Genomic DNA, 57,671 nt, shown 5'->3' with positions numbered 1-57,671 from the left:
CCGGACCGCCGCGGCCCCCGACGCTGCTCGGCCGGCTCCAGTCCGACATCGCGGCCGACCGCGTGCCGTCCGCGTGGACGCACGACGACACCGTCGAGATCCACGCCTGCCACGGGCCCGCCCGCCAGGTCGAGGCGCTGCGTGAGCGCCTGCTGCACCTGTTCCAGAACGACCCGACGCTCGAGCCCCGCGACGTGCTCGTCATGTGCCCCGACGTCGAGACCTACGCGCCGCTGGTGCGGGCCGCGTTCGGGCAGGGCGTGCAGGGGCAGCTCAGCCATCCCGGGCACCGGCTGCGGGTGCGGCTCGCGGACCGGGCGCTGCACCAGACCAACCTGGTCCTCGGTGTCGTCGCGACGCTGCTGGACCTCGCCGACTCCCGGGTCACCGTCAGCCAGGTCCTCGACCTCGCCGCGACCGCGCCGGTGCGCCGCCGGTTCATGTTCGACGACGACAACCTCGAGCGGATGCGCGAGTGGACCACCTCGGCGGGTGCCCGCTGGGGCATCGGCCGTCGTGAACGCGGAACCTTCGGGCTGGCCGACTTCGAGCAGAACACCCTCAGGGCGGCGCTCGACCGCATCCTGCTCGGTGCCGCGGCCGACGACATCGACGACGAATGGCTTTCGCTCGCACTGCCTCTCGACGACGTCGAGAGCAACGACATCGGCCTCACCGGACGGCTCGCCGAGTACGTCGACCGACTCGACGTCGCGCTGCGCGGGCTCACCGGCCCGCAGTCCGGGGAGCAGTGGTCGGCGGCGCTGGGCCGGGCGCTGGACCTGCTGGTCGACGTGCCGGAGGCGGACGCCTGGCAGCTGGGGCAGGCCCGGCGGGAGCTGGCCGCCGCCGTCGAGCACGGCGGTGACGCGCAGCTGCGGCTCGCCGACGTCCGCGCGATGCTGCGCTCCCGCCTCGCCGGCCGGCCCACCCGCGCCAACTTCCGCACCGGCGAGCTCACCGTCTGCACGATGGTGCCGATGCGGTCCGTGCCGCACCGCGTCGTGGTGCTGCTCGGGCTCGACGACGACGTGTTCCCGCGCGGCACCAACATCGACGGCGACGACGTGCTCGCCCGCGATCCGCTGCTCGGGGAGCGGGATCCGCGCAGCGAGGACCGGCAGCTGCTGCTCGACGCGATCATGTCCGCGACCGGGCGTCTGCTGCTGTTCTACACCGGTGCCGACCCGGTCAACGGCACCCCGCGCCCGCCGGCGGTGCCGCTGAGCGAGCTGCGGGACGTGCTCGAGGCGATGACGGGATCGGACGCCGTCACGCGACATCCCCTGCAGCCGTTCGATCCCCGCAACTTCGATCCGGATCGACCGCGGAGTTTCGACCGCGCCGCGCTCGCCGGTGCCCGGGCCGCGCAGCGGCCGCCGCTGCCGCTGCCGGACTTCCTGCCGGAGCCGTTGACGCCGCTCGAACCGGGCGATGTGAACCTCGCCGAGCTGATCTCGTTCCTGGAGAACCCGATCCAGGGCTTCCTGCGCCAGCGACTCGGATTCCGGGTGCCGGATCTCGACGAGGACGTCGCCGACGCCCTCGACCTCGAACTGGATCCGTTGGCGCGGTGGGGGATCGGTGAGCGCATGCTCGCCGCACGCCTGGCGGGCATCGACCCCGCGGCGTTCCGGGCCGCGGAGTGGCGGCGCGGCACCCTGCCGCCCGCGAAGCTCGGCGACACCGCGCTGTCGGAGATCGAGTGGACGGTCGATTCCCTGGCCCGGTCCGCCGGGCCGGTCCACACCGGGCGATCGGAGGCCGTCGACATCGACGTCGACCTCGGCGGACGTCGGCTCGTCGGCACCGTCGACGGGCTGCACGGCGACGTGCTCGCGCGCACCACGTTCTCCCGGTTGGCGCCCAAGCACCGGATCGGCGCGTGGGTGCGGCTGTTGGCGGTCGCGTCGACGGGACGGGCCGAGAGCCTCACCGCCGTGACCACCGGCCGCGGCAGCGGCCGCACCCCCGTCATGCGTTCGTCGCTCGCGGCGCCCGAGGACCCGGCGCAGATCCTGGCGCGGCTGGTGGCGATGCGCGACCGGGGCCTGGTCTCACCGCTGCCCGTGACGCTGGGCGCGTCGGCGGCCTACGCCGACCAGCGGTTCCGGGGTCGGTCGATCGAACTGGCGCTGGTCGCGGCCGAACGCGCGTGGGGTGGCGACTTCGGCGACGGCAAGGACCGTCACGTCCAGTTCGTGCACGGGTCCGGGGCGAGCCTGTCGGTGCTCACCGAACAGCCCGCGCCGCCCGGGGCGTACGAACCGACCTGCTTCGGCACCGAGGCCGCCGTGCTGTGGGGCCCGCTGCTCGCGGCCGAGACCCTGGGAGAGCCGTGACCGCTGGAATCGTCCCGACGGTGACGGACACCGCGTTCGACCTCTTCGCGCCGCTGCCCGCCGGCACCACCGTGCTCGAGGCCAGCGCCGGCACGGGCAAGACCTACGCCATCGTGGGGCTCGCCGCCCGGTTCGTCGCCGAGGAGGGCATCGACCTGTCGCAGCTGCTGCTGGTCACGTTCAGCCGCGCGGCCACGAAGGAACTGCGGGAGCGGACCCGGGAGCGGTTCGCCTCGGCCGCAGCCGGATTGGCGGATCCCAGTGTTGCTCGGGCCAGCAGCGATCCGCTGGTCGCGCACCTCGCGAGCGCCGACGACGCCGAGGTCGCGGCGCGTCGGCGACGGCTGCTGCAGGCGCTGTCGGACTTCGACGCCGGCACCATCGTCACCACCCACAGCTTCTGCCAGCGGATGCTCGACGGCCTCGGCATCGCCGGGGAGCGGGATCCGGACGCGGTGCTGGTGGAGGAGGCCGAGGACCTCGTCTCCGAGGTGATCGCCGACCTGTTCCTGCAGCGCTTCGCACGGTCCGACTCGCCGACGCTCCGGCCGTCGGAGGCCCGCGCCGCCGCCCGGGCCGCGATCTTCGACCCGCAGTCGACGCTGGCCCCCGAGGGCGCCGACGGTGGCCGCGCCGGGGACGCCGTCGCGTTCGCGTCCGCGGTCCGGAGCGAGGCGCAGCGCCGCAAGCGGCTGGCGGGCATCCGCGACTTCGACGACCTGCCCGCGCTGCTGCACGGGGTGCTCACCGATCCCGAACACGGGGCGGCGGCGTGCCGGCGGGTGCGCGACCGCTACCGCGTCGTGCTCGTCGACGAGTTCCAGGACACCGATCCGCAGCAGTGGGGGATTCTGAGGTCCGCGTTCCACGGGCACTCCACGCTGGTTCTCGTCGGTGATCCGAAGCAGGCCATCTACGCGTTCCGCGGCGCCGAGGTGCTCAGCTACCTCGACGCCGTCGGGGCCGCCGCCAGCCGCCAGGAACTGACCACCAACTGGCGCAGCGACGCGGAACTCGTTGCCGCGCTGGGGCATCTGCACGGTGGCGCGGCGCTCGGGCATCGTGACATCGTCGTGCACCCGGTCTCGGCGGCGAAGACGGGTTCCCGGCTGCACGGTGCTCCGCCGCTGCGTCTGCGGTATCTGTCGCGGGCCGGGGCCGGACGGCTCAACAACTCGGGCTACCCGGCGGTCGGCGCGCTGCGCACGCGCGTGGCCGCCGACGTGGCCGCCGACATCGTCCGGCTGCTCGACAGCGACGCCACCCTCGACCTGAACGGCGCGGCGCGTCCCGTCGAACCGGGGGACATCGCGATCCTCGCCGGCACCAACGCGCAGATCGCGCTGGTCCGCGAGGCCCTCGACCGGGCCGGGGTGCCGTCGGTGCTGGCCGGTGGCACCAGCGTGTTCGAGACGCCCGCCGCGCAGCATTGGCTGCAGGTTTTGCAGGCGCTCGAGCAGCCGCACCGACCCGATCGGGTGCGGCTCGCCGCGCTCACGCCGCTGCTCGGCTGGAGCGCCGAGGAGATCGACACGCGCAGTGACGAACTGGTCGCGCGCGTCGGCGGGCAGCTGCGGGAGCTGTCGGCGGTGTTCGCGCAGTCCGGGTTCGCGGCGCTGTTCGAGCGGCTGGCCGCCGACTCCGGTCTCGAGGCCCGGTTGCTGACGATCACGTCGGGGGAGCGCACCCTGACGGACCTGCGGCACATCGGGCAGCTGCTCGGCGCCGTCGCGGTCGACGAATCGCTCGGCCTGACCGCGCTCACCGGCTGGCTGGTCGACCGGATCAAGGACCCCAAGTCCGGTGGCGGCGACCGCAGCCGACGCCTGGACAGCGACGCCGCGGCCGTGCAGATCGCGACCGTCCACGCCAGCAAGGGGCTCGAGTATCCCATCGTGTACGTGCCGTTCGGGTGGAGCACCGGGCGGTTCGCCGACCCCAACCGGCTGCTGCTGCACGACGACGAGGGCCGGCGGATCCTCGACATCGGCGGCGAGGGCAGTCCCGGCTACGGGGAGCGCCGACGCCGCCGCGACGCCGAGGCGGCGGGCGAGGACCTGCGGCTGCTGTACGTCGCGCTCACCCGGGCCCAGTGCCAGCTGGTGCTGTGGTGGGCGCCGGCCTACTCGACCAACGAGGCACCGCTGCACCGGATGCTGTTCGGGCGCGAACCGGGCGTGGGCGACGTCCCACAGAAGGTGGGTGTGCCGGAGGATCCCGTTGTGGCGCAGCAGCTCACGAGCTGGGCGGAGGCCGCGCCGGTGACGATCGAGGTGGAGGCCGTCGGCGCCGACCCGGTCCCGGAGGTGTCGTGGACGCCGCCGCAGGAGGAGACCGGCGAGCTGGCGGCCGCGGTGTTCGATCGGGTGCTCGACGCCGGATGGCGGCGAACGTCGTACTCGGCGCTCACCGCGTCCGCGCACGAGCACCCGGGCGTAACCAGCGAGGCCGAGGAACCCGAGACCGACGACGAGCCGGCCGAGCCCGCGCTGATCGCCCCGGCGCCCGCGCCCGGGCTCGCGTCGACCATGAACGAGATGCCGTACGGCGCGGTGTTCGGCACCCTGGTCCACGAGATCCTCGAACACGTCGACACCGCCGCCGACGACCTCGAGGCCGAGCTGCTGCGGCACTGCCACGAGGCCGTCGCGGCCCGGATGTCGCAGGTGGATCCGGCGGCGCTGGCGGCCGCGCTGCTGCCGGTGCTGCGCACCCCGCTCGCCGGGGGCGGCACCCTCGCCGACGTCGCGCCCACCGACCGGCTGCCGGAGCTGGACTTCGAGCTGCCACTCGCCGGCGGCGACGATCCCGCGTCGATCGCCGTGACACTGCACCGAATCGCCCGGCTGCTGCGCACGCACCTGCCCGCCGACGACGTGCTGGCCCCGTACGCGGACCGGCTCGCGACACTCGAGCCCACCCCGCTGCGCGGCTACCTCACCGGCAGCATCGACGCGGTGCTGCGTCTCGCCGGCGTTTCCGGCCCCAGATTCGTGGTGGTGGACTACAAGACCAACCGCATCGCGCCCGGCGAGCTGACCACCGCCGACTTCACCCGCGACGCCATGGCGGGGGAGATGATGCGCTCGCACTATCCGCTGCAGGCGCTGCTGTATGCGGTTGCGCTGCACCGGTATCTGCGGTGGCGGCTGCCCGGCTACGACCCGGCGACGCATCTCGGGGGCGTGCAATACCTGTTCGTGCGCGGCATGGTCGGCCCCGACACCCCGGACGGTGCCGGGGTGTTCGACTGGGATCCACCGGCCGCGCTGGTGGTGGAGCTGTCGGATCTGTTGGCCGGCATCACCGATCGTGAGGGAGGCGCATGATCGAGGCGCGCGTCGCGCAGCGCGGCAAGGGTGTGCTGCGCGAGTTCAACGAGGCCGGGGTGCTCGAGGCCGCCGACGTGCATGTCGCGCTGCGGCTCGCGACGCTCGGCGGGGAGACCAGCGAGCCGGTGCACCTGGCGACCGCGCTCGCGGTGCGGGCCGTGCGATCGGGCTCGGTGTGCCTGGACCTCAGCCGGATTCGGGAGGTGACGGTCGACGAGGGTTTCGAGGTGGACCCGGCGGCGCTGCCGTGGCCCGACGACACCGTCGTGATGGACGGGCTGCGGTCGAGCCCGCTGGTGATCGGCGGGGACGCGGGTCCGCTGCGCCCGCTGCGGCTCGTGGAGTCCGACGAGGGCAGCCTGCTGTACCTGGACCGGTACTTCCGGCAGGAACAGACCGTGAGGCGCATCCTCGACGAGCGCGCCCACGGGCACCCCGCGGTGGACGAGAACCTGCTGCGCGCCGGGCTGGACGAGTTGTTCCGGGACCACCAGGATCCGTCCCGGCCGTCGGACGCCCCGGACCGGCAGCGGATCGCGGCCGCCGTCGCCGCCACGCACCGGACGTCGGTGATCGCCGGCGGGCCCGGCACCGGCAAGACACACACCGTCGCGCGGGTGCTGGCGCTGCTCGAACGCCAGCAGCCCGGCCTGCGGATCGGACTGGCCGCCCCCACCGGGAAGGCCGCGGCGCGGCTGCAGGAGTCGGTGCGCGAGCAGGCCGAGGTGGTGGGGCTGCGGGCCGACCTGTCGGCGATGACGCTGCACCGGATGCTCGGTTGGCGGCGGGGGACCAGCCGGTTCCGGCACAACGAGACCAACCACCTGCCCTACGACGTGATCGTGGTGGACGAGACGTCGATGGTGTCGCTGACGATGATGTGCCGACTGCTCGAGGCCGTGCGGCCCGAGGCGCGGCTGGTGTTGGTCGGCGACCCGGACCAGCTCACCTCCGTCGACGCCGGTGCCGTGCTCGCCGACCTGGTGGCCCGCCCGGTGACCGGGGTCGAGAACCCGGTGCTGGCGCGCGTGGTCGGCGCGGACCTGTCGGCGTCGGACGATCCCGCCGAGGCGGCGCTGAGTGTGTCCGAGCGGGACCGACTGCGCGGCGGCGTGATTCGGCTCAGCCGGGGACGGCGGTTCGGTGGCGCGATCGCGCAGCTGGCGGTCGCGGTGCGCGACGGCGACGAGGACCGGGTGCTCGAGATCCTGCGCAGCGGTGAGCCGGACGTGTCGTTCGTGGCGCCCGACGAGCTGTCCGCGCTGCGCTCCGACGTGGTGACGACGTCGGCGGCGGTGACGGACGCGGCCCAGGTCGGTGACGCGGTGGCGGCGCTGCGGGCGTCGGAGCAGCATCGGCTGCTGTGCGCGCACCGGGAGGGCCCGTTCGGCGCGTCGTGGTGGGCGCGCAACGCGATGGATTGGGTCGGGGAGTCGATCGGCGGCCGGCTCGACGCCGAACGCTGGTACGCCGGGCAGCCGCTGATGGTGACCGCGAACGACCACGAGACCCGGATCTACAACGGCGACACCGGAGTTGTCGTCACCGGCGAGGACGGCGAACTGGTGGCGGCGTTCGCGCGCGGCGAGGAACCGTACCTGCTGCACCTGAGCCATCTGGCGTCGGTGCAGACGGTCTACGCGATGACGATCCACCGCAGTCAGGGCAGCCAGTACGACACCGTCTCGGTGATCCTGCCGGGGGAGGAGTCGTCGCTGCTGACCCGAGAGTTGTTGTACACCGCCATCACCCGAGCCCGGACGCACGTGCGGATCGTGGGCACCGAGGACGCCGTCCGCGCCGGCGTGCAGCGTCGGGTCCTGCGGGCGAGCGGGCTGCGGCGCGGGTGAGGGGGCGCCCCTCGGGGTGCTGACCCGGCCCGGAACAGCACGGGCCCAGATCGCTACGAGGCCGGACGGGCTCGGATCATGTCCAACGTCTCGTGCAGATACGCCGCGAACACCGCCGCCATGTCGACCGCCTCGGCGTCCAGCAGCCACTGCTGCTGAAGGCCGTCCATGATCGCGACCAGTCGGAACGCGTGCGCCTCGGGGTCGACGTCGGAGCGGAACTCGCCGGACGTGATCCCGCCGCGGATGGCGTCCGCGATGAACCCCCGGATGCGGCGGTAGCGAGTGCGGGCCCAGGTGTGGGCGGGATGATCGGCGGTGGCGGACTCGGCGCTGAGGACCGTGAAGAGTTGGACGAGCCCGGGCACTCGCTGGTTTCGCTCGACCAGCTCGACGAGGGCCTCCATGGCGGCGATCCCGGTCAACGGCGCGCCGTCGGCGTCGACGAAGCGCTGGGCGTCCATCTCGTCGCGGAGGTCCAGCGTGGCGGCCAGCAGTTCTTCCTTGTTGCGGAAGTGGTGGAGCAGGCCGGGTTGGGAGAGTTCGGCACGCTCGGCGATCCGGGCAAGCGAGGCGCCGCGGTAGCCGTTCTCGGCGAACTCCTCCATCGCGACGTGCAGAATCCGGGCGCGCCGGGCCCGGCCGACGGCGTAGCTGCCGCCCCGTCGGGGACGGGTGGCTGCATCTCTGCCCTTCTCGCGGGTGGTCACGGTCTCACTGTAGGCGGGCAAATATAACGGCGAGATAACAAACCTAGTACGTACTCGGTATTTGCGGTTAGCCTCGATTCCAGCGGTCGAACAGGCCCGGTCCGCGTGACGTTCGAAGGAGTGCTGGTTGTGAACAGCCGAGACGGTGTGACTGCGGTGGACGAGGGCAAGCTGGGAAAGCTCCTCGCGGAACTGACGCTCGAGGAGAAGGTCGGTCTGCTGACCGGCGCGGACTTCTGGTCCCTCGACGCGATCGAGAAGATCGGCCTGCGCAAGGTGCTCCTCTCGGACGGCCCCAACGGCGTCCGCGGCACGACCTGGGACGAGCGTGACACCAGCCTGCTGTTCCCGAACCCGTCGGCGCTGTCCGCCACCTGGGACCCGGAGCAGGTCCGGCGTGCCGGCGCCCTCATGGGCGCCCAGGCCCGGGACAAGGGCGTCGCGTGGCTCCTCGCCCCGAACATCAACATTCACCGCTCGCCGCTCGGGGGCCGGCACTTCGAGTGCTACTCCGAGGACCCGCAGTTGACCGCCGCGATCGTGGAGGGCTTCGTCTCCGGTGTCCAGGCCAACGGCGTCGCGGTGACGATCAAGCACTACATCGGCAACGAGTCCGAGACCGGGCGCATGACGTACGACGCGCGGATCTCGGAGAAGGCGCTGCGTGAGGTCTACCTGGTGCCCTTCGAGGCCGGGGTCCGCGCGGGCGCGTGGTCCGTCATGGCCTCGTACAACTCGGTCAACGGTGCGAGCCTGACCGACAACCGGCGGCTGCTCACCGAGGTCCTCAAGGAGGAGCTGGGCTTCGACGGCGCGGTCGTGTCGGACTGGTTCGCGACGCGCTCGACGGCCGCGTCCGCGAACGCGGGCCTCGACGTCGCGATGCCGGGTCCGCAGAGCCCGTGGAGCGAGGCGCTCGTCGCCGCGGTCCGCGCCGGCGAGGTCGCCGAGAGCGTCGTCGACGACAAGGTGCTGCGCGTGCTTCGGCTCGCCGCTCGCACCGGCTACCTGGACGGCTTCGCGGGGCCCGCCCCGTCGACGACCCCGGCCGATGCGGGCGAGCAGTTGCGGGAGATCGCGGCGCGCGCCATGGTCGTGCTGCGCAACGAGGGCGGCGTCCTGCCGCTGGCTCCGGCGTCGCGCAGTCGCGTCGCCGTCCTCGGACCGAACGCCGCGGTGCTGACCGCGCAGGGTGGCGGCTCCGCGCACGTCAACCCCACGCACATCACCAGTCCGTTGGCCGGGCTGCGCGAGGCGTTCGGCGACTCGGTCGAGATCGACTACCGGGAAGGCGTTTCGACGCAGCGCATCCTTCCCGCCATCCCGGCGGACGTCGCCCGCGACCCGGTGACCGGCGAGCCGGGCTTTCGCGTCGACTTCGTTTCGGCCGACGGCGCCGTTCTCGCGACCGAGCGCCGGCTCGCGTCGCGTCTGGTGTTCATGGGCACCGTCCCTCCGGGCACCGCCGAGGTCCGCGTCCGGACCGATCTGACCGTCGCCGAGGGCGGCACCCACCAGTTCTCGGTGTCGGGTTCCGGGGAGTACTCCCTGAGGATCGGCGCGGCCGAGCCGCATGCGATCTCGCTCACCAGTGCCGACGACGACCCGATCGAGAATCTCGTCAAGCCGCCGGAGCGTCGCGTTTCGGCCGAGCTCGTCGCCGGCACGATCAACGTCGAGATGCGGATGGTCGCACCGGACCACCCGATGGTGATGTTCGGCCTCAACCACGAGGCGCCACGCGAGGCTGCGGATGTGGCGTTCGCCGCCGCCGTCGAGGCCGCGCGGAACGCGGACGTGGCGCTGGTCTTCGTCGGCACCACGGACGAGGTGGAGAGCGAGGGCTTCGACCGTGTCGATCTGCTGCTTCCGGGTCGGCAGGACGAGCTGGTGTCGGCGGTGGCCGCGGTGAATCCGAAGACGGTCGTGGTCGTCAACGCCGGTGCGCCGGTCGAAATGCCTTGGCGGGACGAGGTTGCGGCGGTGCTGTGGGCGTGGCTGCCGGGCCAGGAAGGCGGCGGTGCGATCGCCGACGCGCTCACCGGCGTCGTCGAGCCCGGCGGCCGGCTGCCCACCACCTTTCCCGCGGTCGGTGCCGACTCGCCGGTGCTGTCGACGCAACCCGTCGACGGCGTCATCGACTACGCGGAGGGCTCGACGTTCGGGTATCGCGGGTACGAGACGGCCGCGATCACCCCGGCCTACCCGTTCGGGCATGGTCTCGGCTACAGCACCTGGGACTACGAGGGAATCACCGCCGCGGAGACCGAGTCGGGTGCGGTGACGGTCGAGGTGGCCGTCCGCAACACCGGCGTGCGCACCGGACGCGAGGTCGTCCAGCTCTACCTCGGCGGCGAGGGCGCCGACGGGAACGACCCGCTGCGGCTCGTCGGTTTCGCGTCGGTGAACGCCGACGCGGGGGAGGCGGCGACCGCGCGAATCACCGTGGACCGCAGGACCCTGGCGCGGTGGGACGAATCGGCGGCGGCGTGGCGGGTCGCGGGCGGTTCGCGGACGCTGGTCGCGGCGCGATCGGCCTCCGACCGTCGGCTGACGACCGAGATCGAACTGAAGGACTCGGCGGTGTGAGCCGGGGATCTCTGATGACTCCCATCTTTCGCCCGAAGAACCCCTGAACCTCAACGAGGAGAACGCAATATGACCGTCAATCTGTCCCGCATCACGATCTCGCGCGGCGAGCTGTCCTTCTTCGAGGCGACGCCCGAGGCCGGCACGGAGGTCAAGGGCACCGTCGTCATGGTCCCCGGATTCACCGGCTCCCGGGAGGACTTCCTCCCGATGGCGCCGTTCGTCACCGCCGCCGGTTACCGCCTGATCTCCTACTCGCAGCTCGGCCAGTACGACTCGGACGGCCCGGACGGCCCGGATGCGGTGGGCGAGTACACGATTGCCAAGTTCGCCCTGGACCTCGCCGAGGTGCTCGACAAGGTCGCGCCCGGCGAGAAGGTCCACCTCCTCGGCCACAGCTTCGGTGGTCTCGTCACCCGGGCCGCCGTGCTGAACGACCCGGCGCGCTTCCTCGACTATGTGATCCTCGACTCGCCGCCGAGCGGGCAGAACCTGGACATGGACCTGGACATGGGCCAGATCCCGGCACTGCTGCAGGAAGGCGGCAACGAGGCCCTGTGGCAGGCCATGTTCGGAGCCCTGCAGGAGGCCTTCCCGGCACCGGTCAAGGAGTTCCTGCGGGGCCGCATCCTGGCCACCAAGACCGCGAACATCGCCGGCATCGCCCTCTCCATGAGCGCCGAGCCGGACCGCGTCGAGGAGTTGGCGGCGACCCGTCTGCCGATCCTGGTCGTCGCCGGCGAGGAGGACGTCATCTCGGTGGAGGTCCAGGCCGACGTCGCGTCTCGGCTCGGCGTGAAGTTCGAGATCATCGCGGGGGCCGGCCACACACCGAACGAGGAGAAGCCCGAGGAGCTGACGAAGGTGCTCGTCGACTTCTGGGGTCAGACCGCCTGACGCCGAGACTCATGCCCGACACATTCGAGTGGTCCGTCAGGACGCCTCGAACCGGGCCTCGACATCCGCGCTGATGCCGATGCGTTCGGGGGTCAGCTCGATCGCCGGCCGGCCGGTGTCGGCGCCGTCCGGGGCCGCGGCCGAGGCGGCCATCATCCGCACCGCGGGAGGGCCGTAGATCTGCAACGGCGACACCGGAGTCGTCGCTGCTGACCCGGGAACTGCTCTACACCGCCATCGCCCGCGCCCGGACCGACGTGCGCATTGTCGGGACCGAGGAGGCCGTTTCGGGCTGCCGTGGGGCGGCGGGTGTTGCGGGCGAGTGGGTTGCGGCGGTGGTGACCCCTACTGCTCGTTCGTGCTTTCACCTGTGCGGAGCGGGCTTCGTTCGGCACCCATCGTCACCGCGGCGCGCGCGTAGTCGGGATGGGGGTTGTCGATGATCAGACGGGTGCCGTCCTCGCTGATGGTCGCCCGGGCGAACTCGTGAATCCAACGCGCGGCCGCGGCGGTGACGACCAGCAGGACGAGCCCCGTGAAGAGCGAGAACGCTGCGAGCTCGGCATGCGAGGATTTGACCAGCACTCTCGGCACGGCGACGAGCAGGCCCAGGGTGACCACGAGTAGCGCGGCGGATCGGGCCCGCCGTCGGCGGAGCCAATGCCGACATGCGACGCAGCCATGCATCGTGACGGTAGTCGAATAGGCGGTTGCCAGCCGGTCCACTCCTCGGTGGATTCGGGCCCAGCCGAACATGAGATCGTGCAGCAACTGCGATCGACGAGGCTTGAGATCGAAGTCCGTCGCGGGCCGTGAATAGCAGCGAAAGCGCCTCGACCACGTCCCCGGTTCACCGTGCGCCACACAGAGTTCGGGCATCGGTACCGCGGCGAATCGCATCACCTTTCGAATTTGAGCATGATCCTTCCATCGGCCGAGTTCGTCGTCAGACCCTTCACGCAGAGGGAAGGCGACCTGGTCCGTCGTTGAGGGAGCCACGATCGGTATGCATAGCCTCCGATCGTGGCCCAGTGCAAGTCTTCCCGGCCCCACTGGTACGTTGCGAACGTGACCGGGGCCGGGGAGGGCCGAGGCCCGAGATTGGGGGATGCGGTGCTGGTCGATCCGAATGCGCTGGATGTTTTCGCTGCCAGGCTGGGGGACCTTGCCGAACAGGTTTCGGAGGCTACGGCCTATCTGGAAGACCACCTCTCGATCGGAACGGCCGATGGCCGCATCTTCCTGTCGGTTGCACCCACGGTCTCCGCCGTTCGGACGCTTTTGGTGGACAACGCCGCCGCGATCGGGCGCCTCGTCGCCGTGTCGGGTGAGGAGATCGCCCGCACCGCCGAACAGTACCGGGCAACCGATTCGACGAACGCGACGGCATTGGACCGCGTGTACTGAGCGCCACTGAAGAACTTTCGGAAGGGGGGACCCGATGACTGATGACCCACGGAGCGCGTTACAGAAACCGGTTGCTGAGGATCCGGTACCGGATCCGCTCGAGAACGCGCTCAGCGGTTCCTATCTCAGCCCGACCTATTGGCTGACCGCGCCCGTCATGGGGGCACTCGGAATCATTGGGGTGGAACAGAACCCGATCGACACGATCGCGGATTCAGTCGCCGGTAACTGGGCGGCAGTGCAGGAAGCTGGTCGTGCGGTGAAGTCCCTCGGTGACTTCACTGCACTGATGTCCGAGGCGCTGTCGTCGGCGACGAGCACCGCTGTGCAGTCATGGGAGGGCGACGCCGCCGATTCGGCCGCCGGCTACTTCGACGAGCTGGTTCGCGCCGTCGAGTCTCAGCAGCACGCAATCAATTCGATGGGGGACGAACTGGAGACTGTGGCACTCGGCATGTATGAGTTCTCACAGTCCATCAAGGGACTGCTGGCGATCGCCACGGATCTGATGATCCAGTTCCTGATCGAGTTGGCCGCGGCCGGTGCCTCGACCATCGCAGCTGCCACCGGAGTCGGTGCGATCATCACCGCGAGTGCCTGGGCCGTGGCACTCGCCACCGGGTGGAAGGTCTTCCAAACGATCCAAAAGATCCTCGACGTCCTCAACAAGGCTTTTCAGGGTGCGCAGGCCGTTACCGGCCTGATCACCGGCTACATGGGCGCTATCGGAGATGCAAAGCTCCCGGCCCTGCCCGGCGCTGCCTCCGGTCGAGGCGGGGTGTGACAGTGGTCGAAGAGCATCCGTTGCTTCCCTCGCTCGAGAACGATCCGGCGATGGCGCTGCAGCTGAGGAAATCCCTACAGATTCTGTCGGATGCCACTCCCGATCAGGCCTTCAAGTCGATGGTTACCGAGATCCTCGCGGGGCGGATGAGTCTGCGCGACGGCGTCGACTCGACCACCTTCTCGGGTGTCGTCAATCCGCTGGTTGTCGGATCTCTCACCGAGTTGTCACAGTTGAGCGCCGAAGAGAAGGAAGCGCTTGCAGCGCAGGGGCAGCGGAGGATCGAAGAGGAGTACGCAGCCTCGATCGCCGCTGCTCCCGCGGACGGTGACGACGAGTATTTCGATGACCGGCCGCCGATCCTGGGCACCGACTGGTGAGCACAGGCCCGGCGTCCGTGTCGCTGCTTGTCTCCCGCGCAGTGTCGAGCCCTCTCAGGAAGTCTCGAACCGGGCCTCGACGTCCGCGCTGATGCCGATGGGTTCGGGGGTCAGCTCGATCGCCGGGCGGCCGGTGTCGGCGCTGTCCGGGGCCACGGCCGAGGCGGCCATCATCCGCACCGCGGGAGGGCCGTAGTCGGGGCGTTGCCCCGGGTTCAGCATGCCCGGGTCGGCGAGCGCTACCGCCTCGATGCGCTTGCAGCCCAGGCTCCGTGTGTAGCCCTTGGCCTTGGCGAGCGCGTCGCGGACTGCGAGATCGCGCACCCGGGTGAGAGCCTTGGTATGAGCCTTCCGGGTGAGCGTCCATTGCAGATGCCCGACGTCGACGCCCTCGATCGCCGACACCCGGTCGACGAAGGCTGCAACCGCGCCGAGGTCGCGGAAGGTGACCGAACCGGTGGCCGTCGAGCGATAGTTCCACGGCAGCTTCTTGCCCTGCGGGTGATACGGCCGATACCGGGTGTGCTGGACCTGATCGATCGACGTCCGCCGGAGCGGGCGCTGCGAGTCGTTTTCGAGTTCCTGGATCAGCTCGGCCAGGGCCGCCGCAGACTTCGCGGCGGGATCGGCGGCCTCGGCGCGGGTGGCGCCGTCGAACGCGATGTTCAGTCGCACCACGCACCGGTTGGGCATGAACGAGCGCTCGGCGTGGCCGGTGACCGTGATCGTTACGGGATTCGTGGGCATGAGGCCAGTCTCCCCGACAGCACCGACAGGTCAGTACGGAATGGACCGCTCAGAACAGGGTCGGCTCGGCGCGGGCGCCGCTGCGGGCCTCCTGGACCCGGGCGTTCCACCGTTGGACCAGCCACATCTCGATCAGCTCCGGGTGGGTCCGGGCCTGGATCGACCACGTGCGCAGCAGCTCCTGGTACCGGTCGTAGCGGCGGAGCGTGAAACCACTGACCGACGGCTCCTCGAGCCAGCCTTCGTGGATCAGCGTCGAGACGCCGTGCTGGTCGATCATCTGCGCCCGGATGCCTTCCCGGGTCACACCGACCGCCCACAGGTAGACCGCCAGGAGGGACACGCCGACACCGGGAGTGTCGGGCCAGCCGGACCAGTTGCTGCTCGACGCGGGCGGCAGCGTCCGCGAGGTGGCGCAGTGGTCGAGGATTAGTTTGATCTTCCGGAGGGGGTCCTTCGGGGTGTAGGCGTCGAACACGTCCGGCAGACGTCGGGTGGCGCGCCGGTTCGGGTGGGCACTGCGCCACGCCGCGCACAGGAACAGCAGGCCCAGTCCGTTGTGATCGGCGTCGAACAGTTCGCTGTCGAGCCGGAGATCGTTGCGCTGCACGATCGCGGTGCCGCGGTTGACGACCCGACCGTCCAGATCACGTCCGTGGAGAACGATCTCGTGCTTGCTCGCGCGGAGATGGTGGTTCCACCAGTTGAGGTCCACCTGGACGCCGTCGTCCAGCACATGGAGCGGATAGGCGCGGGCATCACACCACTGCACGCACGCCTCCGGCGGCTCGAACCCCTCGTCAAGCAGATGCATGCCGCGATGATCGCACCAACCACCGACGCGGCGGCGCGCGACACGGCCGCGGTGTCGACGATGCTCCCGCCGGATTGCGGGGAGGTCAGTTCGGCACAGTCCAGGCCTGCCGCAGTTGTTCGAGCGCGTAGGGCCACGGAATGCGTTCCTGCTCCAGTCGCAGTTCCCCCGCGCGGAGTGCCTCGAGTGCCGCGGTTTCGCCGGCGGTGAGCAGTCCGAACGTGCCGGGGGCGGGGGACGGGTCCGTGACCGCGAGCTCGCGCCACCGGTGGAGCGTCTCGCAGTCCATCAGCAGGCTCCGCACCGCGGGCAGGTGGTGGCGCAGGCGATCGAGGATCGCGAATCCGTGGCTGTCCAGGTCGCCCCAGTACCAGACATCCGGCCCCGTCAACCAGGGCAGGGCGGCGAGTTCGTGGACGGTGTAGCCGCCACCGTGCAGCGCGACGGTCCCGGGCATGTCCGGCAGTGCATGCAGACCCTCCTTGTTCTCGAGGATCAGGACCCGGGCCGGTTGCAACGGCAGCGCGCCCAGCTCGTCGACGGCGGCCGCGAACACCCGCGGCCCGCCGGGCAGCAGGCACCGATCGAGCACCGCCAGCTCGTGCATGCGCGGCGCCGTCCGTACCCCGAGGCCGCCGTCGCCGCGTACACCGGCGACCAGTGTCTCGATCACGCGCCGATGGCGCGAGATCCATTTCGTGTCGACACCCGGCACCGGGAGTTGCCGGATGAACATGCCGGACGGCGGATTCGTGAGGAGCCATCGCAGCACGTCGATCAATCGATCGAAGTCGTTGTCGTCGAAGGACTCCCACGTGGTGGCCGTCGACGACACCGCGGCTGGAAGATCCGGTGCGGCCGGGGCGATGCCGGACACGAGCCGGTCGCGGCGGTCGCTGAGCCGCCGCCACTGAGCCCCCCGGCCGGCCGCGGCCGCGATCTGTCCGGCGCCGTGGAACGACACCCGGACCGGGATCTCCTGGGACCCGAAGCTCGGCCAGCGGCGGGTCTCCCACTCCACGAGGCCCGCACCGGCATGCGCGCGCCAGTCGCGTGTCCAGGCCACGACGGCGTCGGGATCCGCGGCCACCGTCGCCTCCGACGGCGGAGCCAGGCCCACCACCAGAGAGTCGGTGTCCGCGTTGGCGGAGTCGGCGAGCCAGCGGCGCCGGCGTGCGTTGTAGGCCGTGAGTGCTTTGGCCGTGACGGCGGACGGGGTGACACACGCGGCGCGCGTCATGCGGCGTCGTCTCCCTCGTGCATGTCGGGGCCGCGGTCTTGCCAGTCGATGAGCGCGATCTGTGAGTACCGGTTGTCGCGGATGCTCACCGCGGCGGCGCCTCCGATGTACTCCTCGAGCGTCTGCAGCAGCTTGAGCGGCGTCGCGAGCACCATGTGGAAACCGAACTGGGTGAACACGTCCAGTGCCCGGCGGGTGTAGGCCGAGTCGGCCCGGTCGAAGGCCTCGTCGAGGATCACGGTGCCGTATCGCGGAAGATCCTCACCGGCGGAGGCCAACTGGTATCGCAGTGCCGCGGCGAGGCAGAAGAACACGAGCTTCTGCGCCTGCCCGCCGGACAGCCCGGAACTCGAGTCGTGGTAGTTGCGGATCTCGTCGGTGCCGTCGACCTCGACGCCGATGAAGCCCACGTGCAGTCGGGTATCGAGGACCTGGCGCTGCCACCGCTGGTCGGCGGGTTCACCGGAGGAGAGTCGTTCGAGCAGGACGGCCATTCGTTCGAAACGCTGCTCGGCGTCCGGCCGTTCCTCGGCACTCCAACTGCCGCTGTTGATCCGGTTCAGCTCGTCGAGGAACTCCGCGGCGGCGGGGGAGCGCCGCTCGCGCACATCGATACGCAGCCACCGGTCGACATCGAACGGGGAACGGCTCAGGGATTCGTTGACGGGGTCGATGCGGGCCCGGATCTCGCCGGGCGCCTTACGGATCGCACGGGCCAGCTCGCCGATGTTGCGCACCGACTGGTCGTGCAGCAGTTGGAAGAAGCGGTCCTCGAACTGCGGCAGGCCGTCCGCGCGCAGCCGCGCGAGCACGGCCAGCGCGTCGTCGACGTAGTCCGCGTCCGCGCGCAGTTCCCCGCCGCGGGCCTCCCAGCGGGCGAGGTACTTGGAGAGCAGTCGCACGATCGCCGCGCTGGTGGTGGAGATGGTGTGCTGTGCCCGCCGATTCTCCTCGTTGATGCCCTGACTGACCTCGTACGCCTTCTTGTCGATGTTGTCGGAGGTGAGCCGGCGCGAGACCGCGGCGAATCGGGCATCGAGACGGGCGGCGACGTCGGCCGGAACCGGCTCGGTGGCGGCGTGCCGCGCTTCACGGATCTTCGTGTCGAGCTCGACGAGCTGCTTGCGGTGCATGGTCAGTGCCGCGTCGGCCGCCGAGCGGGCCGCGTCGGCGTCGGTCTCGGCGGCGCGCGCCCGGTCGAGGGCCGCGGTCAGCGCCGCGTGCTCCGGGTTGTCCTGCTGCCACCGCGCGAGCCGCTCGTCGAGGGTGGCGAGAATCGCCTCCGCGCCGCGCAGATCGACGTCCTGCCATCGGGCGTCGAGGATGGTCTGCGCCGCCTGGTTCTGGCGTGCGATGACGCGGTCGTGCCGATCCAGATCGTCGAGGCGGGCGGTGAGGGTGGCGACGGTGGCGTCGAGTTCCTGGATGCGCCGCCGGATGTCGGCGAGCTTGGCCTCGTTGTCGAAGCCGAGCACCCACCGGCCGCGGTCGTCGATGTGGCTGCGGTCGTCCTTCTCGTGCCGCTGCTGCGAGTGCCGGATCTGGCCCGCTCGCGTGACCGCGCGGTCGTGCTCGGACAGCTCGGCGGCGGTGTCGACGCACGCGTAGTCGAAGCGTTCGGCGAGGTGCTGGTGGATCCAGCCCGCCAGCGGACCCTCGGTGACGTCGAGTCGTCGGACCAGTGAGTGCGGTCCGGTCCGCGCCGCGGTCGAGGCACCGGCGACGAGCCGCACCCGCCGGTACACGAGGCGGGCACCGAGGTGGGTGGCGTCCACCGCGGCCGCAACGGCGCGGTAGGCGTCGTCGGGCACGAGGAGGGTGCGGGCGAACCCGCCGAGGACGCGTTCGATGGGGCCGGTCCAGTCGGTGAACTCGTCGCGCACCGCGATCAGCTCGCCGGCGAAATGGAGTGTCTCCTCGGGTAATCCTGCTGCAGCGCAAATCGTTTCGCGGGCGCGGAGCAGCAGGGGGTCGATGTTGGACCGACGTCGCGCCAGCACCTCGCGGTCGTCGGTGAGGCGCTCGCGCTCGCGGGCCGCGATGCCCCGTCGATCCGAGATCTCGTAGCGGTCGTGTAGTCGCACCTCGTGGCCGGTCGCGGCCTGCGCGAGTTGGTCCTCGAGGTGCGCCCGCAGCGTGACGAACTCCTCCGCGGAGTCGGGGACCGTGCCGTCCCACGCGGCGACCGCCTCGGCGACCTGCCGGCGCCGCGCCCGCACCCGTTCGCTCGTCTGTGTCTGGGCGTCGCGCTGCGCGCGCAGGACCGACAGCCGGCCGCCCTCGATACCCTCGAGTCGGACGGTGAGGTCGATGGTCTCCTGGCGTACGCGGTGCGCGGCGTCGGTGGCCTCGCGGGCGCCGGCCTCGAGCAGTGGTGTGTTGGCCTGCAACTCGAGCTGCTCGTCCTGCAGCAGTGCCAGGGCGCGCTGGGCGCGCACGGCGTCGAGGTGGGTGATCTCCTCGTCGGTATCGCGTTGGATCCGCACGGCGCGGCCGCGGGTGGCCGCCAACTCCACCAGCGGCTCGAGGGCCTCGATCTGTTGTCGGGCGTCGACCACCACGCGGTGCGCCTCGCGCAGGTCGTCGAACTGGTCGACGGCGCGCTGGGCCATCGCGAAGGTGGCCGGTTCGTCGAGCATGTAGTCGCGCAGCAGTTGGTCCAGGCTGGTGAGGCTCTTCGCGGACAGTGTGCGGTGCAGCAGACGCTGCGCGGCTTCGCTCGAAATGCCCAGGCGGGAGCGGAAATTGCGCGCGAACGGGCTGTAGGACGGATTCACCGCGGCATCGGGCCAGCGGCGCCGGATGGCACGGGTATCGATGCCACGGGAGACGAACGGCGCCATTTCCGTGAGGTCGAGTTCCTGGTCGAGGATCACGTGCAGGTGGGTGACGTCGGAGGCGGCGTTCTGGCCGCGGCCGAGGTGCATGAGCTTGATCAAGGTCACCGGGTCGGCGTCCGTATCGGTGCGGTAGGTGAGCGCGACCGCACTCCAGGTGGCGCCGTCGCGCAGATACGCGGTTCTCAGTCCCTCGGTGTCGGTGCCGGCCTCACGCCGCCACGCGCCGCGGATGTAGCTGACGAAGTTGCGTCCCGACTTGGTGGACTCCTGGGCGGCGGCGTTGAAGTGCACCTGGCCACCGGGCACCAGGACCGCGGAGATCGCGTCGATGAGCGTGGATTTGCCGGAGCCGGAGTTGCCGGTGATCAGGAAGCCCTTGCGGGACACCGGAAGGTCGTGGTGTCCGTGCAGGGTTCCCCAGTTGACCACCTGGACGCGGGCAAGGCGGCGCTGGCCGGGGTGAACCGGCATCTGGGGAGCGGTCACGATTCGTCCTCCTCGGCGATCCGGCGGAATTCGGCTTCCACGGCGGCGATCTGGTCGGCATCGAAGAGTTGGCGCAGCACCGGGGAGATCTCCATCCGGTCGTCGGTGGTGGTCTTCGACAGCAGCGAGTACTTGTCGAGCTTCTTCCACGACGCATTCACTCGTTTGGCGTAGCCGGCGGGGTCGGTGTCGCCCTCGGGCCGGTACATCTCGAGCTGCTCGCGCAGTTCGTCCAGGTCGACGATCACCCGCTCGCCGGGCTGGGCCCGGAGCAGGCGCTGGCGCAGCGCCAGCAGCATGACCGTGTCCATGAAGGTCAACCGCTCGGTGCGCAGCACAGTGGGGTTCTTGTCGTCCCCGGTCTCGGCTGGGCGTGTGAACGCGAGCTCGTTCTCGTCGTCGACCACCAGGTCGAGGAACACGTCCGCGAGGCGCGAACGCAGCAATCGTTCCTCGCGAATCACCGTGCGCCACACCTCGGGATGCTTGGCCGCGGTGATCAGCGGGCCCTTGAGTAGCTGCACCAGCGCCCGCCGGGTCTCGAGGTCGAGCTCGCCGGTGTCTCCGGGATAGCGTGCGGCGGCGAGCGTCTCCTCCGTCGTCACGGGGCGGCCTCCTCGATGGTGCGGGCGGTGCGGCTGGTGAACTCGTCGGCGGTGGGATCGAAGACGAGACGCCGAATGGTGGCACGGCGGGACACGCCTGAGGCGGAGACCCACTCGATGTGCTCGGTGCCGTCGACGGGGTGTCCGTGCCGGGTCGCGAGCACCATCAATCCGACAGCGCTGGCGAGGCCCTGGGTCGCGGGATGCTCACGCAGCACGTCGCCGATCGACGCACGGCCGTGCGTGCGTAGCGTGGCCGCCACGTTGTCGGTCAACTCGTCGAAATCGATCTCCGACTCGCGGACCAGCCGGCGCAGGTCGGCCAGGTCGACCACACCCGACGGCTGCGTCTGCACCGGTTCGGTGACCAGATCGTCGGCGGGGTTGTGAAGCTTCAGTGCTGCAACGGATTCGATGCTCATGCCGATCCGCACCAGTTCGATGTCGAGCACGTCGAAGGGGCGCAGGCCGCCGACGACGTCGACCGCTCGCTGCTGCGCCGACCGCAGCAGCTTCTGCAGGCGGCGATGTTCCTCGTAGTTGCGGGACTGGACGAAGTGGCGCAGCGACCGCGACAGCGAGGTCATCGTCGCGTGGACCTCGGAGGCCGCCGTCTCCATCTCCGTGAGCAGCGTGCGGAACCGTCGTCGCTGGTCGGCGGTGAGCCTGGCGGCGAACGGGCGCCCGAGGACGGTGTCGATCCATTCGTCGAGCTGGGACGAGCGGGCCGGGTCGAGGATCATGTCGTAGAACGCCGTGAAGCTGCGTCCGGCGTCGGACTGGCCGATCAGATCGACGCCTCGGAACACGTCGCCCAACGTCTCGCCCCGGTCGCCGTCCTCGTCCAGGATCTGGGCTCGCAGGTTCCGGTTGAGTTCCTCGAGCTCGGCCCGCACCCGCGCGAAGTCGCCGGGGACCTCCGACGCCAGTGTCAGGATCTCCGCGGACCGTTCGACGGCCCGGTCGCCGTCGAGGACCGGAAAATCGCCGGACTGCACCGCGGTGATCTGTCGGTCGAGTTCGTCGCGCTCGGCCAGTAGCGCCGCCAACCGGCTCTCGCTGCGGGGATCGGAGTCGCGCGCCAGGGCCTGCAACTGGGTGGAGAGGGTGGTGAGGCGGGATTCGGTGACGACGGTGATCTGCGCGTCGAGGCCGGAGACGAAGGACATCGCCGCGAAGGCGCCGTCGGTGGGCTCGAGGGTCTCCTCGCGTGCGGCCTGGCTGGTGCGTCGGAGGAGGAAGCCCGATCGAACCCAGTCGGCGCAGTAGCCCTGGCCGGTGCGGGGCAGATCGTGCCCGGCCTCGCGGAGCTCGAGCAGGTCGGCGTCGAGGAGCGCGAACAGTTCCGGTGCCGGCAGTCGGCGGGTTCCGTGGTCGAAGTGCCGGCTCAGCAGGGCCAGCACGACCGCCGCGTTGTCGGAGCGCAGCAGCGCCCACCCGGCGCTGTCCGCGCGTAGGTCCAGGAACCGGTGGACGTCGCTGGTCGCGGACATGCGGTTCCTTTCTCCGGTGGGTGTCTGAGTCGGAGGTCTCTCGGGCGACCATGCTGTCACGACCTGCCGACAGCGCGGGGCAGGCCGTGCCGATGCGGGCGGGTGGCAGTACCGAGGAAGCGCGCCTACCTTTGACAATGAGGGCTCGATCGCGAGTGGCTACGCGAGCCGACCGGGCCCTCGCGGGTGACTACAGATGGCTGCGTTGGGTGTGTTGGCACTGGTCGTGGGCGTGCTGCTGATCGTGATCGAGGCGCACGTTCCGACCTTCGGCGCGCTCGGCATCACGGGCACGCTGCTCTCCGCGGCCGGCGTCTGGCTGCTGTTCACCTCCGGTGGGCTGGGCATGGAGATCACGGTCCCCGCCGCGGCGGGTGTCGCCGTCGTCGGAGTCGGGGCGGTCGCCGTCACCGGCCGGAAGGTCTTGAGCGCGCGGCGCGAACCTGTGCGGACGGGGGCGGAGTCGATGATCGGGTCGGAGGCCACCGTCCGCAGCTGGGACGGCGACCACGGTCAGGTCGAGGCCGACGGCGGATTGTGGCGCGCCCGAATGGAGTTCGGCTACACCGAGACGCCGCGAGCGGGGGAGAGCGTCGTCGTCGAGCACGTCCGTGGACTCACGTTGAGCGTGCGTCGTCGTGAACCGTGGGAGCTGTCATGTTGATGACCATTGCCCTTGCTGTCATCGTTGTCGCCCTGCTCGCCGTCATCGTGGCGTCGGCGGCCGTCCGGGTGCTGCGCGAGTACGAGCGGGGTGTGCTGTTCCGGTTGGGGCGGCTCGTCGAATTGAGGGGACCCGGTCTGGTCCTGCTGATTCCGGCTGTCGACCGGATGGTGCGGGTGAGTCTGCGAACCGTCACGCTGAACGTCCCCATGCAGGAGGTGATCACCCGGGACAACGTGCCGGTCAAGGTCACCGCGGTCGCGTACTTCCGGGTGGTCGATGCGGACCGCGCGATCGTCGGCGTTGAGGACTTCTTCGCGGCGACGTCGCAGATCGCGCAGACGACGCTGCGGTCGATCCTCGGCAAGGCGGAGTTGGATGCGCTGCTCGCCGAGCGCGAACGCCTCAACGAGGACCTGCAGAAGGTGATCGACCAGCAGACCGAGCCGTGGGGCGTGAAGGTCACCACCGTCGAGATCAAGGACGTGGAGATTCCGCGGGACATGCAGCGGGCCATCGCCCGTCAGGCGGAGGCCGAGCGCGAGCGGCGCGCCAAGATCATCAACGCGGAGGCAGAGTTCCAGGCGTCCGCGAAGCTCGCCGAGGCCGCGGACGTGATCAGCCGCAACCCGACCACCCTGCAGTTGCGCTACCTGCAGACCCTGGGGGAGATGAGCGGGGAGAACAACTCCACCGTTGTCTTCCCGCTGCCGCTCGACCTGGTCCGGCCGTTCCTGAAGACGGGACCGGCACCGGAACCGGAACCGGAACACGCGGCGCTGCCCGCCGCCCGGACCGACATCGACGCACTCATCTCGGCGTGGATGTCCCTGCAGCCCGACGCGCAGCGCGCGGGCAAGTAGCTCGGCAGCTACTCACCCGCGCGCTGGCGGTCGGTCAGTTGTTCGGCTGGCCGATCGGGATCGAGTCACCGAGGTGGCCGGCGTCGTGTCCGTCGCCGCAGGCGCAGTCGTCACCGCAGCCGCCGCAACCGCCGGCGTAGGAGTCGTCGTCGGCGTCGCAGTCGAGGACTCCGCCGAACTTGGCCGCGAAGTCGTCGTCGAGGTCGTGTGTGAGCTCGTGGATCTCGTCGACCAGGTTGATCAGGTGCTGCGGCGCGAACGGATCCGCGTCCACGATTGTCGAGACCAGCAGGTGCTCGTCCTCGAGGGTGAAACGCAGACGCGGCCACTCGCTGGACAGCTCGACCAGCTGCTCGACGGCCTTCTCGCGGTCGGCGATGTCGGTGACGATCGAGGACCAGACGTGCAGCTGCGGGCCGTCCTCCGCGACGGTGACGTAGACGCCGAAGCCGTGGACCGGGATCGCGATGTCGCCGTCCTCGTCGGTCTCCGGTGCGCTCCCGAGCAGCTCGGTCAGCGTCCGCACGGACAGGCTGTGCAGCTGCGCCTGCTCCTCCGTGGCGATCGCGAAGGCGCCGTCGAGCTGGAGCGGCTGTTCGGTGGTGTCGTGCTCGGTCATGATTCCCCTGTCCGGCGCCGGCCGGATCTACGGTTCGGGCGCTGCAAAGTCGGTGGTCGGTAAGTGTCCACGATATCGCGGCGGACTCACGATCCTGTCCTGAGGACGTCCACCGAATGGGGCTCCTGTGACGATGCTCTCAGACACGTGCTGAGCGCAGACCGGCCTATCGGTACTGGCCTATTCGAGAACGACGACGATCAGGGGCGCATTCCGTCCTACTGGGAAGGTACTAGGCCTAGAGCCGATAAAATCCCCACCATGACCCCAGCTCTCCCGCGATCACTCGATGTTGCTCCTCCCGAGATCGTGGATCTTTTCGCGGGACCCGGTGGACTCGACGTCGCCGCGCATTGGCTGGGGGTGCCTGCGACAGGCGTCGAGTGGGACGCAAACGCTCATGCGACCAGACAGGCGGCAGGCCTTCGCACAAGATTCGGCGATGTGCGCAACTTCGGCCCTTCAGACTTTCCGGAGGCAACGATCCTCGCCGGTGGGCCGCCGTGTCAGACCTTCACTGTCGCGGGATCGGGGAGTGGACGCCGTGCTCTCGATCAAGTTCTCGCGTTCGTAAAGCGGATGGGCATCGGCGAGGACGTCCGAGCGGACGTCGCCGAGCTTGAGGACGAACGAACGGGCCTTGTGCTGGAGCCCCTCCGATGGGCTTTGGAAGCCAAGAAAGAGGAGAAGCCCTACGAGGCAATAGTCCTTGAACAGGTTCCGGCTGTCCTTCGTGTGTGGGAAGCCATTGGTGAGGTGCTCGAGTCGATCGACTACGAGGTCCACTGCGATATTTTGCGCACCGAGGAGTTCGGCGTACCGCAAACACGTCGCCGGGCCGTGCTGATCGCGCGGTACAAGAAGCCCGCGCGGTTGCCCGACCCGACTCACCGGAGGTACCGAAAGGATGTACCGCGGGAAGAGGGTCGGAAAGACCGCTTGCCGTGGGCAACGCTTGGTGAGGCCCTCGAACGACAGTCCTGGGAGTACGGCAACCGACCTTCGAGGCCGGAGCCATTCGTCGTGATCTCCAACTACGGTTCGGGCGGCGATCCCAAAGCGCGTGGAAGGCGGCATTCCTACCAGCCCGCGGCGACGGTAACTGGCAAAGTGTCACGCAACCGCCTTGTAACACCAGACAACGTCGAGCTTCCACGCTTCACCCACCAGGAAGCCGGACGCCTCCAGACGTTCCCGATCGACTACCCCTGGTCCGGAAAGGATCTCGCACAGCAGATCGGCAATGCGATTCCGCCTCGCCTCGGTACGCACGTTCTTGCCGCTGCTCTCGGGCGCACGCTCGATACTGAACTCCTTGATGCGACAGTGCGTGGCCCGTGGAACAAGCCGATCAAGTAGAAGCCACCCGCTAGACGGGGTTGCAGTCATCCGGATGCCGATGTCGTACGGCACCGCTTCCCAGTCAGTTCTTCTCCAAGGATTGAGATTTCGCCCCGATTTGTCGGTGGGTTGTGGCAATGTCTGAGGGCTCGGCGCCGATTGCCCGTTATGCCCGTAACGGTTTGCCCTCGATCGTCGACATTCCGCAGACGGCGCAGGTCGGGGGCGGCTGACGAGAACTGTGCGACCTAAGGGTGGGACGATGGCAAGGAAATGGGCTGGAGCTGAAGGCGGGCTGGCGGATCACGTGCGCAGCCAGACCGAACAGTGTCTGGCTGCCTACAGGGCAAAGCCGAACTTGATCGAGCAAGATGCGGGCATCGAGCTCTCGAATGTCGAGGGTGGATACGGGCGCAAGCAGCTGTACGAGTTGGTTCAGAATGCTGCCGATGCGATGGTGCAGACCCGTGGTCGCATCGCGTTGGTCCTCGCGAACGGGAACCTGTACTGCGCGAATGAGGGTGCGCCGCTGACGAGTTCGGGTATCGAGACGCTGATGGCGTCCCATATCTCGCGGAAGCGTGACGAGGAGATCGGCCGATTCGGGTTGGGCTTCAAGTCCGTGCTCGGGATCTCGGACACACCGGAGATCATCAGCCGTGACGTCTCGATCCGATTCGACCGAGGCGCCAGCGAAGAGATGGTGCGCAGCATCAATCAGGGTGTCCCGCGGACTCCGGTGCTGCGGATCGGGTTTCCGTTCGATCCGAGTGCCGAGGCCGAGTCGGATTCGGTGCTGAGCGAGTTGATGGAGTGGGCGACCACCATCGTTCGGCTGCCGTTGAAGGAAGAGATCGACTGGCTCGGGGAGAAGCTGCTCGAGTTTCCTGCCGAGTTCCTCTTATTCGCAGAACATGTCGACGGCCTCGATCTCCGAAACGACGACACTGCGATGGGCAAGTCGTGGCGTGCGGAGCGCGACGGTTCCCGCGTCACCCTCGTGGCCGACGGGAGCAGCGAGGTGTGGAACGTCTTCCGGGTCGCCCACCAGCCAAGCCCGGAAGCCCGCAAAGATGCGGGCGAGATTTCCGGTCGGGGGCGGATCGACCTGGCGTGGGCGGTGCCCCAGAAGGGCCGTACTCGGGTCGGTTCCTTCTGGTCATACTTCCCGACGAATTCGCGGACCAGTCTGGCCGGAATCGTCAACGCCCCGTTCAAGACCAACGAGGATCGGCACGACATCCTTGACGGGCTGTACAACCGTGAGATCCTGACCGGCGTTCTCCCGGATCTGGTCAGCTCCAATCTCTCTGAGCTCGTGGACGACCAGGACTCGGGTTCGATCCTGGATATCCTGCCGAGTCGCCACCGCGAGCGGCGTTCGTGGGCTGACGATTTGATCAATGACCCGATCATGAGGGCCGTGGCGCAGATTCCCTGCATTCCTGACATGGACGGACGGCTGACCCGGCCGAACAAGGTCAAGCTGCAGCCCGGGTTCCTGTCCGACTTCAGCTCGTGGAAGCCGCGCTGGGCAGCAGTCGATGGCCGGCCGTCGGATTGGGTTCATGGATCCGTCGATCGCACGGCGGAACGCCGTGCAAAGGCCGAGCGGCTGCTGGGATTCGCGGACGCGAAGCCCCGCGGTGTCGGGGAATGGCTCCACGACCTCGCTGCCAGCGCCGGCGTCGTCGGCTCTCAGGAGGCCGCGAAGCTCGCAGCGTTGATCGACGCGGAAGCAGCCGAGCACATGGTCGAGATGCGGAAGGGCGCTTTCGTTCTCGCGGCTGACGGGACGCTGAAGCTGCCGCGATCCGGTCTGATCTTCCTTCCCGAGACGGGGGACGAGACCGGGCCCGAGTACGTCCACCCCGCTGTCGCGGCTGACACCGAAGCGGCCGGGGCGCTGAAAAGCCTCGGAATCGGACGCCTCGACCAGCTCGGACGTCTGCGTGCTCAGGTCGCACGGATGCGTCAGGCGACTGTCACCGGACCGATGGTCGAGCAGCTGTGGAATCTCACTCGCGGACTGCCGATCAACGATGCGGCCAAGGCGCTCACTACTGGGTTTGGCCTCGCGGAGATCCCCGTGCGCACTCTCGCCCGACGCGTCGAGCAGCTCGGTCGTGTGCTGCTGCCGGGTGTGCTGGTTCCTGCCGATGGAAGTCGGGACGGCGCGCTCGCGATCGATACCGCGTTCCACGCGGCGGATATCGCGCTGCTGCGCCAACTGGGCGCCTCCTCTGAACCTCCGGTCGGGGTGCCCGACAAGGAGGAACAGTGGTTCGCGGACTGGGCGGAAGCCGCACGCTCGGCCTACATGGAGTGGCAGTCAGGGCGCGGCGTGAAGGTCACCGCGTCGAAGATCCGGATCTCGGCTGGCACGACCGTGTGCGGCCTCGACGTTGCGGCGCAGCTCAGTGAGGATGGGCGTGCGGCGCTGACGACGTATGTGCTCCGGACGTCGACGACGCCGTGGAGGCTCGACTCCACCAGCAGTGCGGACGGCTCCGTCATGTCCTTCGTGAACCCCGCGGTGTGGTGGTTGAAGCGACATGGTGTGCTCGAAACCGCGTACGGCCGTCGTTCGGTGACGGATACGGTCGCCTCAATCCCCGGGATTCCCAATGACCTGCTCCCGGTGGCGCGTGTCGCGCCAGAACACGCCAGTGCGCTCGAGCTTGCGGAGGACATCGACGCGCGTCGGTGGGCCCGTATCCTCGTGAACCCGTGGCGATTCCTCGACCAGGAGCACGTCAATCGACTTTATGGCTACGCGGCGGAAGCGGGTGCGCCCACCCCAGATGAGCTGGGAGTCACCCCTTCGTCCGGAGCGACCCTGGCGGCGGCGTCCGAAACGCACGTGACGTGCATCCCCGCCGACTACGACGCGTTGGTAGACAACGGATATCCTGCGGTTCTCGTCGAGAACGATCGGCATGTTCTGATGCTCATCGAGCGCTGGGGGTTGATCGACGCGGGTGCGGTGATCAGCCGGAAGGTTCTCACGGCGGCGTCGGGTGAGCCTGTCGCACTTGCGGACAAGTTCCCGGGTATCCGAGCCTTCATTCCCGCGGTCCCCGACGTCGATCTCGTTCCCTGCTCGGCGATCTCGGTCGAGCTTGGAACGGGGGACAGTGCTGGGGTCACCGTGACCGATCACGATCTTCTTCGGGACGGTGAGCGATGCGTCTACTTCCGTGACGACATGTCGGACGAGGTGCTGCTCGAGCATCTGGCTCGCGAGCTCCGGCTCTCCCTGTCTGCGGCAGATCAGGCGAAGGTTCATCAGATCGGGGTCCGGGGCGCCGCGAGCCAGCTCCGCCGGAAGGTTCAGGCGGAGAAGGACGAGAACCGCAAGTTCGTCATGCTCGCTGGCGTCGATGCGCTGGAGAAGGAGATTCCGGCCGGTGCCAAGGCGCTGGCGGAGCGCCGTCGCGGAAAGAAGCTGACACCCGACGAGATCGCGGGCATGGCCCGCGCCTCCCGCGGTGCTAGCTTGCTCAGTCGCCTCGCCCCAGCGATCGAGGAAAAGGGCGTCGTTCTTCCGAAGCTGTCGGGTGGCGTTCAGGCCTCCACCGCGGTCAAGGAGCTGGGGCTGTCGCCGGACTACGCGGGTGCCCGTGTCGCTGCACCGGCGGCTCGGTTCCAGGTGATCGGTCCGGTCGCGCTGCCGCCGCTGCACGACTATCAGGAACGGGTCGTGACGAACGTCCTGAAGCTGCTGCAGCCGGGTGGTAAGAACCGTGGGATCGTCGCGTTGCCAACGGGTTCGGGCAAGACGCGGGTGGCGGTCGAATCGCTGATCCGTTTCGTGAAGGAGTCTGAGACCGAGCCGCTCATCATCTGGATCGCCCAGTCCGAGGAACTGTGCGAGCAGGCCGTCGATACTTGGTCGTACACATGGTCGGCGCTGGCGCCTGCGGGTGCGCGTCTGACCATCAGTCGGCTCTGGGGAGCGAACGACGCCGCACCGGCAGAGGACGGCGCTCACCTGGTGGTGGCGACCGACGCCAAGCTGCTGTCGTTGGCGCGAAAGGGCCACCACGACTGGTTGACCAACGCGGAGGTTGTCCTGGTCGACGAGGCACATACCTCGATCAGCAAGACGTACACCGAGCTATTCAAGTGGCTCAAGCGTGGCGCCAAGGAACGCGACCGGGCGCTGCTCGGATTGTCGGCTAGCCCCTACCGCGGCCACAACGAGGAGCAGACCAAGGGTCTGATCAATCGCTACGACGCCAACCTCCTGACCGACGGCGTCTTCGACGGGGACCCGCACGAGGTGCTGCAGGAGATGGGGATTCTGGCGAGGGTCAAGCATCTCGAGCTCGACGGCATGACACTGACGCCAGGGAAGACGCGTAAGACGTCCGAGGCTGAGTCGATGCACCTCGACGACTACCGTATCGACCTCAATGCGGTCGCGGCAGACCACGACCGGAACAAGGGGATCCTCGATTCCCTGGAGAAGTTGCCGACCGACATGACGGCGCTCGTTTTCGCTGCCTCGGTCCAACATGCCCAGGTGCTCGCCGCGGTCCTGGCGAACGGGGGCATCCCGGCGGCGTCGATCGACGGCTACACGCCTGCCCCGGAGCGGCGGAGGTTGATCCAGAAGTTCCGGACGGGTGAGATTCGGGTCCTGACGAACTACAACGTGCTCTCGCAGGGCTTTGACGCCCCCAAGGTCGGCGCTGTCTACGTCGCGCGACCGACGTTCAGCCCCAACCGATATCAGCAGATGATTGGCCGTGGGCTGCGCGGCCCGGCGAACGGTGGCTCGGAGGAAGTGCTCATCGTGAACGTGAAAGACAACATCGATGCGTTCGGCACCCAGTTGGCGTTCCATCACTTCGATGGGCTGTGGAGGCGATAACAATGGCAGAACCGTTGGAACTGAACGACGAGCAGTGTGCTGTCGTCGAGGCTCCCATAGACGAGCGTCTCGTGGTGATCGCCGGTGCCGGCCAGGGCAAGACCGAGGTTGTCGCGGCACGGATCGGTTTCCTCGTCGAGGAAGAGCAGCTGTCGGCTTCGACTGAGGTGCTGGTACTGAGCTTCTCTCGAGCCGCGGTGTCAGCGGTGCGGACGCGTCTGGAACTGCGTGAGGTTGCCGCCGCGAACGTGCGCACCTTCGACTCGTTCGCCGGGCGGATTCTGCTCGACGCGGACATCGAGGCGACGGGTTCGTACGAGGCGCGGATCCGGCAGGCCACCAAGGTGCTCGCCGAATCCGACGAGGTTCCGTTCGAGGTCGAGGATCTCCGTCACATTGTGATGGACGAGGTGCAGGACCTCGTCGGCGACCGGGCGGATTTCGTGCTGGCACTCCTGCGTCGCCTCGAACCGGAAGTCGGCATCACCGCGCTGGGCGACCCGCTCCAGGGCATCTACGATTTCCAGCTGGGCGACTCAAGGAGTAAGACGTCCTCGCAGCAGGTCTTCGAGGCTTTGCGGTCGGAGTTCGGCGCGACAATGGTCGGGCTCGGTGAGAACTACCGTGCGCGGGGTGCCGATCCCCAGAAGGTTGTCGAGTTGGGCAACCAGCTTCGCGGTATGTCGGATGCGAGTGAGGCCGAAGACGCACTGGACGCGTTCGAGTCGAGTTTGCTCGAGCTGGGCGAGATCGAGGAATGGGCCGACATGCTGTCGGTCGACGGCTCCACTACGGCAGTCCTGTGCGCAACGAACGGCGAAGTGCTCAGAGTCTCGAAGTACCTCAACGAGAACGGTATTCGCCATGCAGTCCGGCGTCAGGCGCAGGACTTCGGTGCAGCAAAGTGGGTGGCGCAGGCTCTGGGCTCGCTGGACGGCACGGTCGTTCGACGGTCCGAGGTCGAAGAAGCTCTCGAGCGGATCCTCGGCGAGGAGCGTAGTGACGACGCTTGGTACCTCCTGAAGGCCGCGGAAGGAAACGCGAAGCAAACCGACGCCCTCAACGTGGCCCGAATCAGGTCGCTGGTCAAATCGGGCACCGTTCCGCTCACCTTGACCGAGCCAGACTCAAGCAACGTCATCGTCTCCACGGTTCACAGGGCCAAGGGCCTTGAGTTTGACAGGGTCTTCCTCGTCGACCGGGCGTTTTCGTGGGAGGACGAGGATCCCTGGGCAGTCGTCCGGGCGCGATACGTGGCGCTGAGCCGGGCGCGCGACCAGATCTTCCGGTGCGAGTTGCCGAAGACCTATGCGCTGTACCAGGACATGCACTGGTTGCCCGGTCGCATCCTGGAGCGGGTCAACAAGTGGAAGTCGACGAAGAAGCGCACCAAGGCCGTCGAATTCAAGTGCGGGGATGTCGAGGTCGACATTCCGGTCACGATCGCGAACGACGCGCACGTCGTGCAGACGAACCTCAACGCCCCAGATCTCGTGGGGGCACCGTTGGAAGCAGTTCTCGATACAGAGCAGTCGACGGAGGAGCTGCCCTCGTACGTTCTCAGCACGGAAGACGGACGCGCGGTTGGGCGCACGAGCGAGGCTTTCAACGAGTCGTTCGTCAAGGCGTTCAGCATGCGGGGCGGATCGTGGCCGGCGTCGTTGTCCGGGTTGTCGCTGGTTTCGGTCGAAACCGTTGCGGGCGATCCGAGGCGGTCCCAGGAACTGGATGTCAGTTTTTCCGGACTGTGGCTCGCGCCGCGAGTCATCGGTCTGGCACAACCTGATTGGTCGAACATGGAGGAGATTTCGTGAGTACGCGGGACACATCCCTGGACGAGAAGTACCGGTTCAGGACGGAGATGGTCGAGGAGCTGGCGCGCGACGTCATTGGTCCGGGCGGCGGTGAGCACGAGGTCATCTCGGAGGCGCCGCTCGACCGGTACATCATCGGTGCGCTCTGGCCGGTCGATGAGCGCCGGCAGGAGACTCCGGAGCCCGACGGGGCGGAGCCCGGCGACGCCGAGCCGACCGAGGACAGCCCGGTCGCGCAGGCGTTGATGCGGTACCCGTCGTCGGTGGGTCTGACCTTCTCGGTCCGGCTCGCCGACGCGAGCGAGATCACGATCGCGATCACGGGCGCGAGCTACAGCGCGGTTGCGGTCGAGGGCGGTGATGTGGAGACCAAGAAGAAGCGCTCCGACGATTGGCAGAGGGTTCCGCTGGCGCTCGATCCCGTCACGGTGTCCATCACGGAACCGGGGCTGTGCGGGCCGAAGGCGGGTGTCGTCGACGGTCTCGAGCTGTACGTGTACGTTCGGCCGCCGCGTGACGGCGTCTCGACGATCTCCGTCGCCTTGCGTAACACCAAGCCTGCGATCAAGGGTGAGCTCCGGGACGACAAGGCATGGTTCCAGGTCGGAATCGGCGTCTCGACCGCGGCGCCGGCGATCGTGGACCGGAGCAACCACGTGAATGTCGGGGACCCCGACCTGGACACGTCGGCTCTGTTGTATCGCAACAAGCGAACCTTCGCGATCGGTCACGGATGCGCAGCGGAGTGGGATACCGCATCTGTCGGTGAGGCCGTGGACCACGTCGCGACGACGTTCCTTCCCGCCTACGAGGTATCCCGGGCCAGGCCAGGTCTCCTCGACGAGTCCGTCAACCTGCGGATGTCGTTCTTGGCGAATGGTTCCGACGAAGAGGTCGTCGCCAGCCTGCGGGGCCTGGCGACGCGCTACCGTGCGTGGATCAAGCAGCTCGAGAGCGACCTGGCGTCCGGCGACGCGGATGTCCAAGACAAGTTGTTGGAGACGGCGCGTGGTCACGTCGAGGCTGCGGGCATTGCCGCAGACCGCATCGAGGCCGGCATCGACCTGCTGCGTGACGACCCGGTCAGCATGAGGGCGTTCCGACTCTCGAATCAGGCGATGCAGTTGCAGCGTGCCCGCCAGGACTGGGTCCGCAAGGGGGCCAAAGGGACGGTCGGTGACGGTGCCGAGGACCGGTGGTACCCGTTCCAGATCGCATACATCCTGCTGAACCTGCCGGGGCTGGCCGACCGGAATCATCCGGACCGGGATATCGCGGACCTGTTGTGGTTCCCGACCGGCGGTGGCAAGACCGAGGCATATCTGGGCTTGGTGGCGTTCTCGATCCTGCACCGCAGGCTGCAGGATCGAGAGGCGCAGGGCGTAGCGGTGATCATGCGGTACACCCTGCGGCTGCTGACGATTCAACAGTTCGAGCGGGCAACTATGCTCATGTGTTCGCTCGAGACTGTGCGGAAGGCCAACTCCGACATCGGCAAGCGATCGTTCTCCATCGGGCTGTGGGTTGGCGAGAACGGCACTCCCAACAAGATTGGCGACGCGAAGAAGGCGCTGCGAGAACTTGCGGCGGGACGTGAGCTTGAGAAGCAGAACCCGGTTCAGTTGACGCAGTGCCCGTGGTGCGGAACGGTACTCGACCACAAGAACTATGAGGTGCGCAAGCATCCCGAACCGCACTTGCACATCGGATGTAGCACCGCCGGCTGCGATTTCGCGGACGGACTGCCCGTACATGTGGTCGACGACGATATCTACCGGGAACGGCCCGAGTTGGTCCTGGGCACGGTCGACAAGTTCGCGAACATGGCGTGGAACGAAGACATAGGCAAGCTCTTTGCCCGAGATGGCAATGGGTATCCGCCGAACCTGATCATCCAGGACGAGCTGCACCTGATCTCCGGGCCGTTGGGTTCGATGGTGGGGCTGTACGAAACCGCCGTCGATGCAGCGTGTTCGGTGGATCCGCTCGCCGAGTCCGAAGTCCGAGGCCGGCCGAAGGTGATCGCCTCGACCGCGACGATCCGTCGGGCCGAAAAGCAGATCCGCTCGGTGTTCGCACGTACGGCGGCACAGTTCCCGCCGCCGGGTATCAACCCCGACGAGTCGTTCTTCGCCGAGCCCGCGCCGCGAGACACGCACGGCACCCGGCAGTACGTCGGAATCATGTCGCCGGCCACGAGCCACGCGACGCTGCTGGTGCGGGTGTATGCAGCGCTGCTGCAGGCGGCCAAGGACATCGACGGCGACGACGCCACACGTGATCCGTACTGGACGCTCCTCGGCTACTTCAACAGCCTTCGGGTGCTTGGAAGTGCCAACCTCCAGGTGGAGGGCGACGTCCGCGAGCGTCTCCGGGTGGTGTCGAACCGTAAGGACACGACGGCGCGTGAGCTGAAGCCGGCCAACGAGCTGACCAGTCGTGTCGCATCGTCCGAGATCCCGGAGCGGCTCAAGCGGATCGAAGCCACGTTAGCGGACGGCAAGCCGGACGATGTCGTGTTGGCGACCAACATGATCTCGGTCGGTGTCGACATCGACCGCCTGGGGTTGATGACCGTGATGGGGCAGCCTCAGTCCAGTTCCGAGTACATCCAGGCGACCAGCCGCGTCGGGCGTAAGTTCCCGGGATTGGTTGTAACGATCTTCAATTCGGCGCGTTCTCGCGATCGCTCGCACTACGAGAGCTTCGTTCCGTACCACCAGGCCCTGTATCGGGCGGTGGAGGCGACGAGTGCGACGCCGTTCGCGGCGCGTGCCCGGGACCGTGGCCTGCACGGTGTGCTGGTTTCGCTGGCGCGGCTGTTGGTTCCGGGGCTCGCGCCGGACACTGCGGCATACCTTGCCGACGACAACTGGGACGACCTCCGCAAGATCGCCGACCTCCTCACGCGCCGAGCCAAGACCGTGCTCGAGGATCGGAAGAAGCCCGAGAACGAGGAAGCCGCCGAAGAACTGGTTGCCACGGTCAAGCAAGTCGACGATCTGTTGAATGTCTGGTCTGAGGCAGGTGAGGCGAAGCCGAACATGCGCTACCAGAACGTTCGAAATCTCGACGCCGCGCTGCTCGTCGACCCCGCGGCAGCCCTGATCAACGATCACATCGAGTACTCCCAGAGCGAGGCTCCCTGGCCGACGATGCGCAGCATGCGCGAAGTCGATGCGGAAAGCGGCCTGTACCAGATTGCGATGAAGAGGAAGTAATGACGACTGGAGCGAAGGCCCGCAGGGGTCAACTTCTCAGCACGTACGGGATCGGTGGGCTCTTTCCGTCGGAGACGACGAGCTACATGATCGTCGGTTTGGACGAGTGGAACGAGAACCGCGCACGTCCCGTGAGTGAGCCCCGGCTTGCCCGGTCGTTGCGGGTCAGCGACCTCAAGACGCCACCCGCCGGCACGGCACGGGACGTACCGGTGATCCGGTTCCCGCTGACGCAGGTGTGTCCGTCCTGTCGCCGGATCGGGTCGCTGCCCGACCTGGCCAAGGACTGGAACGTCGCGAAGTGTGCGCAGTGCAAGGACAAGGCGCTCCTGACGCCGTTCCGTCTCATCACGGCCTGCTCGAAGGGCCACATCGACGAGTTCCCCTATTTCCGGTGGCTGCACAAGGGGACGGTTTCGGCCGACGGTGCGAAGCACGAGATGACGATGACGTCGCTCGGTCGGACGTCGTCGCTCGCCGACCTCGTGCTCAAGTGCACGTGTGGGGTGAAGCCGAAGTCGCTGGACGGAACCTTCGGCCCGAAGGCGCTCGCCGAGTTCGGGACGTGCAGCGGTGCACGGCCCTGGCTCGGTGGGGAGGCACGGCAGGATTGCTCGGAGATTCCTCGTGTCCTGCAGCGTGGTGCGTCGAACGTGTGGTTCCCCGCAGTGCGGTCCGCGATCTCGATCCCGCCTTACTCGGAGGCATTGGCGAAGTTCGTCGACAAGCACTGGATCTCGCTGGAAGACCCGGACGCCGTGACACCGAGGCTGATCGAAAACATCGCGAAGTCGTCCAACGGTAAGCACTCGGCGGAGGAAATCACCGCGGAACTCGAGCGCCGGCGGAGTGAGGAGAAGGACGCGGACTTCAGTGAATCCGCATTGCGGCGTGACGAGTTCAGCGCGCTCATGTCAGGTCGGGAAGAAAACGGCATCGACTCCGATTTCGTGTGCCTGCCGATGCGGCTGGATTCGTCGCTGCCGAAGCTGGTCACAGACGTGCGCAAGGTGACACGTCTGCGTGAGGTGCGGGCGCTATATGGATTCTCCCGCCTTGACGGTGTGACAGAGCTCGGCGCCGAGGGGCTGTGCGACCTGTCCCGCACTCGCCAGCACTGGCTGCCGGCGATCGAGGTCATCGGCGAAGGCGTGTTCGTCGCGCTAGACCGCGGTGAGCTCACGAACTGGTCCAAGAAGCCGTTTGCCCAGCGTCGCCGCAAACTGCTTCAGTCGGCCGCCGACCGGCGCGCCGCGGAGTTCGGTCGTCCGGCGCCGCGTATCGACATCGTGGAGGTGGCCGTGCACACCCTCGCTCATGTCCTCATCGATCAGTTGTCGCTGGACGCGGGCTACCCGGCGGCATCACTGCGTGAGCGTCTCTATGTCGACGACGACATGGCCGGCATTCTCGTGTACACGGCGAGCTCGGACTCGGCGGGCAGCCTCGGCGGCGTTGCCTCGCAGGCTGCGAAGGACAGCTTCGCGACGGTGCTGAGCGAAGGGTTGAGCCGCCTGGCCTGGTGCTCGTGTGACCCGGTGTGCATCGAGTCGACGGCGTCGGGAACGGATGCGCTTAACCTGGCAGCCTGCCATGCCTGCGTGCTGGTGCCCGAGACCTCGTGCGAGCTGAACAACACCCTCCTCGACCGTGCTTTGCTGTTCGGCACTCATGAGGAGGGCGAAGAGTTCGAGGGTCTGTTCAGCACGTTCGTCGCTGCGGTCTGACCCACAGGGTGACGGGGCGGAGCAGCACCGTCCCGTCACCCACCACTGGGGGAGCGGGCCCACCCCTTGCCCGGGGCAGCCCTCGGGCACGCGTAATGCAGGGGCACTGGCTCGGCACGGCTGGCTGGCCGCGCATCCACGCCATCAATTCGTGGGACCTGATCGCCACCCCCGGGTGACGACCTCCGGGACATTCTTCGAGATCGGCGTACTCGTCGTTGTGTTGCTCCTGCTGAATCGACTCGATTGCTGGGACGATTGGTCAGGACTGCCAGCGGAAACCAGGATGGCGAGCCTGTCGGTAGGCGAGGGTAATGTCTGAGGGCTGTCAATCAGGAGGTTCGTTCGTGCAGCTTGAAGAGTTGAAAACCGGTCTGCGGATCGACGGTCTGATCCCCGCCGAGGTGATCACAGTCATCGCCGCGCAGTGGCACGGCACGGACGCACTCGAGCTAACCTACAAGAACGCCTCGGGTGGGCTTGGCCAGCAGGTTGTGTTCCGAAAGGACCAGGACAACCTGAGCGTCGCCCAGAGCGGCAGCCGCGCGTTCGACGCCGCTGCCAGCGACTTCAAACTCGTCGCCGAGGCCCAGCGCATCTCGCTCGCCGGCCTGTTCGACCCGATGCTCGCCGTCGCCACCAGCGACGTGCAACCGCTGCCGCACCAGATCCGCGCGGTGTACGGCGAGCTCCTGCCCCGGACCCCGCTCCGGTTCCTCCTCGCCGACGACCCCGGCGCCGGCAAGACGATCATGGCTGGTCTCTACATCAAGGAGCTCTTGCTCCGCGACGATGTCAAGCAGTGCTTGATCATTGCTCCCGGCGGCTTGGTCGAGCAGTGGCAGGACGAGCTCTTCTTCAAGTTCGGGCTCCGGTTCGACCTTCTGACCAACCAGCTCATCGATGCCCAGGCGAACTTCAACGTCTTCGAGGCCAACCCGCTGCTAATCGCGCGTATGGACCAACTCTCCCGCAACGAGCAGCTCCAAGCCCAGCTCAAGGAAACCGAGTGGGACCTGATCATCGTCGACGAGGCCCACCGGATGGGGGCACATTATTTCGGTGGCGAGCTACGGAAGACCAAACGATTCCTGCTCGGAGAGATCCTCGGCAAGATCACACGCCACCTGCTCCTGATGACCGCGACCCCTCACTCGGGCAAGGAGGAAGACTTCCAGCTCTTCCTAACCCTGCTCGACCGCGACCGGTTCGAAGGCAAGCAGAAGAAGAGCGCCGATGTCAGCGGCATCATGCGCCGCATGGTCAAAGAAGACCTCCTGACCTTCGAGGGCAAGAAACTCTTCCCCGAACGCATCGCCGAGACGGTCCCGTACGAACTGACCGCCCTCGAGTACGACCTATATGAGCAGGTCACCCACTACGTCCGCGAGGGGATGAACCGCGCCGAGCGAATCGGCGGCAAGCGCAAGAACACCGTCGGCTTCGCGCTCACCGTCCTCCAGCGCCGCCTCGCGTCCAGCCCGGAAGCGATCTACAAGAGCCTCCTTCGACGCGCCGAACGGCTCGAACGCAAGAAGCTCGAGATCCAGAACGGCACCTACCGCGACAGCGAACCGATCGTCGACATCAGCAATGTCGACGAGGACGAATTCAACGCCGAGGAGCTGGAGCAGATGGAGGAAGAGCTCCTCGACGCGGCGACCGCCGCCCAGACGGTCGAGGAGCTCAACGCAGAACTAACGGAGCTCGGCGACCTGATCAAGACCGCACGACTCGTCCGCGAAGCCGGCACCGACCGCAAGTGGACCGAACTGTCGAACATCCTCCAGGACAACGCGCTCACCACCGACAGGAACGGCTGGCCGCGGAAGTTCATCATCTTCACCGAGCACCGCGACACCCTCGACTACCTCCAGAGCAAGATCGGCTCCCTTCTCGGCAAGCCCGACGCAGTCCGCGCCATCCACGGTGGCGTACGCCGCACCGAGCGTCGCCAGATCACCGAGGAGTTCACCAAGAACCGCGACTGTCAGATCCTGCTCGCCACCGACGCCGCCGGCGAAGGCCTCAACCTCCAGGCCGCGCACCTGATGGTCAACTACGACCTTCCCTGGAACCCGAACCGCATCGAACAGCGCTTCGGCCGCGTCCACCGAATCGGCCAGGAGGAGGTGTGTCGGCTCTGGAACCTCGTCGCCTCGAACACTCGTGAGGGAGAGGTCTTCACCCGCCTGCTGGAGAAGCTCGACCAGATGAGGAAGACCTACGGCGGCAAGGTCTTCGACGTCCTCGGCGAGGCCTTCACCGACACCCCGCTGCGTAACCTGCTGCTGGAGGCCATCCAGTACGGCGAGCGGGACGACGTGAAAGCCAAGATGCATGAGGTCATCGATGCCTCTGTCGGGGATGGACTCAAGGACCTGCTCGATGAGCGAGCACTTGCCTCCGAGCACCTCGCCGATACTGACCTCCACGCCCTGCGGGCAGCGATGGACGAGGCACGCGCGCGCCGGCTGCAGCCGCACTACATCGAGCTCGCTTTCAAGGCCGCGTTCACCAAGCTCGGCGGTCGCATCGTCAAGCGCGAAAAGGGGCGCTACGAGATCGCGAACGTTCCACAACACATCCGCTCTGCCGGCAGTGGACCGATCGCGACGAAGTACGACCGTGTGACATTCGATATCGGCCACGTCCAGCCCGGGAGTCTGACCCGCGCCGATCTTCTGGCGCCCGGCCACCCGTTGCACGATGCGGTCATGGGCGAGGCGATCCGCAATTTCGGCGGCGTCCTAAACCAGGGCACGATCCTCTGCTCCTCGACCCTCGAGGAGCCTCAGCTGCTAGTCGGTGTCATCGAAGAGATCGCAGACGCTACCGGTGAGTCGGTCGCGCGGCGATTCGGCTACGCCTACGTCGACCACTTCGGCACCGTCAGCCCCGCGGGACCTGCGCCTTACCTCGATTGCGTAGCCGCACCCGCCGGGCCAGCCGTTGACGCTGCCCGGAGCCTGGCCTGGCTTGGCGACGCCGAGGACAAGGCGATGAGTTGGATCATCGCCAACCAGCTTCCGGAGTACCTCGACGAGGTCCAGCCGCGACGGCTTGCGGAACTCGAGAAGGCCCGTGACCTCGTTACCAAGCGGCTTAGCTCCGAGAGTGAACGTCTCCTACTCGACGCCGCAGTGGCATCGGAGAAGGAGCAGAAGGGCGAGAAGCTCAAGGAATCCTCCGACAGCCTCAACCGCAAGGCCGTCGAGCTTGACGATCGCCTCCGCAAGCGCCTGGCCTTGCTCGACCAGCAGCAGCTCATGTCGACTAAGCCTCCGCACATCGTCACGGCCGCACTGGTACTTCCGGTCGGGATGCTGGAAGGCGAGATCCCAGCCACCGCGCCCATTCACGCCAAGGAGACCAAGGAAGTCGAGCGCCGTGGTGTCGATCTTGTGCTGGCACGCGAGCGCGAGCTGGGTCGCAAACCGGTCGAGCAGGCATTCAACAACAAGGGCTTCGACATCCTGTCCACTGACGCCAACGGCGACACCTACCGGATTGAGGTCAAAGCACGCATCGAGGGCGCCCAGGACTTCTTCGTCACCCACAACGAAGTCATGACGGGCAAGAACGCCGTTCCGCGATATCGCCTCGCGCTGGTCAAGGTCGACCCTCGCAGTCCGCAGTTCGACGAGGTCAGGTACCTCGGCGATCCCTTCGCCACAACCGATCTCGGCAACTTCGAGGCCACCGGCATCCGCGGCGACTGGGCCAAGACTTGGGCGAAGGGCACGTCGCCGTTCTGATGCTCTCGGGCCCCACGGATCACTCGCGTTCGACGCGGTTGGGCCCACCGGTAAGTTCATGTCCAAATCACGTGCCGCATCGGCGGCGAGGTTTGCCCGTCACCTCGGGCACGGAAGGTTGAGGAACTAGTGCACAAGCGCAAGCTGATCGAGGTGGCTCTGCCGCTGGAGGTGATCAACAATGCCTCGGCGCGCGAGAAGGCGATTAGGCACGGGCACCCGTCTACGCTTCACCTGTGGTGGTCGCGAAAGCCTCTGGCAACCGCGCGTGCGGTGCTCTTCTCCCAACTCGTTGATGACCCGAGTAGTCATCCTGAGACCTTCCCCGATGAAGCGAGCCAACGCCAGGAGCGCGAGCGGCTCCATGCGCTCATTGAGCAGCTCGCCGCCTGGGACGCCAGCCCTCAAGTCTTGAAGCAGGCGTGCGCCGAGATCAAGGCTTCCTCGCCCGGCGGCGCCCCGGCAGTGATGGATCCGTTCGCTGGTGGGGGGTCGATCCCGTTGGAAGCGGCTCGACTTGGCCTCGTGGCGAAGGCGAGCGATCTCAATCCGGTTGCAACTCTGATCAACAAGGCACTCTTGGAGATCCCGCGAGGCTTCGATACCTCGCCCGTTCATCCGCGGGTTGTCGAATCTGTGATTGGACACTGGCCGGGATACTCCGGTCTGGCGGCTGACGTACTTGCCTATGGCGAGGACATAATCGGCGCTGTCCGTAGCCGACTGTCTGGCATGTACCCCGTCGTTGAAGGTCCGGACGGGTCGGCTGCAACGGTCATCGCTTGGCTCTGGGCAAGATCTGTGACATGCCCGAACCCCGCCTGTGGCATCGAGATGCCGATCGTCACCAAATGGTGGCTGGGAAAGAAGAAGGGAAAGGAAGCATTCGTAGTACCCGAGGTTGTTCCTGCCGACGCGAATGGTCCAAAGCGGGTTGAGTTCAGCATCAGCAGATCGCCGGGTGGCCCGCAGGTCGAGCCGACGTCGCTCGGCCGCAAGGGAGCGACGTGTCTGGCGTGCGGTACAACCGCGCCGCTTCCCTATATCAAAGGCGAAGGGCAGGCTGGCAGGCTTCGCGCACGCCTTCTCGCGGTCGCACTCGAGGGAAACAGACAGCGGCACTATCTCGCGGGAACTCAAGAGTGGGAGCGCGCGGCCGACGTGCGACCCCCAGACGCTGTTCCGGATGTCCCGCTCTCTACGCATTCGCAATACATGGGTGCGCCGCAGTACGGGATGTCAACCGTTTCTGATCTGTTCACTCCGCGTCAGCTTCACGTCATGACTGCGTTGGCCGAGGAAGTTGCTGCCGCATCGGATTCGGCGTTGGCGGCGGCCAAGGCCGCTGGTCGTGCGGATGCAGACGAATACGCGAGGGCGCTGCGGGTCTATCTTGGTATTGCCCTGAGTAGGTACGCGAACTACTGCAATTCACTCTGTAGATGGCGACCCGATCCCGGCAAGGAGCAGTCGGGTGACATGTTTGCGATGCAGGCGGTTCAAATCGTTTGGGACTATTCAGAGGCGTCGCCGTGGAGTAATTCGGCCGGAGGCTGGCTTCCTGCGCTCAAGTTCGTGGCCAAGGCAATCGAACGACTTCCCAGGGTGACAGCGGGCTCTGCGCAACAGGCAGATGCGGCCAAGATCGACTACTCCAGATCGGTAATCAGCACCGATCCGCCGTACTTCGACTACGTGCCGTACTCGGATCTTTCCGACTTCTTCTATGCATGGCTCCGTCTGACGATGCGAGAGGAGTTTCCCGACCTGCTGGCGACGATCACTGCGCCCAAGCACGCTGAACTGGTGGCCGACCACGAGCGAAAAGGTGGCCGAGCGGAAGCGAGCCAGTTCTTCGAGGCTGGGTTTAGGGAAGTCTTTTCCGCGATGCGGAAGTCGTCTGATACTTCGTTCCCTGCGACCATCTACTACGCCTTTCGCGAATCCTCGGGGGTGAAATCGGCGTCGAAGGGTTGGGAGACCATCCTTCAGAGCATTGTCGACACGGGCTGGTCAATCACAGCCACGTGGCCAATGCGTAGCGAGCTGAGCAATCGCAGCCGAAGCATTGACTCGAATGCCCTCGCGTCATCGATTGTTCTCGCGCTCAGGCCGCGAGAGGAAGGCGCCGAGTCGACGGACCGCCGGGGCTTCATCGATGCTCTCGCTTCAGAACTGCCTGATGCGCTTCGACACCTACAGCATGGCCAGGTGGCCCCTGTCGACCTTCCACAGTCTTGTATTGGGCCAGGAATGTCGGTTTTCACGCGGTTCAGGATGGTGCTTGAGGACGACGGCTCCAGAATGACGGTTGGCAGTGCGCTCACGAGAATCAATGAAGTCCTCGACCAAGTCTTGAACGAGCAGGAAGGTGACTTCGATGCAACTTCTCGGTTCGCGATTGCTTGGTATCGGAGCCATGGCTATGGCGTCGGCGACTTTGGTGGCGCAGACAGTCTCGCCCGGGCACGCAACACGAGTGTCGACACGATGGACCGCGATGAGATCCTTACAAGCCGTGCTGGGAACGTTCAGCTGATCAAGCCGTCCGAACTGTCGTGGGATTACGACGTTCTCAAGGACCTGCACACCAGCAACTGGGAGGCTCTCCATCACCTGATCAAGGTGCTTGAGCGCGACGGAATCGCGCCGGCGGGTGACTTCCTACAGGCTGCTTTGGCCCGGCCCGATGGCGCTGTCGACGCCGATTTGGTGAAGGAACTTGCCCACCTGTTGTTCCGGATCGCGGAGGGTAACGGCTGGACGAAGGACGCACTCAGCTTCAACACCCTGGTCACCAGCTGGTCCGAAATCCAGGAAGTCGCACGCAGCGTGAAGAAACCTGTCACTTCGCAGGGAGCTTTCGACTTCGACGAGGGTGACGACTGATGAAGGACCTCACTGCGGGCGAGTACGCGCTGCGCAAGATCTTCTCCAGTGACTACGAGTTCACGATCCCGGACTACCAGCGGCCATACGCATGGGGCAAGGAGCAGGCACTCCAACTGCTGGACGATCTGGAGGGCGCTCTCGCCCGAGATACCGACGAGCCTTATTTCCTGGGTTCGATCGTGCTGGTGAAGGCGGGATCAGACCCGCGTGCTGAGGTGATCGACGGTCAGCAGCGGCTTACGACCCTCAGCATTCTCTTCGCAGTACTTCGCGATCTGACGGAGAACCCGAAGCTTGCCACGGAGCTGGCAAAGGTGGTTGTCGAGCCCGGTGAGATTCTTGCCGGCACTCAGGCGAAGCCGCGACTGACGCTAAGGAAGCGTGACGCCAAGTTTTTCGCCGACCGAGTCCAGGCCGAAGGTGCTACTGAGGACCTCATCGTGCTCGACGACGCTCACCTGAAGACGGACGCACAGAAGGCCATCCGCGACAACACCGCGTCCCTGCGTGACCGTCTCGTGGCCTGGCCCGACGACAAGCGGCAACGCCTCGCCGCCATGCTTGGCACCCGCACCTTCCTCGTCGTGGTGAGCACCCCTGACCTCAACAGCGCGCACCGCATCTTCAGCGTCATGAACGCGCGAGGACTCGACCTCACTCCGTCAGACATTTTCAAATCCAAGGTGATCGGCGACGTAAGTGATCAGGACGCCGCCGAGTACGCCGACAAGTGGGAGCAGGAGGAGGTCGACCTCGGACGCGACGCCTTCGCGAACCTCTTCGGCCACGTCCGCATGGTCTTCAAGAAGGAACGGGCAACCAAGGTTCTGCTCCAAGAGTTCGACGAGCAGGTCCTCAGCAAGTACCTGCCCGGCAAGGGGCGCGAGTTCGTCGATGACGTGCTCATCCCATACTCCGACGCCTACGAGCACCTACTGACCCAGAACTATCCCGACGACGTGAACTGGTCCCCGGTCAACAGCTGGCTGCGCCGCCTGATGCAGGTCGATAACGACAACTGGCAGGCGCCGGCGCTGTGGGCGCTCAAGGAGCACGGAAACGATCCGGCCTACCTGTCGGAGTTCCTCGGTAAGCTCGAGCGCCTAGCAGCGAGCATGCTGCTGCGACGCGTGTACGCGACCCCGCGAGGCTCCAGGTATGGCGAACTCCTCAAGCAACTCGAGAAGGGCGACGGACTGTGCGCGGCAGCCTTCGACCTCACTCCCGAGGAAATGGCCGAGACGAAGGACCGACTGGCCGACCGCCTGTATCTGGTCGCGCCCGTGCGCAAGTACGTCCTCCTCCGGCTGGACGACCTGCTCGCCAAGCAGCCCGGCGTCAGCTACCAGCACAAGATGATCACCGTCGAGCACGTCCTTCCGCAGAACCCCAGGGACAGCAGTGTGTGGAAGCGGGACTTTACCGACGATGAGTGCCTGTACTGGACCCACCGACTCGGCAACCTGGTGTTGCTCAATCGTGCCAAGAACAGCGAGGCGCAGAACTACGACTTCGCCAAGAAGAAGGCGAACTACTTCACCAGCACCAAAGGTAGCGCCGTCTTCGCGCTCACGACTCAGGTGCTCATGCAGAACGAGTGGACCCCGGCTGTGATCGAGGCCCGCCAGGCGGACCTCCTGACTGTGCTTCACAAGGAATGGGAGCTGAACTGACATGGCCCTGAGTAACCGCGACCGTATCGACCGCATGTTCCAAGTGCTGGCGCCGGCACTCGATGACTTCATCTCAACCGTCGTCGGGCAAGGTGATCCGGCGCTCGGGGCCGTGTGGACCACGCTCGTTCAGGCCAAGGACAGCAAAAATGGGGCTCCGTCGACAAAGACATACGACGCGCTGGATCCGCAGGTGCAGTTCAGGATCCTGACCGAAGGCAACATCACCGGCGGATTCAGGAAGGGGTGGTATCCGTTCAATCAGGCCATCGGCCGTGCCGGTGAGACCTTTGCCAGCGAGCTGCGCGAAGTGCGCAACGAGTGGGCGCACAACGGCACGTTCACCGATGACGATGCCTACCGTGCCCTCGACACGGGCGAAAGACTCCTCAAGCTGATCGGTGCCGCGAAGGACGCCGATCGGGTCCGCGAGATCCGACACAACCTTCGTCGCGTCACCGCAGACAAGGACGACAAGAAGGTCCTCAAGGCTGCGGTCGACAACCCCGAGGCCACAGGCCTCCGGCCGTGGCGCGAGGTGCTCCAACCGCATGACGACGTCGCGACCGGCAACTTCCACGCCTCGGAGTTCGCGGCCGACCTATACAAGGTCGCCACAGGCGGCGAGGTCGACGCCGACTACGCCGACCCCGTCGAGTTCTTCCGCCGCACCTACCTGACCGAGGGCCTCCGCGACCTCATTGGCCGTGCTGTGCGTCGTTTTGCCGGCGACGACAATGCCTCCCCGGTCATCAACCTGCAGACCAACTTCGGTGGCGGCAAGACTCACTCGATGCTGTCCCTGTGGCACGTCGCATCGGGTTTGCCCGTGGGTGAGTTCCCACAGGAGACTCAGGAACTTCTCACCGCCAGCGGATACTCGGCCACCAAGGTCAACCGCGTCGCGATTGTCGGTAACCACTTCAGCCCGTCCGGCGTCACGAAGGATGACGGCACCCACGTGAACACCATGTGGGGCGAGCTCGCGTGGCAGCTCGGTGGGCCGGAAGCCTACGCGATCGTGGCAAAGGCGGATCGAGACCGGACCCACCCAGGCGAGGCACTCCACACGCTGCTGGGCAAGTACGCGCCCGCCGTCATCCTCATTGACGAATGGGTTGCCTACGCGCGGTCACTGGTTGGTCGGGACGACCTTGCCGGCGGCACGTTCGAGGACCAGTTCACGTTCGCTCAGCTGCTCACCGAGGCCGCTAAGGGCACAAGTGGTGTCCTGCTCGCGATCTCGATTCCGGCATCGGAGACCGGGGACGCCAACGACAAGATCGTCGCGGGCAACGCGGAAGAGGTCGGTGGACAGAACGGACTGGAGGCACTCAAGCGCCTCCAGAACATCGTTCGCCGTCTCGCCGATCAGTGGCGCCCGGCCTCGTCCGACGAGGCCTATCACATCGTCAAGCAGCGGCTGTTCAAGCAGCCGGACGCCGCGGCGCTCGCCGCGATCGGTGCGACCGCCCGCGCGTACGTGGAGATGTACCGCAAGTTCTCCGACGAATTCCCACGCGAATCACGCGACGCCGCCTACGAGGACCGCATCAAGAAGACCTACCCGATCCACCCGGAGCTGTTCGACACCCTCTACGAGGAATGGTCGTCGCTCGAGCGTTTCCAGCGCACCCGCGGCGTCCTGCGCCTGATGAGCACCGTCATCCATGCCCTCTGGGTCGGAGAGGCTCAATCACCGCTGATCATGCCAGCGTCGATCCCGCTCGCCACTGCGAACGTGAACTCCGAGCTGACACAGTACCTTCAGGACTCCTGGAAGACGATCATCGACGCCGACGTCGACGGCTCGAACTCCGAGCCGGCTCGTATCGACAAGGACAAACCTCTGTTCGGCCAGCAGGCTTTGACGAAGCGACTTGCGCGCACGGTCTTCTTCGGTGCTGCTCCGACGATCGCACCCGGGTCGGTCCACAAGGGGATCGGCACCCAACGGGTCTTCCTCGGAACAGCCATTCCGGGCGACGTCCCCGGCAACTTCCACTCCGCGCTGACACAGCTCGGTGATCGTGCGACGTACTTCTACTCCGGCTCCGGTAAGTACTGGTACGACGTCCAGCCCAACATCACGCGCACGGCGAAGGACCAGGCGGAGCGTCTTCACAAGGAAGATGTGTGGGCCGAGATCGTCCGCCGTCTCCAGGACCAGGGCCGCAAGCGTGGCGACTTCGCCGGTGTCCACGTTTGCCCGGAGTCGAACGCGGACATCCCCGACACCGACGAGGCACGACTTGTCATCCTGCATCCGAAGGTCGCCCACAAGCGTGGTACAGAATCCGAGGCAAAGGAGTTCGCGCATAACGCCACTGAGCACCGTGGCAGCTCGAACCGGACACACCGCAACGCCATCGTCTACCTCGCAGCGGACGAGGCGCGACTCGAAGAACTCGACAGCGCAACCCGCGACTACCTCGGCTGGACGCACGTCCTCGCCAACGAGGCCGACCTCGATCTGACTCAGAACCAGAAGAACCAGGCGTCGCAGCGGGCTGCCCAGGCTGACCAGACGGTCACCGCGCGTCTGCTGCAGAGCTTCACGTGGGCCTTGGTTCCCGCGCAGCCGGACCCGGGGGCGCCGTTCCTGATCAGGGAGACGAAGGTCGAGGGCCAGTCTGACGCTCTCGCCGACCGCGTCTCGCGGCGCCTGGGCAGCGACGGCGACCTCTCGACGAGGCAGGCCGCGGCGACGATCAGACTCGCGATAGGCAAGATCCCGCAGATCTGGAAGGACGGCCACGTCACACTGGGCGCGTTGTGGGGGCTGTACTCGCAGTACCCCTACATGCCGCGCCTGCGCGACCGGACCGTTCTCGACGCCGGCATCCTCGACCTGCCGATGATCTGGCAGACCGACGCGTTCGCACTCGCGGCGGGATACGACGAGGCCGCCGGCCGGTACATCGGACTCTGGACGCCGGAGGACAAGGAGGGCGCGCCCGTCGCCAACGACTCGCTCCTTCTCGTCCGCCCCGACGTCGCGGAGAAGCAGCGCTCGACCGAACCCGGCCCCGAGCCGACACCGGTGCCTGGTCCCGAGCCGGTACCCGGCCCCGGCCCCGGCCCGGAGCCTGGCCCGGGACCGGCCCCGCAGCCCGGGCCCGGACCGAAGGTCGACATCGCTTGGCCGACGCGCTTTTACGGGGTGAAGACCCTCAACTCCGACAAGATCGCACTGGAGTTCAAGAACGTTGCGGACGAGGTGCTCGCGCACCTTCGTTCCGGTGAGAACACCAGCGTCACAGTGCGGATCGAGATCGAGGCGACCGACTCCGAGGGCTTCAACGAGAGCCGCGTTCGAACCGTCTCCGAGAATGCGCGGACCCTCAAGTTCGACCAGTCCGGATTCGAGGAAAGCTGAGCGATCAGGTCAGGACTGTCGGGTATGCCCTGGTGCCGCCAGCATGCAACTGCCGCCGTGTGCAGGGAGTCGTACACCTAGATCCTAGGATCTAGGTGTACGTGCTCCGCGAAAGAACTGACACATCATCCTCAGAAGATAGCTGGCGCATGAGATTCGACGGTTCCGGCAACGTTCGGGTCGGATCTTCGTGCTGCAGCTAGGTCAGCTAATCTGCTGCGCAGGAATCGATCGATTGTTCGGGAGCAATGGGTAGCGACGAGCCACTGGCAGTTGGCGACGAGGTACGTGGCTGGGTCGATGCTGCTCGGGCGATGATCGATGCACGAGCACAGGTGATCGCCGCCGCCGACGAGGCGGCGACACAGCTGCAAAAGCGGGTGGTGTGGGCACCTCAAGCAAACCGCATGAGCTGGCACTTTCTCCCACTTCGTTCTGGTGACCGCGAGCCCATCAGGGCCGTCGCAGCCAAGGCAACCCTTCCGCGAATCCCCGCCGACATTCAGAAGGAACTGGATCGGTTGGTTGCGGAAGTAGGCCAAGCCACTGACGACCTGCAGAAGGTGACTGGATTCGGCCGGCTTCTTCTGTTCGGCGGTACAAGGGACAAGGCCAACCGCGCCGCACGCTTGCTGCCCGGGTACCACAAATGGTTCCTCGCCAGCGGACTGCGCGACGAGATCGAGCGCGCAGCTCCTCGCGACGACCCTCGGGTGCGTACGCTCGGTATCTCTGACGCACTCGCTGACTGGGTGGGACTTGCGCAGGAGCTCCCTGAGCAGGGCAAGGGTGCGGCCATCGAAGCCGCGCGGTCATTTGTCGAACTGCCCAGCGCGGTGATCCTCATCCAGCGGGCGGCTGCTGACCAGGCGGAACGGCGTAGCGCAGCCCTGAACGCCGGCAACGCCGTGCGGAACAGCGAAACCGATCGGATGCTGGCCGAAATGCCTGTCGAGCGACTCCGCGAGGCGAGCCGAGACAGGATCCGCGTCGGTGTACTCACCGAGAACGACATCACCACCGTGCACGCCGTGCTGTGTAACGAGGACCGACTCGAGAAGCTCGAAGGAATTGGCGAGACCTCCGCCAACAGGATCCGCGCAGCAGCACGCACGTTGAGGCACAACACGTTCGAAGAGATGCCGATGCGCATCGACATCAAGAATCGCACAGCGGCGCACACCGAGTTTCTGCGTCGACTCCGCAGCTGGGATGCAGCACGTCGAGTCTCCGCGTCACCCGACGACCTTGCGCGTGCCGAGCAGTTGGCTCCGTTCGCCGCGGCGATAAGCGCGACCGTGACGCACACCCTCGTCATACCCACCTCATTGTCGACCGTTGAGGACTACCGTGACGCGGTCCGAACCGTCGTGACGACTGCCTCGGCGATCTCCGAAGCCCATGGCTCCGCCCAATCTGGCGACCCCTGGGACGACTTTCTCGCGCGCCCCGCCGACTACTTCGCGCTCTTGGCCGAACTCGGGTTCATCACCGAGGACGACGAGAAGACGCACGGCGACCTCCCCGCGGAAATCGTGGAGGCCGTTCGCGAGTTCGACCTCAAAGCAGATCACTTGCTGGCCTCTCTGCGCGGGTATCAGAGCTTCGCGGCACGATTCGCCTTGGTCCAACGCAAAGTGATCATCGGCGACGAGATGGGCCTCGGTAAGACAGTCGAGGCGATCGCTGTACTGGCTCATCTACGCGCGAAGGGTGAACACCATTTCCTGGTCATCTGTCCTGCGGCGGTGGTGACGAACTGGGTGCGCGAGGTCAGCGCCAAGTCGAACCTTGCCGCGCACCGGCTACACGGCCCGGATCGGAACTCGGCATCCAAGCAGTGGGTGCGCAAGGGCGGCGTTGCCGTCACCACATTCGAAACCTTGCGGTGGCTGATCGAGAATGTCGAACAACCAGCATTGGGCTGCGTCGTCGTCGACGAGGCGCACTGCATCAAGAACCCCGACGCGCTCAGGACTCAGAGGACCGCCCAGATCCTGGATTCGTGTGAGCGGGCAATCCTTCTGACGGGAACTCCTCTCGAGAATCGACTGGACGAGTTCCGCAACCTCGTCGGCTATCTTCGACCAGACCTTGCCCTGGACGCGGACGAATTCTCGCCCAAGAAGTTTCGGCGCCAAGTGGCCCCCGCCTATCTGCGTCGCAACCAAGAAGATGTCCTCACAGAGCTGCCTGAGCTGGTCGAGGTCGACGAGTGGGTCACGATGTCGGATGAGGACGTCGCTGCCTACAGCTCCGCAGTGAACGACCGGAACTTCATGGCGATGCGCCAGGCGGCGATGAAGCAAGGGATCAAGTCGGCCAAGATGCAACGTCTCGTTGAGCTGGTCGAGGAGGCAGAAGCCAACGGACGACGCGTCATCGTCTTCTCGCACTTCCTCGACATCCTTCGGGATGTATCCCGACACATGCCAGGGCAGGTTTTCGGTCCGCTCACCGGATCGGTCGCCGCAAGTCAACGCCAGGTGATGGTTGACGAGTTCTCCGCCGCCAACCAAGGTGCCGTTCTCGTTGCCCAGATCGTCGCCGGCGGTGTCGGCTTGAACATCCAGGCAGCCTCCGTCGTGGTGATCTGCGAGCCCCAGCTCAAACCGACCACAGAATGGCAGGCCATCGCCCGCGCTCACCGGATGGGACAGCTGGAATCCGTTCAGGTGCACAGGCTTCTGTCAGACGAGGGAGTCGATCAACGCGTTCGAGAGATCCTGGCCCGCAAGAAGGAGCTGTTCGAGAGCTTCGCTCGGGAGAGTGAAACCGCGGCGAGTGCGCCGGAAGCATATGACGTGACCGAGGCAGAACTAGCACGCGACATCATTGCCGCAGAGCGCCAGCGGCTCTTCGGGCAAGCCGTGCCAGCGGCGTCGGCACAGCAACAGGCAAAACCAGCTGATGGCGTGCAGGACAATTCGAGTCCTGCGCGTGGCTCGGCCGCGCCGTCTGCACAGAGACCCGCAGCTACTGGCCTCACCACGCATTCGCCCACAGCCCCAAGCGTGACGCCCAAGCGGCGACCCGAGGCGACCGTCCAACCGGCAGGCGATCAGTTCACCAAGCCACCGCGCCGTGTGTTTGCTGGCGGCACGGCACTGGCGCCGGCAAACGCCGAGGCGCGGACCCCAACTGCTGAGTCCACGGACTTGATGCCGTACTCCGCATTTCTTCAGGCGTTGTCGCCGATCTCCAAGACAGCTTCCGGCAGCATCATCGACAACGTCGTCTCGATCGTGTCCGTGGAAGGCCCGGTGACGGGATGGCGAATCCACCAGGTCTACCGAGAATGCGCATCGGGCCGCGGGCCCATCGACGAATTCTCGCGAATCCTCAACCGCGCCATCTCGGCTGCCGAGCAAACTGGGCGGATCGTTTCCGAGAATCCGTTGGGGCGATCCGGTAACAAGCCGATTACCTTCAGGCTTCCGACGCAATCCTCAGCGATCGCCCGCGAACTTGGCCCTCGGACAATCGACGTTGTTCCGCCGAACGAGGTCGTACAGTACTGCCGGATAGCGTCGGAGGGGGAGGCGTCGATCTCCGGGGACGTGCTCATTGATCGTGTGGGCAGGATGCTCCGAAACCCGATGCCGCCCGCCGATCTACGCCGTGCTGTCCTGGCAGCGAGGCGAATCCACACGCCATAGTGGTGCAAACCCGGGCCTCGGGCCTGCTGCAGGATAGGCGACAGCTCCGGCCGCGCTACCTGTTCGTGTCGGCGCTGTGATGTGCCCGGTGCAGATCAGGTCCGAAAGGCGATGACGGCTCCGGCCTGGACTTCGACACCGAAGGCGTTCGGCGAGCGCCGACATCGACGACCCGTGGTTGAAGGCGTTGTGGGGCAACCCCATCGATTCCTAATCGAGTATCTCGCCGATCCCGATGCCGACGCGTAGGGTTCCGGTGCGGACGGAACCGCACTTGCCTTCGTGGCCCCCGGCAAGCACGGATCCGATGCGCCGATCATGCTCGCGCCCGGTTCGCTCGTGGTGGGCCTGAACTCGTTCGTCTCGGGACAGACGCCCACGGCGGACGCCGCGGGATCCGTGATGGTGGTGCCTCGTGTCGGTCTGAGAGGGCTGCCGCTCGTGATCGTCGCCGACCCGACCGATCACATGTCGACGCTCGGCGTGCTGAGTGTCTCGACGACAGCCCGTTCGAGGTCGGCGGCCCGACGCACGTCGCGCACTGGCACGACTGGCTGCGGTGGTCGAACGTCCTGCAGTTCGTCACCCGCTCTCGGTTGGGGCACGACCTGCCGATGCGCATGGCCGAGATCTGGACCCGGCGGTCGGACGACCCATTCGCGGGCACGCTGATCCCGTTGGCGGGCCCGGTGCCGGGCAAGACGGCGGACGCGGGGCTCGAGCTGGGTCCCGAGTGGTCGCTCGTGCGCGACTACACCGACCCTGTTCTCGCGCAGCTCATCGCGATCATGGCTCGGGAGGGCGTCGACGTGCCCGAGGCGGGCGCCGAGGTCGGACCCGACGAGTCCGTGTGGCAGGTCGAGCTGGCGTGGCCGGATACGAAGGTCGCGGTCGTCGTCGACATCGATGCCGACCGTGACGAGTGGCTCGAGAAGCACGGGTGGACGGTGGCCTCCGCGGAGGGGGCGTTCGAGCCGGATACTCTTGCACGCGAGATCGAGGATGCGGTGAAGGGGAGTACGCAGTGAAGGCCGAAGTGCGGATGCACGACCTGTTCGACAGCTCGTACGACCGGCTCGAGGGCAGCGTCAAGCAGCGCGTGGTGGACTTCATCATGAAGATCCAGCGGGATCCGGAGGCTCCCGGACTCGACTTCAAGATCCCAAAGCTGGCGCAGAACAACCGGGTGCGCACGGCACGCGTGACCGACCACTACCGCGCCGTGCTGGTCGCGGCGGGTGAGGACGACGGCACCAGCATCCTGTACCTCGTGGCGGTCAAGAAGCACGACGCCGCCTACGACTACGCGAGCAAGCTCACCCTCCAGGTCAACGCCAAGACTGGCGCCGCCGAGCTCTTCGACGCCATCGCGCTCGAGGAGGCGGTCGGCAAGGCTCGTAGCGCGGAGGCAGCGGAACCGTCCGCGAAGCCGATCATTCCCGCGAAGGTCAAGCAGAAGGACCTCGAACGGTTCGGTGTCGATCCCGAGATCGCCGAGCAGCTCAAGAAGGTGACCGACGAGGACGACCTCATGGCGATCGCCGACGCGTTGCCGTCCTCGCAGGGCAACGCTGTCCTCGACCTCGCCTACGGTAAGAGCCCCGACGAGGTGTGGGCGGACCTGGTGATCGAGGATCCGGGCGAGGTCGACGTCGACGACATCGAGGCGGCACTGCAGCGCCCGCTCTCGCGACTCAGCTTCACCACGTACGAGGGCGAGAACGAGGAAGAGCTCCGCGCCGTCCTTGAGGGTGACTTCGCGAAGTGGCGGGTGTGGCTGCATCCGCTGCAGCGCAAGCTCGCTCAGCACTCGGGCTGGAACGGGCCGTTCCGCGTGACCGGTGGCGCAGGCACCGGAAAGACCGTGACCGCGATCCATCGTGCGCGCCATCTCGCTCGTCGGCTCGACGCCGACTCGTCCACACAGAAGGTGCTGTTCACGACCTTCACCAAGAACCTGTCCCGCGCGATCGAGTCCCAGCTGAAGCAGCTGGCGGGACCGAAGATCGTCGATCGGGTCGACGTCGTCAATATCGACTCACTGGTCCGCCGGGTGGTTTCCGCCTCGGACGCGCGCCGCAAGGCCGTCAGTTCCGTCAAGTTCGTCTCGGCCGACGCCGACGAGGTGCGCGATCTCTGGTCGAGCGCGGCGCTGGTCGCGGTCGGTCAGTGGGACACGACGTTCCTCGCGGACGAGTGGTCACAGGTGGTTCTCGGCAACGCGATCGTGGACGAGGCCGGCTACCTCCGCGTCACCCGCAGCGGCCGCAGCCAGCGCCTGACCCGGCCGCAGCGTGCGGACGTGTGGCAGGTGATCGAGCAGTTCGAACGCCTGATGCGATCGCAGGGGCTGATGACCTTCACCCAGCTCGCCTCACAGGCGGCCGCGATGCTGGTCGCCGACCCGGCGCTGCGGGACCAGATCGGCTACCGCCACGCGGTGATCGACGAGGCGCAGGATCTGCACCCCGCGCACTGGAAGCTGCTGCGCGCCCTCATCGCGCCGGCAACCGACGACCTGTTCATCGTCGGCGACGCACACCAACGCATCTACGGGCGCCCGGCGCCGTTGTCCCGCTACGGGATCGAGACGCGCGGTCGTTCACGCCGGCTCACTGTCAACTATCGGACCTCGAGGGAGATCCTGCAGTGGTGCCTGCAGGTCGTCGATCAGGACGTGGATGATCTCGACCTCGCCTCCGATACCCTCGCCGGGGCGCGATCGGTGTTCGGTGGGCCGGATCCGGAGACCGAGCAGTTCAAGAGCCAGGGCGACGAGGACAAGGGCATCGCCGCGCAGATCAACGAGTGGATCAAGGAAGGAATCGCGCCGTCCGACGTCGCCGTCTTCGCCTTCGACAACAAGGCCGTCGGCGAGATCGCCGAATCGCTGGAGGCCAGCGGGATCGGCAGCGTCGTCGTCACCGACAAGTCCGACGAGGACAAGCTCGGCGACGCGGTCCGCGTGATGACCATGCACCGTGCGAAGGGCCTGGAGTTCCGCGCAGTCATGCTGGCTCGGCTCGGCGCCGACTCGTTCCCTCCCTACTATGTGCAGAAGATGACCGGCCCGGCGCGAGAGCTGGAAGAGAGCAAGCTGCGGAACGTCCTCTACGTCGCGGGCTCGCGGGCTCGGGAGAGACTGGCGGTGGTGTGGACGGAGGAGCTGTCCACGCTCGCCACCACCTCCCTGTAGACCTAGCGCACTGCGTCGATCGCGGCGTAAGCGGACTTGATCAGTGGGCTCGACTCGTCGAGCTTGCTCAGTCGAATGCGCTGAGCGCTGAGGATGTCGGTGGACGACACGCGAGCAGACGCGGAGTGTCCGAAGGTCTCTCTGGCGATCTCAACAAATCGGGCCTTGGACTCCCGGGTCTTTGACTCGGGATCCCAGTCCTCGGTTTCAGCCAGGACCGCGGCTTCTGGAACCTTGCCGTCGAGGTAGTAGATGTTGTCACGGCCCCACAACAGGATGTCGCGAAGGTTCTTCACGACGCTTTCGTCGTCAACCTCCTGCCCTTTGGTGTTCGCGAAGTGCTTTGGTACGCATCCGAGGAGCTTCTTTGCCAACTCTTGCCAAAGCTCGCGGTTCTGCGCTGTGGCAGGAATTCGGTCACATTCCGTCCAGTCGGCGCTGTCAGTACGCTGATCGCCGTCGAGGAGCATCACGACGTCAGTGGCCTTGGCGAGTGCGAGTGCAGGAAGGGAATGCGTGACAAGGTTTCCTGCACCCCCAGGGAAAATCACGGGCGCGATAATGCCGCGGAGATCGTCGCAGTGGACAGTGATTGCGCGGGAGACGATCTCAGCGGCGAGTGCGTCCTCGACCATGATTCGCTTGTTCTTCAGCCCTGTCGTATGTCCGATGTGAAAGAAGGCTTGACTCGGGTGCGTCTCATCCGAGATCAGGGAGACCTCACCGGTCTCTGGGTCCGCGCTCAGCAGCTTGATCGCTTCGGCTGGGAGTTCCTCAACGATGGAAGGGGAGTGGGTCGACAGGACGACCTGTGTGCCTTTACGGACTACTTGTCGTTTCAGGAAGTTGACGAGGCGCTTCTGGGCGCCCGGGTGCAGCGATACCTCGGGTTCGTCGAGGAGGAGAAGCCCGTTGTTGTCCATCTCGGATATTGCGTCGACAAGCCGCACGATCGCGAACTCGCCGCTGCCGGCGTGCGCTTCGGAATACTCGCCATCGGCGAGGCGGAGTTTCGCGGAGTAGCCGGTCGAAGAATAAAACTTGTGTTTGACGATCTTGATGGATGCGAATTTCTTCCCGAGGATGTGTGAGATGTCGCTGACCACGCTATCGGAAAGATGACGGACGGGCTCCAGGATCCTTTCATTGTCCTTTGCTCGTGCTCGCTGTTCGAAGGCCCGTGCGAGGCCTTCGGCTCTGTCGAGTACGCGAAACTTCTTGCCGTTGGCCATCTTGGTCCACTGATCCTCCGCTGCATGGTAGAGGTACTTGTCGTATGCAGAGAGCTCAGACCGAAAGTCCAGATACTCGACATCTTTCGGGACTGGATTCCAACGAACCTTCGTGTCGGAGAGCAGGTGCGCGACTTCAGGATCATCAACAGGGATGTCGGCCATGTGGTCGACCGCCACCCGCTTCGTAGACTCCCAGTAGTCCGGGTCCTTCTTCGTTGCGAGTGCTTTCGGAACC

Annotated in this window: 33 protein-coding genes (2 of these 33 cut by a window edge); 22 read left to right on the top strand and 11 right to left on the bottom strand. The window is 66.8% G+C overall.

Annotated features, from left to right (window positions below; translation table 11 throughout):
* The 3 genes in view from recC to recD are tightly spaced (each overlapping or abutting the next) and all read left to right on the top strand, a layout consistent with a single transcriptional unit that may run on beyond the window.
* A protein-coding gene (recC, locus tag J2X34_RS14905) for an exodeoxyribonuclease V subunit gamma (RefSeq protein WP_429518078.1) crosses the window boundary here: on the top strand, window positions 1–2,342 show its 3' portion. It extends 910 nt beyond the left edge of the window; the window shows 2,342 of its 3,252 coding nt (coding positions 911–3,252); the start codon falls outside the window, past its left edge; it ends in the stop codon at window positions 2,340–2,342.
* A complete protein-coding gene (locus J2X34_RS14900) occupies window positions 2,339–5,671 on the top strand; it encodes a UvrD-helicase domain-containing protein (protein ID WP_429518076.1) in 3,333 nt (1,110 codons plus the stop codon). The genes recC and J2X34_RS14900 overlap by 4 nt, the downstream gene beginning before the upstream one ends.
* Entirely contained in the window at window positions 5,668–7,524 is a 1,857-nt protein-coding gene (gene recD / locus J2X34_RS14895) for an exodeoxyribonuclease V subunit alpha (RefSeq protein WP_429518074.1), read from the top strand. The genes J2X34_RS14900 and recD overlap by 4 nt, the downstream gene beginning before the upstream one ends.
* Before the next feature lie 53 nt (window positions 7,525–7,577).
* Here the strand turns inward: recD and J2X34_RS14890 are convergent, their stop codons facing one another.
* Window positions 7,578–8,234 (bottom strand): TetR/AcrR family transcriptional regulator, encoded by a 657-nt coding sequence (locus J2X34_RS14890; protein WP_217487195.1) that lies wholly within the window; start codon window positions 8,232–8,234, stop codon window positions 7,578–7,580.
* A gap of 129 nt (window positions 8,235–8,363) precedes the next feature.
* On the opposite strand from J2X34_RS14890, the gene J2X34_RS14885 reads away from it, so the two are divergent.
* Together J2X34_RS14885 and J2X34_RS14880 are read left to right on the top strand one after the other, a co-directional pair.
* A complete protein-coding gene (locus J2X34_RS14885) occupies window positions 8,364–10,823 on the top strand; it encodes a beta-glucosidase (RefSeq protein WP_429518071.1) in 2,460 nt (819 codons plus the stop codon).
* Between the two features lie 69 nt (window positions 10,824–10,892).
* Complete coding sequence (locus J2X34_RS14880) at window positions 10,893–11,720, top strand: alpha/beta fold hydrolase (RefSeq protein ID WP_429518069.1); 828 nt, start codon at window positions 10,893–10,895, stop codon at window positions 11,718–11,720.
* A gap of 36 nt (window positions 11,721–11,756) precedes the next feature.
* Here the strand turns inward: J2X34_RS14880 and J2X34_RS14875 are convergent, their stop codons facing one another.
* Together J2X34_RS14875 and J2X34_RS14870 are read right to left on the bottom strand one after the other, a co-directional pair.
* Window positions 11,757–11,915 (bottom strand): hypothetical protein, encoded by a 159-nt coding sequence (locus J2X34_RS14875; RefSeq protein WP_174909339.1) that lies wholly within the window; start codon window positions 11,913–11,915, stop codon window positions 11,757–11,759.
* Between the two features lie 150 nt (window positions 11,916–12,065).
* Entirely contained in the window at window positions 12,066–12,407 is a 342-nt protein-coding gene (locus tag J2X34_RS14870; protein WP_429518067.1) for a hypothetical protein, read from the bottom strand.
* 381 nt (window positions 12,408–12,788) lie between these two features.
* On the opposite strand from J2X34_RS14870, the gene J2X34_RS14865 reads away from it, so the two are divergent.
* Genes J2X34_RS14865 through J2X34_RS14855 form a run of 3 tightly spaced genes read left to right on the top strand, consistent with a single transcriptional unit; the run spans window position 12,789 to window position 14,291 of the window.
* Window positions 12,789–13,127, top strand: coding sequence for a type VII secretion target (locus tag J2X34_RS14865; RefSeq protein WP_429518065.1), 339 nt, complete (start codon window positions 12,789–12,791; stop codon window positions 13,125–13,127).
* 34 nt (window positions 13,128–13,161) lie between these two features.
* Window positions 13,162–13,911, top strand: a complete 750-nt coding sequence (locus tag J2X34_RS14860; protein ID WP_429518064.1) for a hypothetical protein — start codon at window positions 13,162–13,164, stop codon at window positions 13,909–13,911.
* A gap of 50 nt (window positions 13,912–13,961) precedes the next feature.
* A complete protein-coding gene (locus tag J2X34_RS14855; RefSeq protein WP_429518062.1) occupies window positions 13,962–14,291 on the top strand; it encodes a hypothetical protein in 330 nt (109 codons plus the stop codon).
* A gap of 54 nt (window positions 14,292–14,345) precedes the next feature.
* Here the strand turns inward: J2X34_RS14855 and J2X34_RS14850 are convergent, their stop codons facing one another.
* The 6 genes from J2X34_RS14850 to J2X34_RS14825 form a co-directional block, all read right to left on the bottom strand.
* Window positions 14,346–15,038: an SIMPL domain-containing protein gene (locus tag J2X34_RS14850; protein ID WP_429518060.1), complete on the bottom strand. Its 693-nt coding sequence runs from the start codon at window positions 15,036–15,038 to the stop codon at window positions 14,346–14,348.
* Window positions 15,039–15,087: 49 nt separating this feature from the next.
* On the bottom strand, window positions 15,088–15,852 hold the full coding sequence (locus J2X34_RS14845) for a hypothetical protein (protein WP_429518058.1): 765 nt from the start codon (window positions 15,850–15,852) through the stop codon (window positions 15,088–15,090).
* Between the two features lie 85 nt (window positions 15,853–15,937).
* Window positions 15,938–17,092 (bottom strand): DUF3322 domain-containing protein, encoded by a 1,155-nt coding sequence (locus tag J2X34_RS14840; RefSeq protein WP_114722281.1) that lies wholly within the window; start codon window positions 17,090–17,092, stop codon window positions 15,938–15,940.
* The gene (locus J2X34_RS14835) at window positions 17,089–20,403 is read right to left on the bottom strand and encodes an ATP-binding protein (protein WP_429518175.1); all 3,315 of its coding nucleotides are present in this window, start codon (window positions 20,401–20,403) and stop codon (window positions 17,089–17,091) included. Before J2X34_RS14835 ends, J2X34_RS14840 begins: the two co-directional genes overlap by 4 nt.
* 11 nt (window positions 20,404–20,414) lie before the next feature.
* Window positions 20,415–21,023, bottom strand: a complete 609-nt coding sequence (locus J2X34_RS14830) for a DUF4194 domain-containing protein (protein WP_114722280.1) — start codon at window positions 21,021–21,023, stop codon at window positions 20,415–20,417.
* Complete coding sequence (locus J2X34_RS14825; protein WP_429518055.1) at window positions 21,020–22,516, bottom strand: DUF3375 domain-containing protein; 1,497 nt, start codon at window positions 22,514–22,516, stop codon at window positions 21,020–21,022. The genes J2X34_RS14830 and J2X34_RS14825 overlap by 4 nt, the downstream gene beginning before the upstream one ends.
* Window positions 22,517–22,712: 196 nt before the next feature.
* On the opposite strand from J2X34_RS14825, the gene J2X34_RS14820 reads away from it, so the two are divergent.
* Window positions 22,713–23,180, top strand: a complete 468-nt coding sequence (locus J2X34_RS14820; protein WP_429518053.1) for an NfeD family protein — start codon at window positions 22,713–22,715, stop codon at window positions 23,178–23,180.
* Window positions 23,180–24,043, top strand: a complete 864-nt coding sequence (locus J2X34_RS14815) for a slipin family protein (RefSeq protein ID WP_114722277.1) — start codon at window positions 23,180–23,182, stop codon at window positions 24,041–24,043. The genes J2X34_RS14820 and J2X34_RS14815 overlap by 1 nt, the downstream gene beginning before the upstream one ends.
* Before the next feature lie 34 nt (window positions 24,044–24,077).
* On the opposite strand, the gene J2X34_RS14810 is transcribed toward J2X34_RS14815, so the two are convergent.
* Complete coding sequence (locus J2X34_RS14810; RefSeq protein WP_429518051.1) at window positions 24,078–24,662, bottom strand: T3SS (YopN, CesT) and YbjN peptide-binding chaperone 1; 585 nt, start codon at window positions 24,660–24,662, stop codon at window positions 24,078–24,080.
* Window positions 24,663–24,923: 261 nt separating this feature from the next.
* On the opposite strand from J2X34_RS14810, the gene J2X34_RS14805 reads away from it, so the two are divergent.
* The 12 genes from J2X34_RS14805 to J2X34_RS14750 all read left to right on the top strand — a co-directional run bounded on the left by J2X34_RS14805 (window position 24,924) and on the right by J2X34_RS14750 (window position 56,201).
* The gene (locus J2X34_RS14805; RefSeq protein WP_114722321.1) at window positions 24,924–26,021 is read left to right on the top strand and encodes a DNA cytosine methyltransferase; all 1,098 of its coding nucleotides are present in this window, start codon (window positions 24,924–24,926) and stop codon (window positions 26,019–26,021) included.
* 340 nt (window positions 26,022–26,361) lie between these two features.
* On the top strand, window positions 26,362–30,882 hold the full coding sequence (locus tag J2X34_RS14800; protein ID WP_429518049.1) for a sacsin N-terminal ATP-binding-like domain-containing protein: 4,521 nt from the start codon (window positions 26,362–26,364) through the stop codon (window positions 30,880–30,882).
* A 2-nt stretch (window positions 30,883–30,884) separates the two neighbouring features.
* Window positions 30,885–32,696 carry a UvrD-helicase domain-containing protein gene (locus J2X34_RS14795; RefSeq protein ID WP_429518047.1) on the top strand — a complete coding sequence of 604 codons (1,812 nt, stop codon included), beginning with the start codon at window positions 30,885–30,887 and terminating at the stop codon, window positions 32,694–32,696.
* Window positions 32,693–35,917: a helicase-related protein gene (locus J2X34_RS14790; RefSeq protein ID WP_429518045.1), complete on the top strand. Its 3,225-nt coding sequence runs from the start codon at window positions 32,693–32,695 to the stop codon at window positions 35,915–35,917. The genes J2X34_RS14795 and J2X34_RS14790 overlap by 4 nt, the downstream gene beginning before the upstream one ends.
* The gene (gene drmB, locus J2X34_RS14785; RefSeq protein WP_429518043.1) at window positions 35,917–37,644 is read left to right on the top strand and encodes a DrmB family protein; all 1,728 of its coding nucleotides are present in this window, start codon (window positions 35,917–35,919) and stop codon (window positions 37,642–37,644) included. The genes J2X34_RS14790 and drmB overlap by 1 nt, the downstream gene beginning before the upstream one ends.
* 347 nt (window positions 37,645–37,991) lie before the next feature.
* Window positions 37,992–41,402 carry a helicase-related protein gene (locus J2X34_RS14780; RefSeq protein ID WP_429518041.1) on the top strand — a complete coding sequence of 1,137 codons (3,411 nt, stop codon included), beginning with the start codon at window positions 37,992–37,994 and terminating at the stop codon, window positions 41,400–41,402.
* Window positions 41,403–41,531: 129 nt separating this feature from the next.
* On the top strand, window positions 41,532–44,291 hold the full coding sequence (locus J2X34_RS14775) for a DUF1156 domain-containing protein (RefSeq protein WP_429518039.1): 2,760 nt from the start codon (window positions 41,532–41,534) through the stop codon (window positions 44,289–44,291).
* Window positions 44,291–45,967 carry a DUF262 domain-containing protein gene (locus J2X34_RS14770; protein ID WP_429518038.1) on the top strand — a complete coding sequence of 559 codons (1,677 nt, stop codon included), beginning with the start codon at window positions 44,291–44,293 and terminating at the stop codon, window positions 45,965–45,967. The genes J2X34_RS14775 and J2X34_RS14770 overlap by 1 nt, the downstream gene beginning before the upstream one ends.
* Before the next feature lies 1 nt (window position 45,968).
* Window positions 45,969–49,346, top strand: coding sequence for a Swt1 family HEPN domain-containing protein (locus J2X34_RS14765; RefSeq protein ID WP_429518036.1), 3,378 nt, complete (start codon window positions 45,969–45,971; stop codon window positions 49,344–49,346).
* A gap of 248 nt (window positions 49,347–49,594) precedes the next feature.
* Complete coding sequence (locus tag J2X34_RS14760) at window positions 49,595–53,005, top strand: SNF2-related protein (protein ID WP_429518034.1); 3,411 nt, start codon at window positions 49,595–49,597, stop codon at window positions 53,003–53,005.
* Between the two features lie 614 nt (window positions 53,006–53,619).
* On the top strand, window positions 53,620–54,033 hold the full coding sequence (locus tag J2X34_RS14755; protein ID WP_429518032.1) for a hypothetical protein: 414 nt from the start codon (window positions 53,620–53,622) through the stop codon (window positions 54,031–54,033).
* Window positions 54,030–56,201 (top strand): UvrD-helicase domain-containing protein, encoded by a 2,172-nt coding sequence (locus tag J2X34_RS14750; RefSeq protein ID WP_429518030.1) that lies wholly within the window; start codon window positions 54,030–54,032, stop codon window positions 56,199–56,201. The genes J2X34_RS14755 and J2X34_RS14750 overlap by 4 nt, the downstream gene beginning before the upstream one ends.
* Before the next feature lie 2 nt (window positions 56,202–56,203).
* Here the strand turns inward: J2X34_RS14750 and J2X34_RS14745 are convergent, their stop codons facing one another.
* Window positions 56,204–57,671 carry the 3' portion of an ATP-binding protein gene (locus J2X34_RS14745; RefSeq protein WP_181818798.1) on the bottom strand. Its footprint extends 383 nt past the window's final position, so 1,468 of the gene's 1,851 nt are visible here — the last part of the coding sequence; the start codon falls outside the window, past its right edge — the gene reads right to left on this strand; it ends in the stop codon at window positions 56,204–56,206.

Origin of the sequence: Rhodococcus sp. BE178, from assembly GCF_050433545.1 — a bacterium.
Lineage (GTDB): Bacteria > Actinomycetota > Actinomycetes > Mycobacteriales > Mycobacteriaceae > Prescottella.
The sequence above is the reverse complement of the archived record's forward strand: the minus strand, read 5'-3'. Positions and strand labels throughout refer to the sequence as shown.

Excerpts from the sequence above, each read along its gene's own strand:
- J2X34_RS14815 (WP_114722277.1), top strand. The coding sequence starts at position 23,180 with ATGACCATTGCCCTTGCTGTCATCGTTGTCGCCCTGCTCGCCGTCATC.
- J2X34_RS14860 (WP_429518064.1), top strand. The coding sequence starts at position 13,162 with ATGACTGATGACCCACGGAGCGCGTTACAGAAACCGGTTGCTGAGGAT.
- J2X34_RS14880 (WP_429518069.1), top strand. The coding sequence starts at position 10,893 with ATGACCGTCAATCTGTCCCGCATCACGATCTCGCGCGGCGAGCTGTCC.
- J2X34_RS14765 (WP_429518036.1), top strand. The coding sequence starts at position 45,969 with ATGGCCCTGAGTAACCGCGACCGTATCGACCGCATGTTCCAAGTGCTG.
- J2X34_RS14760 (WP_429518034.1), top strand. The coding sequence starts at position 49,595 with ATGGGTAGCGACGAGCCACTGGCAGTTGGCGACGAGGTACGTGGCTGG.
- J2X34_RS14870 (WP_429518067.1), bottom strand. The coding sequence starts at position 12,407 with ATGCATGGCTGCGTCGCATGTCGGCATTGGCTCCGCCGACGGCGGGCC.
- drmB (WP_429518043.1), top strand. The coding sequence starts at position 35,917 with ATGACGACTGGAGCGAAGGCCCGCAGGGGTCAACTTCTCAGCACGTAC.
- J2X34_RS14825 (WP_429518055.1), bottom strand. The coding sequence starts at position 22,516 with ATGTCCGCGACCAGCGACGTCCACCGGTTCCTGGACCTACGCGCGGAC.
- J2X34_RS14845 (WP_429518058.1), bottom strand. The coding sequence starts at position 15,852 with ATGCATCTGCTTGACGAGGGGTTCGAGCCGCCGGAGGCGTGCGTGCAG.
- J2X34_RS14795 (WP_429518047.1), top strand. The coding sequence starts at position 30,885 with ATGGCAGAACCGTTGGAACTGAACGACGAGCAGTGTGCTGTCGTCGAG.
- J2X34_RS14770 (WP_429518038.1), top strand. The coding sequence starts at position 44,291 with ATGAAGGACCTCACTGCGGGCGAGTACGCGCTGCGCAAGATCTTCTCC.
- J2X34_RS14835 (WP_429518175.1), bottom strand. The coding sequence starts at position 20,403 with ATGCCGGTTCACCCCGGCCAGCGCCGCCTTGCCCGCGTCCAGGTGGTC.
- J2X34_RS14850 (WP_429518060.1), bottom strand. The coding sequence starts at position 15,038 with ATGCCCACGAATCCCGTAACGATCACGGTCACCGGCCACGCCGAGCGC.
- J2X34_RS14840 (WP_114722281.1), bottom strand. The coding sequence starts at position 17,092 with ATGACGCGCGCCGCGTGTGTCACCCCGTCCGCCGTCACGGCCAAAGCA.
- J2X34_RS14855 (WP_429518062.1), top strand. The coding sequence starts at position 13,962 with ATGGCGCTGCAGCTGAGGAAATCCCTACAGATTCTGTCGGATGCCACT.
- recD (WP_429518074.1), top strand. The coding sequence starts at position 5,668 with ATGATCGAGGCGCGCGTCGCGCAGCGCGGCAAGGGTGTGCTGCGCGAG.
- J2X34_RS14755 (WP_429518032.1), top strand. The coding sequence starts at position 53,620 with ATGCGCATGGCCGAGATCTGGACCCGGCGGTCGGACGACCCATTCGCG.
- J2X34_RS14805 (WP_114722321.1), top strand. The coding sequence starts at position 24,924 with ATGACCCCAGCTCTCCCGCGATCACTCGATGTTGCTCCTCCCGAGATC.
- J2X34_RS14810 (WP_429518051.1), bottom strand. The coding sequence starts at position 24,662 with ATGACCGAGCACGACACCACCGAACAGCCGCTCCAGCTCGACGGCGCC.
- J2X34_RS14820 (WP_429518053.1), top strand. The coding sequence starts at position 22,713 with ATGGCTGCGTTGGGTGTGTTGGCACTGGTCGTGGGCGTGCTGCTGATC.